Genomic DNA, 55722 nt, shown 5'->3' on the forward strand with positions numbered 1-55722 from the left:
ATCATCATAAGTTAATTTCATAATAAAAACACCCCAAAAGTTAGATTTTTTCTGTCTAACTTTTGGGGTGCAGTTCAGAAGAACCTTGGTAATATGCGTTTTGTTATGTAGAAACTTCTTCAGTTTCTTCTGAAATGGAGTGGTTATCCAGTCTATGTTATTGAAAATACTCCAAAACTTCTAAGGGTTTGTGGGCCATATAATCAGGCTGATAGTTTAGTAGATCTGCCTTATCTCCAAATCCCCAAGTGATGGCCAATTTCTGAATGCCTGTTTCTTGGGCCCCCAGCATATCGAACTTGGTATCTCCGATGATGATGGCTTGTTCTGGTGCTAGTTGATGTGTCTGCAAGGCTTGGAGAATGACATCGGCCTTATGAGGTGTTTCAGGGCTGGAACCATAAATACCATCAAAGAAATGATAGATTCCCAAGTTTTTAGTCATGTCTTGAGCGGTTGGAGTATTTTTTGTCGTGGTGATATAGAGAGGATATCTGCTTGATAACTCCTTAAGCAAATCTACAATCTGAGGAAAGAGTTGAGCTTCATAGATTCCTTTTTCCTTATAGTAAGAACGGTATATCTGCACAGCCTCAGAAATTTGGTCTTTGGGTAGGCAGGTCGCAAAACTACTTTCAAGAGGTGGTCCCATAAAACCACGAATGGTTTTGGCATCAGGGCTAGGCACTCCTAGCTCCTTAAAGGTATGGGTAAAGGCATTGTGAATCCCGATAGAACTGTCAACGAGGGTCCCATCCAGATCGAAAAAGATAGCTGTGATAGAGGTCATGATTTCTCCTATTTGATAAGTTTATTCTCCGAAAATTTCTTTTTGGAGGCGACGACCAGTAGGGGTGGCAGCGAGTCCACCTTCAGCTGTTTCACGAAAGGCAGTTGGCATGCTTGAACCCACTTGGTACATGGCATCGATAACTTCATCCACAGGGATTTTAGATTCGATACCTGCCAAGGCCATGTCTGCTGCGATGAAAGCAAAGCTGGCTCCCATGGCATTGCGTTTGACACAGGGAACTTCGACCAAACCTGCAACAGGGTCACAGATGAGGCCCAGCATATTTTTAATGACAAAGGCAATGGCTTGACTGGCCTGATAAGGTGTCCCACCTGCAGCCAGAGTCAAGGCGGCAGCACTCATAGCAGAGGCCGAACCAACCTCGGCCTGGCAACCACCCTCAGCGCCTGAGATAGAGGCGTTGTTTGCGATGACTAGTCCAAAGGCACCAGCAGCAAAGAGGAAATCCAGCTGCTGCTCGTGGCTGAGGTCTAATTTTTCAATAGCAGCAGTGAGAACGGAAGGGAGGCAGCCAGCACTTCCAGCGGTCGGAGTAGCGCAGACCAAGCCCATTTTGGCATTGTGCTCATTGACTGCGATGGCATTTCGGGCAGCAGAGAGAATCGTGTAATCTGACAGAGTTTTTCCATTTTTGATGTAGTGATCCAATTTGGAAGCATCTCCACCTGTCAGGCCACTACGAGATTTATTTTCATTGAGGCCGAGTTGAACAGAGGCTTTCATGACTTCTAGATTACGTTCCATGAGAAGGAGGACTTCGTCACGTTCGCGACCGGTCAATTCAAACTCTGTTGTAATCATGAGTTCTGCGACATTTCCTTGAAAGTCCAGTTCTGCTTGCTCGACCAATTCTTTGATAGAATAAAACATGCTTCCTCCTATTTAAAGAAATTGACATTGTGGAGATGAGGAATTTTTCGAATTTCTTCGATGGCCTCATCACAGTTGCGACTGTCAACTTCGATAATCATAATAGCTTTTTCACCAGCTTTTTCACGAGTGACATTCATCTGGGCGATATTGATATCATAGCGAGAAAGTGCCTCTGTAACAAGGGCAATCATACCTGGAATATCTTGATGAACGATGATGATAGTTGGTGTATTCATATTGAGAGAGACGGCAAAGCTATTAAGTTCGGTGACCTGAATATTTCCTCCACCGATAGAAATACCAGTCACGCTGATAGTCTTGTGGGCATTTTTGACGGTAATTTTAGTGGTGTTGGGGTGAGGGGCATTGCTGTCTTTCTGAATGGTCCAGACAATCTTAATACCACGCTTGTGGGCAATCTCCAGACTATTTGGTATTTCAGAATCATCTGTATCCATGCCCAAAATACCTGCAACAAGGGCTAGGTCTGTCCCGTGACCACGATAGGTCTTGGCAAATGAGTTAAAAAGTTGAAATTCGACTTCTGTCGGAGTATCATCAAAAATGGAAGAGACAATCTTCCCAATACGAACAGCACCAGCGGTATGGCTACTAGATGGGCCAATCATAACTGGTCCGATGATATCAAAGACAGATTGAAAACGAAGTGATTTCATCAGTTTCCCCTTATAAAAATTCTTATCTCTATTATATCAAAGAATGAGGCTCTTGGCTTTAATTGCGGATGAAAACCTTTTTAATGCCATAAACAGTATAAAAATAGTATCCTTTATGACAAAAATGGCTTATTTAGGGAAATAAAAAATACTTTTGTAATATTTCTACATAAAAGTGTCAAGAAACGGTAATATTTAAAGGGTATGATAGAACTATAGAAAGAAGGAGAACTTTTAGATATGAAATCAACAACTAAAAAGATTAAAACAACTCTTGCAGGAGTAGCTGCCTTGTTTGCAGTATTTGCTCCATCATTTGTATCTGCTCAAGAATCATCAACTTACACAGTTAAAGAAGGTGATACACTTTCAGAAATCGCTGAGACTCACAACACAACTGTTGAGAAATTGGCAGAAAACAACCATATTGACAACATTCATTTGATTTATGTTGGTCAAGAGTTGGTTATCGATGGCCCTGTAGCGCCAGCTGCAACACCAGCGCCAGCTACTTATGCAGCACCAGCCGCTCAAGATGAAACTGTTTCAGTTCCAGTAGCAGAAACTACAGAGGTAGCAGAAGAAGCAGCTCCAGTGGTAAGCGCACCTGCAGTAGAAGAAACAGTTGCTACAGCAGAAGTTTCAGCACCAGCTGCAACTGTAAGCGGATCTGAAGCAGAAGCTAAAGAATGGATCGCTCAAAAAGAATCAGGCGGTAGCTACACAGCTACAAACGGACGTTACATCGGACGTTACCAATTGACAGATTCATACTTGAACGGTGACTACTCAGCAGAAAACCAAGAACGTGTAGCAGATGCCTACGTTGCAGGACGTTACGGTTCATGGACTGCCGCTAAAAACTTCTGGCTTAACAACGGCTGGTATTAAGAAATAGAAAAAGAGCCTTTGATGGCTCTTTCAGAATGTAGACAAACGTCATTTTTGGCGTTTGTCTTTTTTGCTTTTCAAAAATATTTTGTCTCATCATCTGATATTCCAACCAAAAACCGGATTTAGAACAAAATAAAAAGGGATATTCTCTATCCATTTAACTAATTTTTTAATATTTAAACACGCTAAAGTAAGCCCAACTTTATCCTCCATTTTGGACTTTCCTTTCTCTCTAGTGTATCTCAAATTATGGTACTCCTTAGCCGTCCCAAAGAGTCGTTCAATTGTTTCTTTGCGCTTCTTATAGAGTTCCTTCATTTCTCTTTGGTGACGGATTTCCTCACAAAATTCAAGAGCATCTTTCCAGACATGTCTCGTTACTACTTTTTGAAAATTCTTGCTTTGGGTACAAACGGATAATAAAGGACAGGCAACGCATACTTTGGGATTACTCTTATACTCACGGTAACCTTCTCGAGTGGTCGTGCGATAGTTTAATACTTGATTCTCTGGAGAGACATAAGAGTCATTACTTACATCATAAACAAAATGACTAGGTCTTAAGTTTCCCTTTACTCCCTTTGGACGAGTATAAGGGAAGACAGGGATGATGTTACGGTCTAATAAATAATGGGCAATAGCTGGGGTCTTGTAGCCTGCATCCGCAATAATGTAGCGTGGGGAGAAAGGTTCTAACTTTGAGAAAAGAGCAGGGAAAGCCTGACTATCATGAACATTTCCCGCTTCAACCGTATAAGCTAAGGCCCAACCATGCTTATCGCAAGCAACTTGGGCAGAATAGGCAAATACTTCCTTGTGTTCTCCCTTGTGAAACCAACCACACTCGGGATCTGTCGTTGAAATTTTCTTTTCTTTAGCCTCACTTTCTTTTGCGGGCTTTAAGGACTTTTTTGCGTGTTTTTTCCTATCTAAATCAATCTCAACTTCCAATTGTTCACTCATAAATTTAGCTTGTTGGTCTACCATTTCCTTACGATACTTGTGACTATTAGCCGCCGCTTTGATATGGGTACCATCCACAAATATTTCAGAAGGATCAATTAAGCCAGCATACAAAGCTTGGCTGAGAACTTGGGAAAAAATCTCAGAAATGAGTTCTTTATCTTGAAAAAGACGGCTGTAATTCTTCCCATAGGTAGTAAAATGAGGGACCTTATCATCTAAAGTTAGTCCAAGAAACCAACGATAGGCCACATTTACTTCAATATCTTTCATGGTTTGGCGCATGGAACGAATGCCATAAAAACATTTAATCAAAGGAATTTTGACTAGCATGACGGGATCAAGACTAGGACGACCCTTATCTGGACTATAGGTATCTTTTACTAAATCATAGATAAAGTCAAAATCAACTTTTGAATCAACTTGTCGAAGAAAGTGATCTTTTGGGACCAATTCGTCTATTGTATAGAAACCATATTGCTTACGATTATAATCAGGTTTTTCTTTGTGAAACATAGGGATTACCTCACAACTCTTCTTACCTCTATTATACGACTTTACACAAAGAAAAGCCCTTAGAAACTGGAGTTCTAAGGACTTTGTCTTCAATCTGAGAGCCGTGTGGCTCTTTTTGTGTGCTTTTGGTCGATAAAAGACAATTAAATTAGTAATAGCCGATCGCTTACTGCTGACCGAATGATGTAATTCCGCCACCTAAATTAGCAAGATTGTCACTGTTTGTGTTGGAGACTTCAGCATTGTTACTATTGGTATTAGTCTCTGCTTGAGATTCTGAAGTATTAGCAGTTTGATTTTGTGTACTTACCCCATCATTTCCACTATTACCAGCACTATCAGATGAATATTGTTCGCTTGCAGGTGCTTGTGAGCTATATTTGTTCCCATTTGACTCAGTATAGGTTGGAGTGTAGTTGTCTCCTTGTGAAGAATAGCTTTCTCTTCCCTCCTCGCTACTAGTCGTTTCAGTCTGGTTAGACTTTTCTTCTTTTTTGGTCAAGGTTTCAACTTGCTTTTGGAATTTAGAAATCAGTTCTTGAATTGGTTTTATTTTTTCATCAATAGTGGATTGTTCGCTTGTAGAATTGACACTTTTAATGATTTCTAGTATTTTTTGTAAGGAAGTGATGGCTGTTTCAAGTGTTTGTTTATCTTCAAACTGACTATCGGATTCCTTTATATCCATTTTTAAAGCTTTTTCGCTATAATGATTGGTGATTTTATCAGCAGTAGCAGCAAGAAAGTCTGCTAATGTTTGCTTGCCTTCGTCAGTGGTTGGTTTTAATTCTTGAATTTTTTTCCAATCCTCTATAATCGTTTCAGAATCGATATTAAAATCTTTGATGGCTTTTTTTACTTGTTCGATATCTTGTTCATTTTTTTGCCGTTTGAAGAAAGCAATATTGCCTCTTTCTGTTAAGATGTTTTCTTGATGAATGACTAAACCTATTAAAAGTCCAAGACTTGCGACAATGATAATAGTAAAAATGGTGTTTTTTGATTTTAGAATATCTTTGTAGTTTTTCACAATCGTTCTACGTACATGGATGGTAGTATCTTTAAGGGATCATGTAAGTATTCCTCCTTATTACAGTATATCATTTTTAGTTTATTTTATAAATAAGATAATAAGCAGTAGAGGGATTACGGTATAAATTACCCTCTTTTTAAACAATTATATATGTAATTACAGAGAGGTTGCAAGATTCCTAGCCTCTTTCTTGTCTTCTCCAGACAAGCGTGTTATAATGAATACTGCTCAAGCGACCTTCAATCGTGAAGCACACACGACCTTCAATCGTGAATAAACGAATAGATGGGAGACTTACCATGAGTGATAACTCTAAAACACGTGTTGTTGTGGGGATGAGTGGTGGTGTTGATTCGTCGGTGACGGCTCTTCTTCTCAAGGAGCAGGGCTACGATGTGATCGGTATCTTCATGAAGAACTGGGATGACACAGATGAAAACGGCGTCTGTACGGCGACCGAAGATTATAAGGATGTGGCTGCGGTGGCAGACCAGATCGGCATTCCCTACTACTCTGTCAATTTTGAAAAAGAGTACTGGGACCGCGTTTTTGAGTATTTCCTAGCGGAATACCGTGCAGGGCGTACGCCAAATCCAGATGTCATGTGCAACAAGGAAATCAAGTTCAAGGCCTTTTTAGACTATGCCATGACCTTGGGGGCAGACTATGTAGCGACTGGGCACTATGCCCGTGTAGCGCGTGATGAGGATGGCACTGTTCACATGCTTCGTGGTGTGGACAATGGCAAGGATCAGACCTATTTCCTCAGCCAACTGTCGCAAGAACAACTTCAAAAAACCATGTTCCCATTAGGACATTTGGAAAAACCTGAAGTTCGCAGACTCGCAGAAGAAGCAGGCCTTGCGACAGCTAAGAAGAAAGACTCGACAGGGATTTGCTTTATCGGAGAAAAGAACTTTAAAAACTTCCTCAGCAACTACCTACCAGCTCAGCCTGGTCGCATGATGACTGTGGATGGACGTGATATGGGCGAGCATGCAGGCCTTATGTACTATACAATCGGTCAGCGTGGTGGTCTCGGTATCGGTGGCCAACATGGTGGTGACAATGCCCCTTGGTTCGTTGTCGGAAAAGACCTAAGCAAGAATATCCTCTATGTCGGCCAAGGATTCTACCATGACTCGCTCATGTCAACCAGCCTAGAGGCTAGCCAAGTTCACTTTACTCGTGATATGCCAGAAGAATTTACGCTAGAATGTACAGCCAAATTCCGCTACCGTCAGCCTGATTCTAAGGTGACAGTATATGTCAAAGGAGACAAGGCAGAGGTCATCTTTGCGGAACCACAGCGCGCCATCACACCAGGACAGGCTGTCGTCTTTTACGATGGCGATGAGTGTCTAGGTGGTGGTTTGATTGACAATGCTTATCGAGATGGACAAGTTTGTCAGTACATTTAGATTGACAAATTTTCTCAATTTGCTACAATAATAAAAGCAATAGAAATGATGGTCAAAGCTCATGGATGTTGCAGGCTTTTTTGTCCTGCACTTCTTACGAGTTTTGACTGTTTTTGTGTCGTTTTAAGGAAAGGAAAAAAGATGATTCAACAAGACTTTCGGACAAAAGTAGAAAATACGGTTTTTGGAGTTCGGGCGACAGCCTTGATTGTCCAAAATCACAAGCTTCTAGTTACCAAAGACAAGGGCAAGTATTACACTATCGGCGGTGCGATTCAAGTCAATGAAAGCACAGAAGACGCAGTAGTTCGTGAAGTGAGGGAAGAACTGGGTGTCCGAGCTCAAGCTGGACAGCTAGCTTTCGTAGTTGAAAATCGTTTTGAACAGGACGGTGTTTCCTATCACAACGTTGAGTTTCATTATCTGGTGGACTTGCTTGAAGATGCTCCATTGACCATGCAGGAAGACGAAAAAACGCAGCCCTGTGAATGGATTGACTTGGATCAGCTCCAGAATATCCAGCTAGTTCCAGCCTTTTTAAAAACAGCCTTACCAACTTGGGACGGCCAACTAAGACACATTCATCTTGAGGAATAGGAGAGAAACATGACTTATCATTTTACTGAAGAATACGATATTATTGTAATTGGTGCGGGACACGCTGGGGTTGAGGCTTCTTTGGCTGCCAGCCGTATGGGTTGTAAGGTCTTGCTTGCGACCATCAACATTGAAATGCTGGCTTTCATGCCATGTAATCCCTCTATCGGTGGTTCTGCCAAGGGGATTGTCGTGCGTGAAGTCGATGCCCTCGGTGGCGAGATGGCCAAAACAATTGACAAGACTTACATCCAGATGAAGATGCTCAACACAGGGAAGGGGCCAGCTGTCCGTGCCCTTCGTGCGCAAGCTGACAAAGAGCTTTACTCTAAGGAAATGCGCAAGACAGTTGAAAATCAAGAGAATTTGACCCTTCGTCAAACCATGATTGATGAGATTTTGGTGGAAGATGGCAAGGTTGTCGGTGTTCGTACAGCGACCCATCAAGAGTATGCTGCTAAGGCTGTTATCGTGACCACAGGGACTGCTCTCCGTGGGGAAATCATCATCGGAGACCTCAAGTACTCATCAGGGCCAAACCACAGTCTAGCTTCGATTAACCTTGCTGATAACCTTAAGGAATTAGGCCTCGAAATTGGTCGTTTCAAGACAGGGACACCTCCACGTGTTAAGGCTTCTTCTATCAACTACGATGTGACAGAGATTCAGCCAGGGGACGAAGCGCCAAATCACTTCTCATACACTTCGCGTGATGAGGACTATGTCAAGGATCAGGTGCCATGTTGGTTGACCTATACCAACGGTACCAGTCATGAGATTATCCAAAACAACCTCCACCGTGCGCCTATGTTTACAGGTGTGGTCAAGGGAGTGGGACCTCGTTATTGTCCGTCGATTGAGGATAAGATTGTGCGCTTTGCGGATAAGGAACGCCACCAACTCTTCCTTGAACCAGAAGGACGAAATACAGAGGAAGTCTATGTTCAAGGCTTGTCAACCAGTCTGCCTGAGGATGTCCAGCGTGAGTTGGTTCATTCTATCAAAGGTTTGGAAAATGCAGAGATGATGCGAACTGGTTATGCTATCGAGTATGACATGGTCTTGCCGCACCAGTTGCGTGCGACTCTGGAAACCAAGAAGATTTCAGGACTTTTCACTGCTGGTCAGACAAACGGTACATCTGGTTACGAAGAAGCTGCTGGCCAAGGAATTATCGCGGGTATCAATGCGGCTCTGAAAGTCCAAGGCAAGCCTGAGTTGATTTTGAAGCGTAGTGATGGTTATATTGGGGTCATGATTGACGACTTAGTGACCAAGGGAACGATTGAGCCTTATCGCCTTTTGACCAGTCGTGCTGAATACCGCCTCATTCTCCGCCATGACAATGCTGATATGCGTTTGACTGAGATGGGACGTGAGATTGGTCTTGTGGATGATGAACGCTGGGCTCGCTTTGAAATCAAGAAAAATCAATTTGACAATGAGATGAAGCGCCTAGATAGCATCAAACTCAAGCCAGTCAAGGAAACCAATGCCAAGGTTGAGGAGATGGGCTTCAAGCCATTGACAGATGCCGTGACAGCTAAGGAATTCCTTCGCCGTCCAGAAGTTTCTTATCAAGATGTGGTGGCTTTCATCGGACCAGCTGCCGAGGACTTGGATGACAAGATTATCGAATTGATTGAAACAGAAATCAAGTACGAAGGCTATATTTCCAAAGCCATGGACCAGGTTGCCAAGATGAAACGCATGGAAGAAAAACGCATTCCAGCCAATATCGATTGGGATGACATTGACTCTATCGCAACAGAAGCCCGTCAGAAGTTCAAACTCATCAATCCAGAAACCATCGGCCAAGCCAGCCGTATTTCGGGAGTAAACCCAGCAGATATTTCTATTTTGATGGTGTATTTGGAAGGTAAAAATCGTAGTATTTCTAAAACTCTTCAAAAATCAAAATGATACGTCGTCGGCTTCGGCTCACCTAACTCAAGTTATGCTTTCGCCTAGCCTTCTAGTCTGATTTCGATTTTTATTGAGTTTTAATCTCAAAAGAAAGCATAGAGAAAAACAGCTCCGTCTTCGGAGCTGTTTTGTTGATTTTCATTGAGTATTATTCTTCATCTGGTGTGAGGATCATTGGGATAATGATCGGTTCACGTTCTGTATTTTCATAGAGGAAGGGGCGAATGGCGTTGACAATGGCACCATTGACAGATTGCACGCTGGCGTCCTTATTTTTCAGTGCGATACGAATGGCATTGAAGAGGATGCGTTGGCTTTGGCGAATCAAGTCGCCAGATTCTCTCATGTAGACAAAGCCTCGGCTGAGGATGTCTGGTCCAGATAGAATCATCTGCGATTTGAAGTCAACAGTTGCGACTGCCAGAACGACACCGTCTTCAGATAAATCACGACGGTCTTTGAGGACAGCAGCACCGATTTCACCGATACGATTTCCATCGACATAGATGTCTTGGGCGTTGAAATGACCTGCGATACGAGCTGAGTCAGCAGTAAGAGCAAGTACATCGCCATTGCTCATGATAAAGATATTGTCCTTCTCAACACCAGTATCCACTGCTAGTCCAGCGTGGACTTTTTGCATGCGGTATTCACCGTGGACAGGCATGAAGTATTTTGGCTTAATCAAGCGGAGCATAAGTTTTTGCTCTTGCTGACCACCGTGTCCAGATGTATGGATATTGTTCACTTTACCGTGAATAACTTCGACACCAGCTTCAGAAATGATGTTAATCAGCTTGTTGACGCTTGTGGTGTTTCCAGGGATCGGACTAGAAGAGAAGATGACCGTATCGCCGGGTTGAAGTTGTACCTGACGGTGGGTTCCGTTGGCGATACGAGAGAGGGCTGCCATCGGCTCACCCTGACTACCTGTACAGAGGATGAGAACCTCGCCTGCAGGGTAGTCTTTGATTTCGTTTGGCTCGATAAAGGTTCCCTTAGGAGCTTTGATGTAGCCAAGGTCGATTCCGTTGACAATGGCTTTTTCCATAGAGCGACCAAAGACCGCAATCTTGCGTCCAGTCTTAACAGCGGCTTCAGTTGCTTGCTGGAGACGGAAGATATTTGAGGCAAAGGATGCAAAAATGATACGTCCTTCGATGCCTTGGATAATCTTCATGATGGACTGGCCAACGACTTTTTCAGAGTTGGTAAAGGTTGGCACTTCTGCATTTGTTGAGTCAGACAGAAGACAAAGCACGCCTTCTTCCCCGAGCGCAGCCATACGGTGCAAGTCTGCAGGTTCTCCAACTGGAGTGAAGTCGAATTTGAAGTCACCCGTACAGACGATTTTCCCTTGAGGAGTGTGAATGACAATCCCCAAAGGTTCTGGAATAGAGTGAGTCGTTCTAAAGAAAGTTGCCTTGAGATTTTTAAAGGTTAACTCAGTGTTGTGGTTGATTTCGTAAAGTTTGGCGTTGCGCAAGAGGCCGTGTTCTTCGAGTTTCCCACGGATCAAAGCCAAGGCAAGCGGTCCAGCGTAGATAGGGACATTTGCTTGCTTGAGCAGGAAAGGAATCCCACCGATGTGGTCCTCGTGTCCGTGGGTAATCAGAACAGCCTTAACGCGGTCGATATTGTCTACGATGTAAGAGTAGTCAGGAATGACATAGTCGATACCCAGCAAGTCATCTTCTGGAAATTTAATCCCAGCATCAACGATGATAATCTCGTCTTGGTATTCAATCCCGTATGTATTTTTCCCGATTTCTCCCAGACCACCGATGGCAAAAACACCAACTTCTTCAGGTTTAAGAGTATAGGCCATATTAGAACTCCGTGATTTCGAAGGCGCCAGTTTCTTTTTCGTAATCTAGCAATTTGTCAGACAAGAGTTCGATGTACTCGATATTGTACTCTGGGCGATTTTCTTCGACAAGTTGGCGAGCAGCGATACGGCCCTCAAGTTCTGAGCTGGCATCGATGTCTAGGTAAAGCGCGCGTGTTGTTTCACGTCGTGGGCTACGTTCTTTTGTTTCTTGATAAAAAACTTTGTAAATCATATAGTTCCTTTCTATTTTACAGGTCAGTTTATTCCAAACTTTTAGCAGAGATTTGCTTGATTTCATTCCATTTTGTGTCTAGATTGACCTTGATTCGTTACAATTATTTCAATTATACCACAAAATGAAAGATTAGTAAAAGACGGAAACGAGAAAGTCATAGGGCTATTTGTTTAGTAAGCGCTTGCAATAATAAAGAAAATATGTTATTTTGATAATGGAAATGAGTTTTATCGCTGGTTACCATTTCCTATAGTTTTTAAGTCAAGGAGGTTGCCCTATGTATAACTTATTTGCTTTTGCTATCGGACTTCGCTTGGTAGCTTTTATCGTTTTTGTTGCTTGCGTTTATGGAGGGAATCTTCTGTTTACAAAACTGGAACAACGACAAAGCAAGCTCTTGTGGAAGATTACCTTTGTGACTCTCTACTCGCTTTTTCTCCTCCTCGTGACCTATGTCGTTTGGTTTGTATTTTTCTTTGGATTAAATGCTTAGATGCCCTGCTCATACTGGGGCATTTTTGTTTGGGGGTAAAGAAAATTCCCATGTGCCAGCTTTTGTAGTATAATAGTAAACAGACAAAAAGATAGGAATGTGTTATGAAAGTATTAGCTTTTGATACGTCCAGCAAGGCTCTTTCTCTCGCTATTTTAGAGGACAAGCAGGTTCTTGCCGAGACGACTATTAACATCAAGAAAAATCACAGTATTACCCTCATGCCTGCCATTGATTTTTTGATGGCGAGTTTGAATTGGACACCCAAGGATTTGGATAGAATCGTGGTGGCAGAAGGGCCAGGTAGTTATACGGGCTTGCGAATTGCGGTAGCCACTGCTAAGACGCTGGCTCATACTCTGAATATTGAGTTAGTTGGTATGTCTAGCCTCTTGGCTCTGGTGCCATACCAACAAGAAGGCTTGTTCGTTCCTTTGATGGATGCACGTCGCAATAATGTTTATGCAGGATTTTATGAAAATGCTAAACCTGTCATGCCAGAAGCGCACTTGCCCTTTGAGCGAGTGATTGAGTTAATCAAGGGTGCTAGTCAGGTTACCTTTGTAGGAGAAGTTGGCCCCTTTGTGGAGCAGATTCAAGAACACTTGCCAAGGATGAATTACAAAGAAACCTTACCAAATGCAGCCAATCTTGCTCTTTGGGCTTGGGACAAGGAAGCAGACTCTTTGCACGATTTTGTGCCGAACTACCTCAAACGTGTTGAGGCTGAAGAAAATTGGCTCAAGAACCACACCGAATCTGGCGAGTCCTACATTAAACGCCTATGATAGAAATTAAACGAATCCAACAGCAATCTGATCTGGCTCAAGCCATCTACGCTGTTATGGCGGATGTTTACCCAGTTAGTCCTTGGACGCTGGAACAAATCCAAGCAGACCTGTCCCAAGACCAGACCTGGTATGCTCTGGCGTATGATGGGGCCGAAGTGATTGGCTTTCTAGCCGTGCAGGAGAATCTTTTTGAAGCAGAAGTCCTGCAAATCGCTATCAAAGGAGCCTATCAGGGTCAGGGAATTGCGTCAGCTTTGTTTGCTCAATTGCCGACAGACAAGGAGATTTTCCTCGAAGTTAGAAAGTCAAACCAACGAGCGCAAGCATTTTACAAGAAAGAAAAGATGGCGGTCATCGCTGAGCGAAAGGGCTACTACCATGATCCAGTCGAGGACGCCATCATCATGAAGAGAGAAATAGATGAAGGATAGATATATTTTAGCATTTGAGACATCCTGTGATGAGACCAGTGTCGCCGTACTGAAAAACGACGATGAGCTCTTGTCCAATGTCATTGCTAGTCAAATTGAGAGCCACAAACGTTTCGGTGGCGTAGTGCCAGAGGTAGCCAGTCGTCACCATGTAGAGGTCATTACAGCCTGTATCGAGGAGGCGCTAGCAGAAGCAGGGATTACCGAAAATGATGTGACAGCTGTGGCGGTCACCTATGGACCGGGATTGGTCGGAGCTTTACTAGTTGGCTTGTCAGCTGCTAAGGCCTTTGCTTGGGCTCATGGGCTTCCGCTGATTCCTGTTAACCACATGGCTGGGCACCTCATGGCCGCTCAGAGTGTGGAGCCTTTGGAGTTCCCCTTGTTAGCCCTCTTGGTCAGCGGTGGACACACAGAGTTGGTTTATGTTTCTGAGGCTGGTGATTACAAGATTGTTGGAGAAACGCGTGATGATGCGGTTGGTGAGGCCTATGATAAGGTCGGCCGTGTCATGGGCTTGACCTATCCTGCAGGTCGGGAGATTGACGAGCTAGCTCATCAGGGGCAGGATATTTATGATTTTCCTCGTGCCATGATTAAGGAAGACAATCTGGAGTTTTCATTCTCAGGTTTGAAATCTGCCTTTATCAATCTTCACCACAATGCCGAACAAAAGGGGGAAAGCCTATCTACAGAGGACTTGTGTGCGTCCTTCCAAGCTGCAGTTATGGATATTCTCATGGCAAAAACCAAGAAGGCTTTGGAGAAATACCCTGTTAAAACCCTAGTCGTAGCAGGTGGCGTAGCAGCCAATAAAGGTCTCAGAGAACGCCTAGCAACCGAAATCACAAATGTCAAGGTTATCATCCCGCCCCTACGCCTCTGCGGAGACAATGCAGGAATGATTGCCTATGCCAGCGTCAGCGAGTGGAATAAAGAAAACTTTGCAAGCTTGGATCTCAATGCCAAACCAAGTCTCGCTTTTGATACCATGGAATAAAATGGAGTCTGTCTGATTACAATCAGCAGACTTTTTTCTCTTTCCTGAATGTGTTATAATAGTCCATGCTATGGCTGGAGCCTTTTCAGCCTACTTATACTCTTCGAAAATCTCTTCAAACCGCGTCAGCTTCTATCTGCAACCTCAAAACAATGTTTTGAGCAACCTGCGGCTAACTTCCTAGTTTGATCTTTGATTTTCATTGAGTATTATTAAGACAATATGAGGAGAAAGATGAAAGAAAAAGGATTTTGGGAGGGGGCGCAGGCAGCCATGCCAACGGCCCTTGGTTATGTCAGTATCGGCCTGGCCTGCGGGATTATTGGTGCGCCCTATGTGACACCTGTTGAGATGGGCTTGATGAGCCTCTTTGTTTATGCTGGGAGCGCCCAGTTTGCCATGTTGGCTCTGATTGCGGTTCAGGCTCCTGTGGCAGCTATTGCTATGACGGTCTTTTTGATTAATTTGCGTCTCTTTTTGTTGAGTTTGCATGCGTCAACCTATTTCCGTCATACCAGTCTTTGGCACAATATCGGTATGTCTAGTATCTTGACGGATGAGACTTACGGCGTTTTGATGGGCGAATTGGCCCATACAGACAAGGTCAATCCTATGTGGATGCACGGAAACAATCTCAACAGCTATGTGGCTTGGTTTGTGGGAACAGTTGTCGGAACGGCTCTGGGTGGCCTGCTACCAAATCCAGAAATCTTTGGCTTGGATTTTGCCCTGGTTGGGATGTTCATCGGAATTTTTGCTTCGCAATTCCAGATTATGCAAAGACGGATTCCTGTCCGCAATCTGCTCATTATCCTAGCAGTTGTTGCGGTGTCCTTCTTTTTGCTCTTGACAGTGGTGTCTCAGTCACTAGCTGTTCTGTTTGCGACGCTACTTGGTTGTACAATGGGGGTGGTTTTAGATGGTCAGTAAGTATCTTTTATTAGCAGTTCTTTTCTCTGGCTTGGTGACCTGGATTCCCCGTATGATTCCCTTCATCTTGGTCAAGTATAAGGGTTTGCCTGCAATCGTTGAGCGTTTTTTGAAGTTCTTGCCCGTTTCTATTATCTTTGCCTTGATTCTTTCAAGCGTAGTGACAGGCAAGGTTGGTAGCCTTCCTCAAATCAAATGGCTGGACTTCTTAGCAGTCTTTCCAACGGCTTGGGTAGCCTTTCGCTACCGTAATCTAGTCGGAACGGTTCTCTTCGGAGTAGTCTTGATTGCCGTCTTGCGCTTGGTCTTTTAAATTAGCCATAAAAAAAATTTATCACAGAGATAGATATCATATAATGGCGTAAATGCTCTTTTTCTGTTAGAATTATAAGGTATTTTATTTTGGAGGAAATGACATGAAAAAAATCGTTAAATACTCATCTCTTGCTGCCCTAGGGCTTGTTGCTGCAGGTGTGTTAGCAGCTTGCTCAGGTGGTGCTAAGAAAGAAGGAGAAGCAGCTAGCAAGAAAGAAATTATCGTTGCAACTAATGCTACACCAAAACCATTCAACTATGAAGAAAATGGCGAATTGACTGGTTACGAAATTGAAGTGGTTCGCGCTATCTTTAAAGACTCTGACAAGTATGATGTCAAGTTTGAGAAGACAGAGTGGTCAGGAGTCTTTGCAGGACTTGATGCCGACCGTTACAATATGGCTGTTGCCAACATCAGCTACACTAAAGAACGTGCTGAAAAATACCTTTATGCAGCTCCAACTGCTAAAAACCCTAACGTTCTTGTAGTGAAAAAAGATGACCCTAGCATCAAATCGCTTGATGATATCGGTGGAAAATCAACAGAAGTTGTTCAAGGGACAACTTCTGCTAAACAGCTAGAAGACTACAACAAACAACATTCAGATAATCCAACTGTCCTAAAGTATACTAAAGCAGACTTCCAACAAATCATGGGACGCTTGAGCGATGGCCAGTTTGACTACAAGATTTTTGATAAAATCGGTGTTGAAACAGTCATCAAGGACCAAGGTTTGGACAACTTGAAAGTTATCGAACTTCCAAGCGACCAGCAACCTTACGTTTACCCACTTCTTGCTAAAGGTCAAGATGAGTTGAAAACATTTGTAGATAAACGTATCCAAGAACTCTACAAAGACGGAACGCTTGAAAAGTTGTCTAAACAATTCTTCGGAGACACTTACCTACCAGCAGAAGCTGATATTAAATAATTTTGTGAAATCATCCATTCTGAATAAGGTGGATGATTTCTCAGTTTTTAAGGATATAGTTTTAAACTATATATCTGACTATCTAATAACAATTTGTGAAATCAAACAAATTGTGAGATACTAGTACGGTATTATTTTTAAGGAGAAAGAATCATGAAAATCAAAAAATGGCTTGGTGTAGCAGCCCTTGCTACAGTCGCAGGTTTGGCTCTTGCAGCTTGCGGAAACTCAGAAAAGAAAGCAGACAATGCAACAACTATCAAAATCGCAACTGTTAACCGTAGCGGTTCTGAAGAAAAACGTTGGGACAAAATCCAAGAATTGGTTAAAAAAGACGGCATTACCTTGGAATTTACAGAGTTCACAGACTACTCACAACCAAACAAGGCAACTGCTGATGGCGAAGTAGATTTGAACGCTTTCCAACACTACAACTTTTTGAACAACTGGAACAAAGAAAACGGGAAAGATCTTGTAGCGATTGCAGATACTTACATCTCTCCAATCCGCCTTTACTCAGGTTTGAATGGAAGCGACAACAAGTACACTAAAGTAGAAGACATCCCAGTAAACGGAGAAATCGCTGTACCAAACGACGCTACAAACGAAAGCCGTGCGCTTTACTTGCTTCAATCAGCTGGCTTGATTAAATTGGATGTTTCAGGAACTGCTCTTGCAACAGTTGCTAACATCAAAGAAAATCCAAAGAACTTGAAAATCACTGAATTGGACGCTAGCCAAACAGCTCGTTCATTGTCATCAGTTGACGCTGCCGTTGTAAACAATACCTTCGTTACAGAAGCAAAATTGGACTACAAGAAAGCACTCTTCAAAGAACAAGCTGATGAAAACTCAAAACAATGGTACAACATCATCGTTGCGAAAAAAGATTGGGAAACATCACCTAAGGCTGATGCTATCAAGAAAGTTGTTGCGGCTTACCACACAGATGAAGTGAAAAAAGTTATCGAAGAAACATCAGACGGTTTGGATCAACCAGTTTGGTAATAAGAAACAGGGAGGTGGGAGAGAAAATTCCACCTCTTGCTTTTGTATAGAGCATGGATTGTCAGGAAGAGTAGTTCATAGAAAGGTAGAGAGAGTATGGTTTTTCCTAGTGAACAAGAACAAATTGAAAAATTTGAAAAGGATCATGTAGCCCAACATTATTTTGAGGTTTTGCGTACCTTGATTTCTAAGAAATCGGTCTTTGCCCAGCAGGTTGGACTTAAGGAAGTCGCAACTTATCTGGGTGAGATTTTCAGACGTGTTGGCGCTGAAGTGGAGATTGATGAGAGCTATACGGCGCCCTTTGTTATGGCGCATTTCAAGAGCTCGCGTCCAGATGCTAAGACCTTGATTTTCTATAACCACTATGACACTGTGCCAGCGGATGGGGATCAGGTCTGGACAGAGGATCCCTTTACTCTTTCGGTGCGTGATGGTTTCATGTATGGGCGTGGGGTTGATGACGACAAGGGTCATATCACGGCTCGTTTGAGTGCTTTGAGAAAATACATGCAGCACCACGATGACCTGCCTGTCAATATCAGTTTTATCATGGAGGGAGCGGAGGAATCAGCTTCGACAGACCTGGATAAGTATCTGGAAAAACATGCGGACAAACTCCGTGGCGCAGATTTGTTGGTCTGGGAACAAGGGACCAAAAATGCCTTGGAACAGCTGGAAATTTCTGGTGGAAATAAGGGGATTGTGACCTTTGATGCCAAGGTAAAAAGTGCTGATGTCGATATCCATTCGAGTTATGGTGGGGTTGTGGAGTCAGCTCCTTGGTACCTCCTTCAAGCCTTACAGTCTCTTCGTGCCGCAGATGGCCGTATCTTGGTGGAAGGCTTATACGAAGAAGTTCAAGAGCCAAATGAACGAGAATTGGCCTTGGTGGACACCTACGCCCAACGAAATCCAGGGGAAATCAGTCAAATTTATGGTTTGGAATTGCCTCTCTTACAAGAGGACCGTGCAGCCTTTCTAAAACGTTTCTTTTTTGAACCAGCCCTTAATATCGAAGGGATTCAGTCCGGTTATCAAGGACAAGGAGTTAAAACGATTTTACCAGCAGAAGCAAGCGCTAAGCTAGAAGTTCGTTTGGTTCCTGGTCTAGAACCGCATGATGTTCTGGAAAAAATTCGGAAACAGCTAGACAAAAATGGCTTTGATAAGGTAGAATTATACTATACCTTGGGAGAAATGAGCTATCGAAGCGATATGAGCGCGCCAGCCATTCTTAATGTAATCGAGTTGGCCAAGAAATTCTATCCACAGGGCGTTTCAGTCTTGCCGACTACAGCAGGCACTGGGCCTATGCATACGGTCTTTGATGCCCTAGAGGTTCCAATGGTGGCCTTCGGTCTAGGAAATGCCAATAGTCGAGACCACGGTGGAGATGAAAACGTGCGAATTGCTGATTATTACACCCATATTGAATTAGTAGAGGAGCTGATTAGAAGTTATGAGTAGAGATATTATCAAGTTAGATCAGATCGATGTGACTTTTCACCAAAAGAAGAGAACCATCACAGCGGTCAAGGATGTGACCATTCACATCCAAGAAGGGGATATCTACGGAATCGTTGGATATTCTGGAGCAGGGAAATCAACCCTTGTGCGGGTGATTAACCTCTTGCAAAAACCATCTGCAGGAAAAATTACCATTGATGACGATGTGATTTTTGATGGCAAGGTGACCTTGACGGCCGAGCAGTTGCGTCGTAAACGTCAAGATATTGGAATGATTTTCCAGCATTTCAATCTGATGAGCCAGAAGACAGCAGAGGAGAATGTAGCCTTTGCCCTTAAACACTCTGGACTCAGCAAGGAAGAAAAGAAAGCTAAAGTAGCTAAGTTGTTGGACTTGGTTGGTTTGGCTGATCGTGCTGAAAACTATCCTTCACAACTATCTGGAGGACAAAAGCAGCGTGTGGCTATTGCGCGTGCCTTGGCAAATGATCCAAAAATCTTGATTTCAGACGAGTCAACGTCTGCCCTTGATCCTAAGACAACCAAGCAGATTTTGGCCTTGTTGCAAGATTTGAACCAAAAATTAGGCTTAACTGTTGTCTTGATTACGCATGAAATGCAGATTGTCAAAGACATTGCCAACCGTGTGGCAGTCATGCAGGATGGGCATTTGATTGAAGAGGGTAGTGTCCTTGAAATCTTCTCAGACCCTAAACAACCTTTGACCCAAGACTTTATCTCAACAGCCACAGGTATTGACGAAGCCATGGTCAAAATCGAGAAGCAAGAAATCGTGGAACATTTGTCTGAAAACAGTATCTTGGTGCAACTCAAGTATGCAGGGGCTTCAACAGACGAGCCACTTTTGAATGAATTGTACAAGCATTACCAAGTAACGGCTAATATTCTTTATGGAAATATCGAAATCCTCGATGGCACTCCTGTTGGAGAATTGGTTGTGGTCTTGTCAGGTGAAAAAGCAGCGTTGGCAGGTGCCCAAGAAGCCATTCGTCAAGCAGGCGTACAACTAAAAGTATTGAAGGGAGGACAGTAAGATGGAATCATTGATTCAAACCTATTTACCAAATGTCTATAAAATGGGCTGGGCTGGTCAGGCAGGCTGGGGAACAGCCATCTATCTAACCCTTTATATGACAGTTCTTTCCTTCATTATCGGAGGATTCTTGGGGCTTGTTGCAGGTCTTTTCCTTGTCTTGACAGCGCCAGGTGGTGTTTTAGAGAATAAGGTTGTTTTCTGGATTTTAGACAAGATTACCTCTATCTTCCGTGCGGTTCCTTTTATCATTCTCTTGGCAGTTTTGTCACCCTTTTCACACCTAATCGTAGGGACAAGTATCGGACCAAACGCGGCTATCGTACCGTTATCTTTTGCAGTATTTGCCTTCTTTGCCCGTCAGGTGCAGGTTGTCTTGGCTGAACTGGATGGCGGTGTCATTGAGGCGGCTCAAGCGAGCGGAGCGACATTCTGGGATATCGTGGGTGTCTACCTATCAGAAGGTCTTCCAGATTTGATTCGTGTGACGACTGTGACCTTGATTTCCCTTGTTGGGGAAACAGCTATGGCCGGTGCGGTTGGAGCTGGTGGTATCGGTAACGTGGCCATCGCTTATGGATTTAACCGCTACAATCACGATGTGACCATCTTGGCAACCATCATTATCATTTTGATTATCTTTACAATCCAATTCTTGGGAGATTTCTTGACCAAGAAATTGAGCCATAAATAAAAAGAGCCGTGTGGCTCTTTTTATTTATCAGATTTTCTGCGCAAATTTTTTACTTAAGACTTGTCCAATCAAGGCACCAACTAGGGCTCCGATGACAATACTTGCGATAAAAAGAAGGATAGTTCCAGGATTTGGTGCAACCATGATACGATCGATATATTCTTGGGATTTTCCTCTTGCTAGGAGAGTAGCCATATAGGTTTTGGGCGCAATCCACATAAGTAAGATTGGACCAGTTGAGCTAAAGGCAAAAATAACGAAAGAAAGGAAGTTCTTAGTTTGGTCCTTGTATTTTCCTAAATGAGCTACTCCATCTGCTAGGAGGCCACAGATAATTCCAGGAAGGAAGGCACCGGCACCGTGTTTAGTTCCCAAGAAAAAGAGAGCCATGACAAGGCCGATAGTGGTAATGGCTCCAAAGCGCGGAACTTTTGCGACTAGGATCATATAGACGCTACCGCCGACAAGGGCAGTAAAGGCAGGCGCATAAAACATATTTCCAGTTTGGTCAAGGAGATTGCCCAAAAGGACACCAATCCCCATGCAGAGGAAGTAAAGAACTGCAAAAAGCAGTGTAGTTAAGATAGATTTTTTCATGAATTGTCTCCTGATAATTTTCTCATAATTCTCATTGTACCACGGTTTGGTGGGATTGTAAATGGATAGTCTATGTGTTTGAAAACGCTTGAAATATGCTATAATAGTTTCAGAGTTATTTTTAGGAGGATATCATGGGGAGATTTTTAGACTTTGTCTTTAATCGTTTCTTTTTAGGGATGATTGCGACAGCCTTCTTTTGGCTATTAACTTTAGCAGGAGGGATTATCCTTGGTCTAGCGCCAGCTAGTGCCACCTTGATGAGTTTATATGCAGAACATGGTTATAGCTTTCGGGAATACAGTTTGAAGGAGGCTTGGTCTCTATATAAGCAAAATTTCGTCTCAAGCAACCTGATTTTCTATAGCTTTTTAGGAGTGGATTTAGTTTTGGTCTATGGCTTGTATCTCTTGGTGCAATTGCCTCATCAGACTATTGTTCATTTGATTGCGACCTTTTTGAATGTCCTAGTAGTTGCCCTGATCTTTTTGGCCTATACAGTATCTTTGAAACTACAAGTTTATTTTGACTTGTCTTATCGAAACAGTATCAAACTATCCTTGATTGGTATCTTTATGAGCCTAGCAGCTGTAGCCAAGGTTCTCCTTGGGACTGTGCTACTTGTGGCAATTGGTTATTATATGCCTGCTCTTCTCTTCTTTGTAGGAATTGGGATGTGGCATTTCTTTATCAGTGATATGTTGGAACCGGTCTATGAAAGCATCCATGAAAAATTGGCGACAAAATAGAATGAAGCAGTTTTGGCTACATACGCTTCTGCGAACCTACAGTTCAGTTATGATCATTATTATTGCGAGTTTTGCAATCTTACTTTCTTACGCTGACTGGGATTCACGGGAAAAGGAAGCTCAAAGAGTAGCCCAGCGTGTAACTACTCGAACAGTCGAAGAGGTGGAATATTATTATCGCGAGTCAGCCCAGCTAGCGCAAGATTTAGTAGCCAATCAAGATCGTATACAAGGTGTTTATAAGTACTTTAGCCTGTCAACTTCTGAGTATTTTTATTGGCTGTTGGAGCATCAAGTAGCTTCGTCAACTTCTATTTCTCTGTATGAAAATATCGATGATCTGTATGTTCAGAATGACTATATAACGGGTGTTGCAATCGTCTTGCAGGACTTTAAAGAAGTTTATGTTTCGAGCAGAAATGAGAGAGGTGGTCATACGATACTTGCGGAAGACTTTAAACCAGAGGCCAATAGTTTTGGAGTGCCTATTTTAGATCCAGCGACGGATCAATCGATAGGTGTTGTTTATATCTCCTTGGATCCAGAAATCTTATACCATGCTGTGGACAATACCCGAGGTCATATCCCGATGGCTGTGACTGTGACATCGCCTTTTGATACGGAGATTTTTCATATTGGTGAGAGGGTCAATAGGGAGCATGAGAACTGGTTTGTTGGTGTGACCTCTCATGGCTATCAGGTTCAGGTGGCAGTTCCCAAAAACTTTGTTTTACAAGGAACAGTGACTAGCTCTTCTTTGATTGTGGGCTTGAGCCTTCTTTTTATTGTTATTCTTTATCTGACTTTGAGGCAGACCTTTGCTAATTACCAAAAGCAGGTAGTGGATTTGGTGGATTCCATCCAAGCTATTGCTCAAGGGGAAGAAGGTCTTCGCATTGATACGCTTGAAAAGGATCAGGAATTGCTCCTAATCGCGGAGACGACCAATGATATGTTGGATCGATTGGAAAAGAACATCCATGATATTTACCAGTTAGAGCTTAGTCAAAAAGATGCCAATATGCGGGCCTTGCAGGCGCAAATCAATCCTCATTTTATGTATAATACGCTTGAGTTCTTGCGTATGTATGCAGTCATGCAAAGTCAAGATGAGTTGGCAGATATCATTTATGAGTTCAGTAGTCTCTTGCGTAACAATATTTCCGACGAAAGAGAAACTCTTCTCAAACAGGAATTAGAATTTTGCCGTAAATATAGCTATCTCTGCATGGTTCGCTATCCCAAGTCCATTGCCTATGGTTTCAAGATAGACCCAGAACTAGAGAAGATGAAGATTCCCAAATTTACCTTGCAACCGCTGGTAGAAAATTATTTCGCTCATGGTGTTGACCACAGACGGACAGATAATGTGATTAGCATTAAAGCTCTTAAACGAGATGGTTTTGTAGAAATTTTGGTGGTCGATAATGGCCGTGGAATATCGGTTGAAAAACTGGCAAGTATTCGAGAAAAATTAAGGCAGAGACATTTTGAACACCAAGCCAGCTACAGTGATCAAAAGCAGTCTATCGGGATTGTCAATGTCCATGAGCGTTTTGTGCTCTATTTTGGGGATCGCTATGCTATTACTATAGATTCTGCAGAGCAAGTAGGTGTTCAGTATCGTATTACAATTCAAGATGAGTAGAGAGGGAGAAAATGTATAAAGTATTATTAGTAGATGATGAGTACATGGTGACAGAAGGTCTGAAACGTTTGATTCCCTTTGATAAGTGGGATATGGAGGTCGTCGCAACAGCCAGTCATGCCGATGAAGCCCTAGAATATGTTCAGGAAAATCCTGTCGATGTGGTCATTTCCGATGTCAATATGCCCGACAAAACAGGACTTGACATGATTCGGGAAATGAAAGAGATCTTACCAGATGCTGCCTATATCCTGCTCTCAGGTTATCAGGAGTTTGATTATGTAAAAAGAGCAATGAACCTTAGTGTGGTGGACTATTTGGTCAAGCCTGTTGATAAGGTAGAGTTGGGAAATCTGCTGGAGAAGATTGCAGGTCAGCTTGGCGAGAGAGGAAAGAAAAGTCAGACCCTCAGTCAAGATTTAGATGAGGCTGGATTTGTTAGTTATCTAGGAGGTAAGGAGAATTGGTGGATAGGCCTATCCAAGGAAAAACAAGGCTCTTTCACCATTCCCTACTATGTATTGGGTCAAGACTGGCAGATTTTCATTTCTGATCAACCCCTAGATGGTTTAGTCGTTACTCCCTTTGAAGCCCCTTATCAAGAATACTTTGAACGCTGGAAGCTGAATGCTGAGAAGGCCCTCTTTTACGGTTCTGTAAATTTAAAACAGTCTGAGAGTCTCTTTGCCTATTACGAACCGATTTATAGGGTTATCATTCAGGGGGATCTCAATCAAATCGTAGAAGAGTTGAACCTATTGGAGAAGGTAGTTCTTGAAAATACACCTCGTGTTTCGATTACCAAGCAGCTTTTTATCCAGTTTGTCATGGATGTTTTTCACTTGTTTGAACACCTAAAAGCTGATGATATGACGGATATCGTCAAAACTATTCATGCTATTCAATCCTTTGATGAATTGGTTCCTTATATTAAGGAAACTCTGACCCGCTTTTTTGGGCAATATCGCATGAATGAAAATGTGGTCAGTGTACTGGAAGTTATTGGGCGTGATTATCAGAAAGAACTTTCGCTCAAGGATATTAGTAAGGATCTCTTTATCAATCCTGTCTATCTAGGTCAGTTGATTAAGCGAGAAACCAATTCGACCTTCGCAGAATTACTAAACAAACAACGTATTAAGGCTGCCCAGCAACTCTTACTTTCAACCAGTGACAGTATCGAAGATATTTGTTATGCTGTTGGTTACAGTAACGTGGGATATTTCTATAAAGTGTTCCGAAAATTGTGCGGAAAATCGCCAAAAGCCTACCGAAAACAGGTAGAAACTATACTATAAAATTTGTATTCCTTTACAAAAGGTGCTATAATATCAATAATAATATCAGGAGGTTCTATCATGAAAAAGAAACCGATTTATCTATGGGTCTTGCTAATCTTATCTGCTCTTATTTCAGCTACGTCTCTGTTTGGAATTTTGAGTCCCTTGCCTAGCAAAGAAGCCTTTCGTACGAGTCACCCACAAGCTGGGGGTGTCAATGCTCAGCAATTAGAAGATACCATTAATTATAGCTATAAAGTGGCAGAAGCATCTCATTCTATTTTTAATGTTGCTTTGGTTGTGCTATCTGCTATTTTAGTGGTAGTAGCGATTGTCTTCCTTGTTCGTAAAAATTTGCAATATGCAAATTATACTTATGTTGGCTATGTTTTGTTAGCCATTATTGGTTCAATTTATAGCTATGTGACTTTACAAGACGCTGTGCAGTTAGTTCACGATGAGACCATGCGTTTAGGGATAAGTGTTATTTCACAAGCTGTTAGCATTTTCTATATCGTCATCAATGTTCTTTTCCTAGCCCTTGTATTCTATAAGATGTGGCGTCAACAAAAAGCCTTGGCTGAAGAAGAGGAAACAGAAGAAGTTGCTTAAGTATTGACAAAAAAGAGCTATCAAGTTACAATCTTGGTAGTTCTTTTTCGATTAAAAATAAAATCATGGAGGAAAATATGAAGACAATTTCTTTAGTTTATATTAGTTTGAGTGGCAATACTGAGAGTTTTGTGACGCGCTTGAAAGACTATCTCTTGTCCCAGCACGAGGGAATAGAGGTTCAAAAGATTCATATCAAGGATTTGGTTAAGGAAGACCAAGACTTTTATGAGATGGACCATCCTTATGTCGCTTTTTTGCCGACTTATCTCGAAGGCGGGAATGGCGTGGATAACGGAGATGTTGAGATTTTGACAACACCAGTAGGAGATTTTATCGCCTATGGTGACAATGCTAGTAAGTGTTTTGGTGTGGTTGGTTCAGGAAATCGTAACTTTAATAACCAATACTGTCTGACAGCCAAGCAATACAGTCAACGCTTTGGTTTTCCTGTATTGGCTGACTTTGAAATGCGAGGCATGCTGGGAGATATCAAACGTGTCGCAGCGATTATTGCAGATTTGTATGAGTTGGAAAGAGAGAATTAAAGCCAATATAAGAGGCGGTTGGCGTTTTTCAACTGCTTTTTGAGTATAAACAGTCTTTGAGAACGTAAAAAAGCATAAGTTCAGGTCTTCAAAACCTTGTTCTTATGCTTTTTATCATAGAAATATTTGCTGAATTTTCTCTTGAAATGAAACCTTATCTTCATCTCGCGCTTTGTTAGTTATCCTGCTTTTCCGATTGCGAGTGCGTAGATAAAGAAGATGGCGAAGCCAAAGAGGAAAATCAATCCTGCAATGGCAAGGTGTTTGAGCCAAGAAGGAAGATTTTTGTTTTCACGCGTTACCAAGGCGTAGTTCAAAAGAGCGAAGAATGGTGTTGTCAGGAAAGAACCAATCATAGCAAAGCGGAGCATGGTTGAAACCTGACCAGCGAAGAACTTGATAATGATGATACCGATGATAGCAGTGATGGTCATCCAGATGTTCAAAGATTTACGATTGTCTTCTTTTTGACGGATTAGCAGTCGTAGAGATTCCTGATTGACACGAGAGTAACCATCGATAACGGTGATAACTGTTCCAAAGATACAGAGGAAGGCAATAAAGGTAATCAAGTAACGGGACCATTCGCCAAGAACAGAGGCATACATGCCCACGAATTGAGAGATGTATTTGGCTGAAGCGGCTTCAACTGCCTGTCCTGTAGGATACTGAATGAGTGCTCCCAGTGCTACAAAGAACACAGCTAGGATAGCTGTTCCAATATAACCAACGTTAAAGTCGAATAGGGCGTCCTCGGTGTTAAAGTTGACGGTCTTTTTCTTTTCAGCAGACCAAAGTGAGTTGATGGCTGAAATTTCAATAGGAGCAGGCATCCATCCTAGGAGAGAGACGATGAAGGGTAGAGCTGCCATTTGCCAAGGTGTTTTCTCGACAAAATTAGAACTGTATTCTGGGTGTTTGACCGCCGCGATGATAACTGCAAGAACAGTTGCAATGGTCAAAGCGGACATAATCCATTTTGCCATGCCGTCTAAGAGTTTGTAGCCTCCAAAGAGCAACATAGCCCAAATGATTGCAACGAGAATGAGGGACCATTGAGTGATGCTAAGACCGATCATTGGGAAGGCGCTGGCGATGATAGCTGAGCACAGAATGGCGACACCAGCTGTGTTGACCAGAGCCGAAAAGACATTAAGGATAAAGAAAATCCAGAGATAGAGTTTTCCTTTTTCGGCATAACCTTCAACCAAAGTCTTTCCAGTATCAGCTGTGTATTCAGCACCAAAACGGAAAAATGGATATTTAAAGACATTGGCTAAGATGACCAAGAGGAGTAGCGACCACCCATAAGAACCACCAGCTTGAGTGGAAGATACAATGTGAGAACCGCCAACAGCGGCAGAAGCCATTAGGATTCCAGGTCCCATTGCTTTTAGCTTGCTTGCCCAGGTTGATTGATTTAACGAAATAGCTTGCGACATGATAGATACTCCTTTTTGAATTTTCAGAATAATCTGGATATGTAATCTATATTCTACAAAAAACTTTGGGAAAATGCAAGAATATTTTGAAAAAAGATAGAAAATTTACAGATAATATCTGAAAACAACTGCTGTGATAGCAAGGCGCAGCAGGGGTGAAGAAAAACCGAGAAGTTTCTTTCTCGGATTTGCTTATTATGAGGTTCTTACTTTCTATGCTCCAAGAGTTGATTGATATGGTCGACTTTTTTTGATGCTCTTTTATAGAGAATAGTCCAAATGATGAGGTAGACAATCGCAAACTCAAGGATGAGCTGGAGATAGAAGGTCCAGTGGAAGGGGAACCAACCTGCTAAAGTTGCTAGTGGAACAAAGCCTACTAGCATGAGGAAAAAATGAGTAAGAGTGGCACGAAGCAAACTCCAGTCACGGTTGAATAATCGTTTCCCAAAGTTGAAGAGAATACCGATGGCTGCCCAAATAAGTGTGCAGTAGAGCAAGACCAGGGCACCGTGAACCTGATGTTGAGCCATCACTTGGCCGATAAGAGAGTAGGGATTTAGCGGTTCGTAGGTACTTGGTGCATAAATGAGTGAAAAGATGATAGATAGGATGAGGCCGATAAGAACACCGGTAGCTGCATCGTGAAAGATTTGTTTTTTCATAGTTCTAATTTCTCCTTGATGGTTTTTAGGTAACGGCGTGAAGAGTAGGTGAAGCTTTCATTTTTTAGAAAGATTTCTACCAGACCGTTGGGGGTGAGCTTGAGATGAGAGATGGAGTTGCTATTGATGATTTCTGATTGGGAAATTTGGATAAAATTGGTTGGCAGAATTTCAAGGACCTGATAGAGTCGCAAATCAATACTGTAGGTCTGATTCGCCGTTTCTGCTAGGACCTTGCGATTCTCGATATAGAAGCGCTGAATCTTGCCAATCTCAACGAGATAGACCTGATTATCGATTTTCCCTTTGATTTTTTCTCTTTGGTCCAGATTTTCTGCAAATTCGATGACTTTCTGAATTTTTTTGGTTTCTTGAGGTGCTTGAACAATCAGCTTTTCTTCCTCGTAAGTCTCGCTAATCTGTAGTTCTACTTTCATAAACGTCTCTCCTTGTTTTTCGTACAAAATTGTGATCACTTCTTGTACACCTTTATTAAACACTATTTTATAGCCTCTGGCAAGGGCCTTTGTCTATGTGGAGGGATTTGTCTCCTATGTGGCGCTTGCTTTTCTGTCTCATCTGAAATATGGTATAATAGCACTAATCAATTTCTAGGAAAATAGATACGGAAAGGGGCTGAAAGATGTCTCATATTATTGAATTGCCAGAAGTCTTGGCCAATCAGATTGCAGCAGGAGAAGTTATCGAACGTCCTGCTAGCGTTGTCAAAGAATTAGTTGAAAATGCTATCGATGCTGGCTCAAACCAGATTATCGTTGGGATTGAAGAAGCTGGTCTTAAGAAAATCCAAATAACAGATAATGGTCACGGGATTGCCCACGATGAAGTAGAATTGGCTCTCCGTCGTCATGCGACCAGTAAGATTAAGAATCAAGCGGATCTTTTTCGGATTCGGACTCTCGGCTTTCGTGGTGAAGCCCTGCCCTCTATCGCATCTGTTAGTGTTTTGACTTTGTTGACAGCGGTGGACGGTGCCAGTCACGGGACCAAGCTAGTGGCTCGTGGGGGAGAAGTTGAGGAAATCATTCCAGCGACCAGTCCTGTGGGGACTAAGGTTTGTGTGGAGGATCTCTTTTTCAATACACCGGCTCGTCTCAAGTATATGAAGAGCCAGCAGGCAGAGTTGTCTCATATCATTGATATTGTCAATCGTCTGGGGCTAGCCCATCCTGAGATTTCTTTTAGCCTGATTAGTGATGGCAAGGAAATGACACGAACAGCTGGTACGGGTCAACTGCGTCAAGCCATTGCTGGAATTTATGGTTTAGCCAGTGCTAAAAAAATGGTTGAGATTGAGAATGCTGACCTAGACTTTGAAATTTCAGGCTTTGTCTCATTGCCGGAATTGACACGGGCTAACCGCAATTATATCAGCCTCTTCATCAATGGCCGTTATATCAAAAACTTCCTGCTCAATCGTGCCATTTTAGATGGATACGGTAGCAAGCTTATGGTGGGGCGTTTTCCACTGGCTGTGATTCATATCCAGATTGACCCTTACTTAGCAGATGTCAATGTGCATCCAACCAAGCAAGAGGTGAGGATTTCTAAGGAAAAAGAACTGATGACCTTAGTCTCAGAAGCTATTTCTAATAGTCTCAAGGAACAAACCTTGATACCAGATGCCTTGGAAAATCTTGCCAAATCGACTGTGCGCAATCGTGAAAAGGTAGAGCAGACTATTCTCCCGCTCAAAGAAAATACTCTCTATTATGAGCAAACAGAGTTGACAAGACCTGGTCAAGCTGAGGTGGCTGATTATCAGGTAGAATTAACTGATAAAGGACAGGATTTGAATCTGTTTGCTAAGGAAACCTTGGACCAGATGACCAAGCCAGCTAAACTGCATTTTGCAGAGAGAAAGCCTGCTAGCTATGACCAACTGGACCATCCAGAGTTAGATCTAGCTAGTTTGGATAAGGCTTATGATAAGCTGGAGCGGGAAGAATCTTCAAGCTTTCCAGAGTTGGAATTTTTCGGTCAGATGCATGGAACCTATCTCTTTGCCCAAGGTCGAGATGGGCTCTACATCATAGATCAGCACGCGGCTCAGGAACGGGTTAAGTATGAGGAGTATCGTGAGAGCATTGGCAATGTTGATCAGAGCCAGCAGCAACTCCTAGTGCCTTATATTTTTGAATTTCCAGCGGATGATGCCCTTCGTCTCAAGGAAAGAATGGCACTTTTGGAGGAAGTGGGCGTCTTTCTGGCAGAGTACGGGGAAAATCAATTCATCTTACGCGAACATCCGATTTGGATGGCAGAGGAGGAAATCGAATCAGGCATCTATGAGATGTGTGATATGCTACTCTTGACCAAGGAAGTTTCTATTAAGAAATACCGAGCTGAATTAGCTATCATGATGTCCTGCAAGCGGTCTATCAAGGCTAACCACCGTATCGATGACCACTCGGCTAGACAGCTACTATACCAACTCTCCCAATGTGACAACCCCTACAACTGTCCACACGGACGTCCTGTTTTGGTGCACTTTACCAAGTCAGACATGGAAAAGATGTTTCGACGTATTCAGGAAAATCACACCAGTCTCCGTGAGTTGGGGAAATATTAAACTAAAAGGAAAACTATGTACGAATATTTAAAAGGTATCATTACCAAAATTACTGCTAAATATATTGTCCTTGAGGCCAACGGGATCGGCTATATCCTGCATGTAGCTAATCCTTATGCCTATTCAGGACAAGTCAACCAAGAAGCGCAAATCTATGTGCATCAGGTTGTTCGTGAGGACGCTCATCTGCTTTATGGATTTCGCTCAGAAGATGAGAAAAAGCTCTTTCTCAGTTTGATTTCGGTCTCTGGGATTGGTCCTGTATCGGCTCTTGCTATTATCGCTGTCGATGACAATGCTGGCTTGGTTCAAGCCATCGAAACCAAAAACATCACCTACTTGACCAAGTTCCCTAAAATCGGTAAGAAAACAGCCCAACAGATGGTGTTAGACTTAGAAGGGAAAGTGGTTGTGGCTGGAGACGACCTCCCTGCTAAGGCTGCAGCTCCATCTAGCAGTGACAACCAAGAACTGGAAGAAGCTATGGAGGCCATGCTGGCACTGGGCTACAAGGCAACCGAGCTCAAGAAAATCAAGAAATTCTTTGAAGGAACGACAGATACAGCTGAGAACTATATCAAGTCGGCCCTTAAGATGTTGGTCAAATAGGAGCAGAGCATGACAAAACGTTGTTCGTGGGTAAAGATGACCAATCCGAGCTACATTGCCTATCATGATGAGGAGTGGGGCCAGCCCCTCCATGATGACAAAGCATTATTTGAGTTATTGTGTATGGAAACCTATCAGGCAGGTCTGTCTTGGGAGACAGTGCTTAACAAACGCCAAGCTTTCCGAGAAGCCTTTCATGGCTATCAAATTCAAGCGGTCGCAGAGATGACCGACTCCGAATTGGAAGCCTTATTAGACAATTCAGCCATCATCCGAAATAGAGCTAAGATTTTTGCTACACGCGCTAATGCCCAATCCTTTCTACGTTTACAGGCAGAATATGGCTCTTTTGATGCCTATCTTTGGTCTTTTGTTGAGGGGAAAACTGTCGTTAACGATGTTCCCGATTACCGCCAAGCCCCAGCTAAAACACCCTTGTCTGAGAAATTAGCCAAAAATCTCAAAAAACGAGGTTTCAAATTTACGGGACCAGTCGCTGTTTTGTCATTTCTACAAGCTGCAGGGTTGGTTGATGATCACGAGAATGATTGTGAGTGGAAGGATCTTAAATGATGGCTAACAAATATAAGAGAGTCCTTGTTTTTGGGATTCTCTATACAGTTCTCTTTGTATTTGATGGTGATAAATTGCTGGCTTCTGTGATGCCATCTGCCATTGCGAATTATCTAAAATATCTAGTCTATGCAGTATTAGCTCTATATGTTTCTTTCTTGTGCAAGGATAGATTGATCCAACAATGGAATGAGATTAGAAAGACTAAAAGAAAATTCTTCTTTGGCGTTTTAAAAGGCTGGCTCTTTTTCATTCTGATGACTGCTATCTTTGAATTTGTATCAGAGATGTTGAAGCAGTTTTTGGGGCTAGTCGGACAAGGTTTAAACCAGTCGAATCTTCAAAGCAACTTTCAAGAACAACCTCTACTGATAGCAGTTTTCGCCTGCATCATTGGACCTTTGGTGGAAGAACTCTTATTCCGTCAAATACTATTGAGAAATTTGAGAAAAAGTCTGCCAAGCTGGTTGAGTATCTTTATAGTCGGACTTGCTTTTGCCCTGATCCATATGCACAGTTTGGATTTATCCGAGTGGATCAATGCAATTTATTACTTGGGTGGTGGCCTTGCCTTTTCTATCATCTATGTGAAAGAAAAAGAAAATATCTACTATCCCTTGGTCGTCCATATGATAATGAACAGCCTCTCCTTTATCAGTTTAGCTATCAGTAGTATGTGATGAAAATGCCAGTAATGATAATGATAAAAAGCTGAGAAATTCATCTCAGCTTTCTTTGTTATAGTCAAAGCGAATGACTTGCTCCGTTGCGTCTACATACGCGTGGACTCCAAAAGGAACAATCGATCTTGGTGTAGCATGGCCAACGTTTAGATTATAGACAATCGGGATATTGTTGTCAATGATATCCAATAGTGCCTCTTTATAGTCGTTATAGAAAGTTTCATCCATAGGTTTTCCAACCAAGAGTCCACTGATGACCTCGAATATACCAGTGTCCTTTAAAGTCCGCAACATCTTTTTGAAGTATTCCGGCTCAGACTTTTCTTCGCTTGTTTCTAGCAAGAGGATTTTTCCTTCCCAGTCTAACAAGTCAGGGAAAAGTTTGTATTTTTGGCAGAGCTCCGTGCTATCTGCATATCGAGAGTTGTCAAAGATATCGTAGAGGGATTCGAGGCAACCGCCGAGGATTTCCCCCTCGAACTGGGCGGTTCCTTGTAACAACTCAAAACCAGTATTTGCATGACTGACCCGAGCTGTTCCTAGGACCTTAGGGCTAAAGTCAGTTCGTTCCTCGAACCAAAGGTCGCTAGGGCGGATTTCTGAGATTCTCCCAGTCTTGATCAGTTTTTTAAAGTAGTGGAGGCTATAGGATAACATTTCTTTATCCAACTCACAAATGTCTGCCAGAAAGGATTGGCCATAAAAAGTCTTGATTCCTGGTTTATGCAACATGAGATGGTTCATGGTTGTATCCGAGAAGCCAAGAAAAATTTTTTGTTTGATAACCTTTTGTAGTTGGTCATTTTCAAAAAGATAAGGTAGTAAGCGATAGGTATCGTCTCCACCAATGGCGCATAGGATCATGTCGATGCTATCATCAGAAAAGGCATGAATCAAATCCTCTGCACGCGCTTCAGGATGGTCCTTGATAAAGTCTAATCCATTTAGCGAATGGGGCAAAAAGATAGGATTGATTCCCAGGTTTTTGAGACGTTGGACACCCAAGTCCACTTCGTGTTTGACAAAGTCCTCTCCGATAATGCCACTAGATAAACTAACAATACCAATAGAAGAAATCATATCTTATCCTCCTAGAAATAGATTGAGTCTATTCTATCACAAAAGATAAGAGAAAGATATGTGGGATGTCAGAAGAATACTTTATACTCTTCGAAAATCTCTTCAAACCACGTCAACGTCGCCTTGCCGTACTCAAGTACAGCCTGCGGCTAGTTTCCTAGTTTGCTCTTTGATTTTCATTGAGTATTAAAATCAAAAAAGTAAGTGAAAAAGCAACCGCACCTGCAGTTGCTTTTATCATTCTTCTTAATAGCGTGTTGGTCCTGCACTTGCGCTACGGATGTTCAAGCGTTTCTTGAGATAGAAGCGAAGGGCTAGGAGGGCTGCTCCGATAATAGCAAGTGGCAATGGAGCAAGTACTGGGTTAAGGCTAGCTGGTAGGAAGCTTGTTGCAAAGAAGACAAGCAACCAAAGGAACATAGAAGCTAGGATAACTAGTACAGATTTCCAGAAAGGTGGACGTTGACTGCGGTCCATATCTGGTCCATAATATTGGTAAACAAAGTAGTACATCAAGTAGAAGGCAAATCCACCAACAAGTCCAACTAGCAGGAGAGTGACAAATCCATAGCCGAAAGCCTGATCTGCAGCAAAGAAAGTTGTGAGGGCGCTGACGAGGGCAAAGAGACTAGTGATGAAAAGAGCTGAGTCCATAATCATGAGTTTTGGATCATCATTTTCTTTTGGATGCTCTTTTTCATATTGCTCCTTGACAGTGAAACTATGAGCCCAATGAGTTGGTGCACCATAGAGGGAACGAGCAGTTGTACCCTTGGCTTGCTCCTCAAGGATTTGGGGAATGACTTCCTCAAAAATAGTCTTGATTTCAGCGTCTGTTTTCCCATCTTTGATGAATTGTTGGGTAGCGATGTGGATAAACTCTTGGTTTTTCTTAGTTAATTTTTGTAGATCAATCTGAGACATAGGAACTCCTCTTAGAACCATTTTTTATGGATGAGATAGAGAGTGAGCGAGACACTCATAGCAAAGGCGATAAAGACGATTAACCAGAAGGCATTTGGCTCCCCATTTAGGGGGATTTCATTATCCTTAAAGTTCATCCCGTAGGCAGAAAAGACCATGGTTGGGATGGACATGACGATGGTCACAAGTGCCAAGGTTTTCATAATGTTGTTCTGGTTGTTGGAAATGATAGAGGCGAAGGTCTCTGTCATAGAATGCAAGACGTTTCCATAAATGTCTGCCATCTCGATGGCCTGTTGGGTTTCAATCAGGGTATCTTCAAGCAGGTCCTCGTCCTCAAGGTATTTCTTGATATTGCTGGTTGAGCTGGTCAATTTCTTAATCACGCGCTCATTTGTTTTGAGGGAGGCCTTGAAATAGACGATGGTTTTTTCTAATTCCATGAGTTCAATCAATTCTTCATTACGAGTTGATTGATGTAGTTGACTTTCGATTTGTTCACTCTTACGGTCAATCGAACGAAGGGCTGTTAGGTAAAGCTCTGCATTGCGATAAAGAATCTGGAAGATAAAACGCGAGCGCATGAAGGTATAGAAATTACGCAAACGACGGTTGATAAAGACATCGAGGACTGGTAATGGTTCCAAACACGTAGTGATAATGGTTTCCTCAGTGATGATAATACCCAGCGGGATGGTGACGTAGTAGGTGCGGTTATTTCTTTCCTCTGTGACCGGAACGTCTACGATAATCAGGGTGTACTCGTCTTCAATGGTAATACGAGACATTTCTTCCGCATCGAGCGGTGCTCGAAGGTCGGCAATATCAATATCGAAGGCATTAGCGATTTCGAGTGATTCGTTTTGAGTCGGATTGACGAGATTGATCCAAGTACCCGGTTCAAGCGTATCGATCTCTTTAAATTCAGTTGTTGTAGAGAGAAAAACTTGTTTCATATCCCTTATCCTTTCTCATTTTTCAGATTTTTTCACACCGTACTATTATACTACAAATTAAGTCTTTTGGGTAATAGAATCTCACTTTTTTTGGTATAATGGTAAGCAATAATGGACTAGAAAGAACAAAAATGCAAGATAAAATTGTCATTCATGGGGCGCGTGCCCATAATTTAAAAAATATTGATGTGGAGATTCCGCGAGACAAGTTGGTTGTTGTGACCGGTTTGTCAGGTTCAGGGAAATCCAGTCTGGCCTTTGATACCCTCTATGCGGAGGGGCAACGTCGCTATGTGGAGAGTTTGTCAGCCTATGCTCGTCAGTTCTTGGGGAATATGGAGAAGCCTGATGTAGATGCTATTGATGGTCTCAGCCCAGCTATTTCTATCGACCAGAAAACGACTAGTAAAAACCCTCGCTCGACGGTGGGAACAACGACTGAAATCAATGACTATCTGCGTCTCCTCTACGCACGTGTGGGGACGCCTTACTGTATCAACGGGCATGGAGCTATCAAGGCCTCTTCAGTGGAGCAAATCGTGGATAAGGTTTTAGAATTGCCTGAACGCCAGCGCTTGCAGATCTTGGCCCCTGTCATCCGCAAGAAAAAAGGCCAACATAAGAGTGTTATCGAGAAGGTTCAGAAAGATGGGTATGTCCGTGTCCGTGTGGATGGGGAAGTCTATGATGTGACCGAAGTGCCAGAGTTATCTAAGAGCAAGCAACACAATATTGATGTCGTGGTTGATCGTATTGTTATCAAGGAGGGCATTCGTAGTCGTCTCTTTGATTCTATTGAGGCTGCCCTTCGTATCGCAGAAGGCTATGTCATTATCGACACCATGGACGATTCTGAGTTGCTCTTCTCTGAGCATTATGCCTGTCCAGTTTGTGGCTTTACTGTTCCAGAGTTAGAGCCGCGTCTCTTCTCCTTCAATGCTCCTTTTGGTTCTTGTAGTGAGTGTGATGGCTTGGGCATCAAGCTGGAGGTGGATACTGATTTGGTAGTGCCAGATGCCAGCAAAACCTTACGTGAGGGAGCCTTGGCTCCGTGGAATCCTATCTCATCCAACTACTATCCAAACATGCTAGAGCAGGCTATGACAGCCTTTGGAGTGGATATGGATAAGCCTTTTGAGGACTTGTCAGAAGAAGATAAGAACTTGATTCTCTACGGCTCAGATGGTAAGGAATTCCATTTCCACTATGAGAATGAATTTGGTGGCGTGCGCGATATCGATATTCCTTTTGAGGGAGTTGTTAATAATATCAAACGTCGCTACCATGAAACTAATAGTGACTACACTCGCACCCAGATGCGCCTTTACATGAATGAGCTGACCTGCGGAACCTGTCATGGTTACCGTCTCAATGACCAGGCCTTGTCTGTCCGTGTTGGTGGTGCGCAAGGACCACATATCGGAGAAATTTCAGACCTGTCTATCGCAGACCACTTGGAATTAGTCAGTCAGTTGACTCTTTCTGAAAATGAAGCCATCATTGCTCGGCCCATTCTCAAGGAAATCAAGGACCGTTTGACTTTCCTTAATAACGTGGGTCTTAACTATCTGACCCTGTCACGTTCGGCAGGAACTCTTTCAGGTGGGGAAAGTCAGCGTATTCGCTTGGCGACCCAGATTGGTTCTAACCTATCAGGTGTTCTTTATATTCTAGACGAGCCGTCAATCGGTCTTCACCAGAGGGATAATGACCGTCTGATTGCCAGTCTCAAAAAGATGCGTGACTTGGGCAATACTCTTATCGTGGTGGAACATGACGAAGATACCATGCGTGAGGCTGATTATCTGATTGACGTTGGTCCTGGTGCGGGTGTTTTTGGTGGGGAGATTGTTGCGGCAGGTACGCCCAAACAGGTAGCTCGTAACAGTAAGTCTATCACAGGCCAGTACTTGTCAGGCAAACGTGCCATTCCAGTACCAGAAGAACGCCGTGTTGGTAATGGTCGTTTTATCGAGGTGACGGGAGCGCGTGAGAACAACCTGCAAAATGTCACAGCTCGCTTCCCACTAGGAAAATTCATCGCAGTGACAGGGGTGTCGGGCTCAGGGAAATCGACCCTAATCAATAGCATTCTCAAAAAAGCTATTGCCCAGAAGCTCAACCGCAATTCAGACAAACCTGGTAAGTTTAAAACGATTACAGGGATTGAGCATGTAGACCGCTTGATTGATATTGATCAGAGCCCTATCGGACGAACGCCGAGGTCTAACCCTGCTACCTATACGGGAGTTTTTGACGATATACGTGACCTCTTTGCCCAGACAAATGAGGCTAAGATTCGTGGTTACAAAAAGGGACGTTTCAGTTTCAATGTCAAGGGTGGTCGTTGTGAAGCCTGCTCAGGTGACGGGATTATCAAGATTGAGATGCACTTCTTGCCAGATGTTTACGTGGCTTGTGAAGTCTGCCACGGGACTCGCTACAATAGTGAAACCCTAGAAGTTCATTACAAGGAAAAGAATATCTCGCAGGTCTTGGACATGACTGTCAATGATGCGGTGGAATTTTTCCAACACATTCCGAAAATTCAACGCAAACTTCAGACCATCAAGGATGTAGGGCTAGGCTATGTGACGCTAGGTCAACCAGCTACCACTCTTTCTGGGGGAGAAGCCCAGCGTATGAAGCTGGCTAGCGAACTCCACAAACGCTCGACAGGCAAGTCATTCTATATTCTGGATGAACCGACGACAGGACTCCATACAGAGGATATCGCTCGCTTGCTCAAGGTTTTAGCTCGCTTTGTTGACGATGGCAATACAGTCCTTGTTATCGAGCACAATTTAGACGTTATCAAGACAGCAGACCATATTATTGACTTGGGACCTGAGGGCGGTGTCGGTGGTGGAACCATCATCGCAACAGGAACTCCAGAAGAAGTAGCGGCCAATGAAGCCAGCTACACAGGACAGTATTTGAAAGGAAAGTTACATCATGAATAAACGTGTACAAGCATTTCTAGCTAAAATGCAAGAAAAAGAACTAGATGGCATCATCATCAATAACCTTAAAAACGTCTATTACCTTACTGGTTTTTGGGGCTCAAACGGAACAGTCTTTATCAGCCGTGACCGTCAGGTCTTGGTGACAGACTCTCGCTATATCATTGCAGCTAAGCAAGAAACCAGTGGCTTTGAGATTGTGGCAGACCGTGATGAATTGGCTGTCATTGCAGGAATTGTCAAGGACATGGGCTTGTCTCGTATCGGTTTTGAAGATGAGATTTCAGTGTCTTATTATCACCGTATGCAGACGGCATTTGCAGGTTTAGACTTGCTTCCACAAACTCAGTTTGTTGAAGGCCTTCGAATGATTAAAGATGAGGCGGAGATTGCAGCAATTCGCAAGGCTTGTTCTATTTCAGACCAAGCTTTCCGCGATGCCCTTGACTTTATCAAGCCAGGAAAGACTGAAATTGAGATTGCTAACTTCCTTGACTTCCGTATGCGTGAGTTGGGAGCATCTGGCTTGTCTTTTGACACTATCCTAGCTAGCGGTATCAATTCTTCTAAACCCCATGCCCATCCTATGCATAAACCAGTTGAGCTAGGAGAAGCCATTACTATGGACTTCGGTTGCCTTTATGACCACTATGTCAGTGATATGACACGGACTATCTATCTAGGGCATGTTAGCGACGAGCAGGCAGAGATTTACAATACGGTTCTAAAAGCTAACCAAGCCTTGATTGATCAGGCTAAGGCAGGATTAGGTTTCCGTGATTTTGACAAAATTCCTCGCGATATTATCATCGAGGCAGGCTATGGCGACTACTTTACCCACGGTATTGGACACGGTATTGGACTGGATATCCATGAGGAACCCTACTTTAGCCAGACTTCTACAGAAACTATTCAGGCAGGTATGGCATTGACAGATGAGCCAGGTATCTATATCGAAGGCAAATATGGGGTTCGTATCGAGGATGATATCTTGATTACAGAAACAGGTTGTGAATTGTTGACCCTAGCTCCAAAAGAGTTGATAGTCATTTAGTTATTTGTCAAGAAAAAAGTACGAAAATGGCGAAAAAAGTTAAAAAAATTTAAAAATAGGTCGCAAGTCGGATGTTTTTTATGGTATAATAGACTAAACTGATAGTAACATGTAGCGAAAGGGGTAGGTACATGATTAAAATTTATACAGTCTCAAGTTGTACTAGCTGTAAAAAAGCAAAAACCTGGCTCAATGCCCACCAGTTAAGTTATAAAGAACAAAACCTTGGTAAAGAAGGAATTACGAGAGAAGAATTACTGGATATTCTAACCAAAACAGATAACGGAATAGCCAGCATCGTTTCGTCTAAAAATCGCTATGCCAAAGCCCTTGGAGTGGATATTGAAGATTTGAGTGTCAACGAAGTCCTCAATCTGATTATGGAAACACCGAGAATTTTAAAGAGCCCAATCCTTGTAGATGAAAAACGCCTGCAAGTTGGCTATAAGGAAGATGATATTCGTGCCTTCCTACCACGCTCTGTCCGTAATGTAGAAAATGCAGAAGCACGTTTGCGTGCAGCTCTATAAACATCAAGGCTGGGAGCAACTCCCAGTCTTATTTTAATTTAAAAAAAAAGAAAGAAGAAAGAAATGAAAAAAATAGTTCTTGTTAGTCTAGCTTTCCTTTTTGTCCTAGTTGGTTGCGGACAGAAAAAAGAAACTGGAACAGCTACAAAAACAGAAAAGGATACGCTTCAGTCGGCATTGCCAGTTATTGAGAATGCTGAGAAGAATACAGTTGTGACCAAGACTTTGGTCTTGCCCAAGTCAGATGATGGTAGCCAGCAAACCCAAACCATTACATACAAGGACAAGACTTTTTTGAGCTTAACGATTCAACAAAAACGTCCAGTTTCTGATGAGTTGAAGACTTATATCGACCAACATGGAGTGGAAGAAACTCAAAAAGCTCTTCTCGAGGCAGAGGAGAAGGATGAGGCTATTATAGAAGCTCGTAAATTAGCAGGATTTAAGCTTGAAACCAAACTATTGAGCGCAACCGAACTTCAAACAACGACTAGTTTTGATTTTCAAGTTTTGGATGTCAAGAAGGCTTCTCAGTTAGAATATTTGAAGAACATTGGTTTAGAAAATCTCTTGAAAAATGAACCAAGCAAATATATTTCAGACAGATTGGCAAATGGTGCGACAGAACAATAGAAAATCCAAATAAATAGACTGCCTGATTTGTAGAAGGTAAGGAATTATGCTATAATGGTACTATTCTAAGGAAAGAGGGTGTTAGAATGGGATTTACTGAAGAAACAGTACGTTTTAAATTGGACGATTCCAATAAAAAAGAAATTAGCGAAACTTTGACTGATGTCTATGCTTCTTTGAACGATAAGGGCTACAACCCAATTAACCAAATCGTAGGTTACGTATTGAGTGGAGACCCTGCCTACGTTCCTCGTTATAATAATGCACGAAATCAAATCCGTAAGTATGAGCGTGATGAAATCGTTGAAGAATTGGTCCGCTACTACCTCAAAGGACAAGGAGTCGATCTATAACCTATGAGAATTATGGGATTGGACGTCGGTTCAAAAACGGTAGGGGTGGCCATTAGCGATCCGCTTGGTTTTACAGCTCAAGGACTTGAAATCATCCAAATCAATGAGGAGCAAGGCCAATTTGGTTTTGACCGCGTTAAGGAGTTGGTTGATACTTACAAGGTGGAACGATTTGTAGTGGGCTTGCCTAAAAACATGAACAATACAAGCGGACCGCGCGTGGAAGCTAGTCAAGCCTACGGAGCAAAGCTAGAAGAGCTTTTTGGTTTACCAGTAGACTATCAAGATGAACGCTTGACAACAGTTGCCGCAGAGCGCATGTTGATTGAACAAGCAGATATTAGTCGCAATAAGCGCAAGAAAGTTATTGATAAGTTAGCAGCTCAGCTGATTTTACAAAATTATTTAGATAGAAAATTTTAATACAAAGGAGAGGCTATGTCACACGATCATAACCACGACCACGAAGAACGTGAATTAATTACACTAGTAGATGAGCAAGGAAATGAAACCTTGTTTGAAATCCTTTTGACCATTGACGGAAAAGAAGAATTTGGTAAAAACTATGTTCTTCTAGTACCAGTTAACGCAGAAGAAGACGAAGACGGACAAGTTGAAATCCAAGCTTACTCATTCATCGAAAACGAAGATGGAACAGAAGGTGAATTGCAACCAATCCCAGAAGACTCAGAAGACGAATGGAACATGATTGAAGAAGTCTTCAACAGCTTTATGGAGGAGTAAACACGTCCAGTGGACGTGTTTAGCCCTGCGCTAGAAATTAGAAACGCAGGCACATCCAGTGGATGTTTTTAGCCCACGTTAACTTCATAGTAGCTAGTTATTAGCTAACCAAGTGAGAGGTCGGGACGAAAATCCTGGCCTCGTTTTTGTTAGTTATGAGACTTTATTGAGGCAGTTGATTGAACCTGTAATTAAGGAGATGTATATGTTTGAAGTAGAAGAATGGCTCCATAGTCGGATTGGTTTGAATTTTCGATCAGGTTTGGGCCGAATGCAACAAGCGGTGGATTTGTTGGGGAATCCCGGGAAGTCTTATCCTATTATCCATGTAACCGGGACTAATGGGAAAGGATCTACTATTGCTTTTATGAGGGAGTTATTTATGGGGCATGGCAAAAAAGTTGCGACCTTTACTTCCCCTCATATCGTCTCTATCAATGATCGAATCTGCATTAATGGACAACCTATAGCTGATGCAGACTTCATCCGTTTGGCTAATCAGGTCAAGGAGATGGAGAAAACGCTTCTGCAAACCCATGATCAGTTGTCCTTTTTTGAATTGCTGACCTTGATTGCTTTTCTTTATTTTAGAGAGCAAGCGGTGGATTTGCTTTTACTAGAAGTGGGAATTGGTGGTTTACTAGACACGACCAATGTGGTAACTGGAGAGATTGCTGTCATCACTTCCATCGGACTTGATCATCAGGAGACTCTGGGTGACAGTATAGCAGCAATTGCAGAGCAGAAAGCTGGTATTTTTAAGGCTGGTAAAAAGGCAGTACTTGCGAAGTTGCCTTCAGAAGCTAGGCTTGTTTGTCAGAAAAAAGCAGAATCTTTAGCTGTTGACCTTTATCAGGCAGGTCAGGATTTTTCAATGCTGAATGGGGATTTTTCAAGCTCTTTGGCTAACCTTTCACAGTTGAAAATAGGCTTGGAAGGAGCTTATCAGCAGGAAAATGCGGCCTTGGCGCTACAAACGTTTCTTCTCTTTATGAGAGAAGGAAAGGAAGCTGTTGATGAACAGGTTGTAAGACAGGCTTTGGAGAAGACCCATTGGGCTGGGCGTTTGGAGCGTATTCGTCCTCAAATTTACTTGGACGGTGCTCATAACCTCCCTGCCTTGACTCGCTTGGTTGAATTTACTAAAGAAAAAGAGCAGGAAGGATATCGTCCTCAAATCCTATTTGGAGCCTTGAAAAGGAAGGATTATCAAGGGATGTTGGCTTATCTGACTGAAAAATTGCCTCAGGTGGAACTCAAGGTGACCGGATTTGACTATCAAGGTTCTTTGGATGAGACAGATATAACAGGTTACGATATAGTTCCTTCCTATCGCGAATTTATCAGTGGTTTTGAAGAAAGAGCTGACGCGCAGGATTTGCTGTTCGTTACAGGTTCTCTCTACTTTATCTCAGAAGTACGGGGCTATCTACTGGGGCATGAGCAGATAAATTGATCTCCTTTTTTGAACTTGTTATACTAGGGGAACTACCAGTTAGAAGAAAATTCTCTAAATTGGTAGCAGAAAGGAAATTCATCATGAAATTAAAAACATTCACACTTTCTCTTGCTTCTCTAGCAAGTCTTAGTCTCTTAGTAGCTTGTTCACAAAGAGCTCAACAGGTTCAACAACCATCAGCTCAACCGCAAACTCAACAAACTCAGCAATCACAACCTGTTGCTTCATCGTCTACAGAAAATACAAACCAGCCAGCAACAAGTTCTTCACAAAATGCGCCTGAGGCTCAACCAACCAATATTGATGGAACTTATACCGGTCAGGACGAAGGAGACCGCATCACTTTAGTGGTAACTGGAACAACTGGTACATGGACACAGGTAGAAACTGACGGAGATCAAGAAATCAAACAGGTTAGCTTCGACGCCACTAATCAACGCATGATTATTGGGGATGATGTCAAGATTTATGCAATCAATGGAAATCAGATGATTATTGACGATATGGATAGAGAAGCATCTGATCGCATCGTTTTATCAAAATAGATTAGAAGGAGACTGGTTTTTTCGGTCTCTTTTATGATTACTCAGAAAAATGATTATAAATACTTGCCTTCTAGCTAATACCTGCGTTATACTAGTATCAATTACCTGTTTTTAGCATTCAAAATATCAAGGAGGGGATATGAAATATAGGAAATTTCAATTATTGATGTCCAAGTATGGCTTTAGCCTTTCGATTATGCTACTAGAACTTTCTCTTGTTTTTGGTCTCTTTCTTTATTTAGGGCGCATGGCTCCTATTCTATGGGTAATTGTCTTGATCTTTATGAGTATGGCGACTATTGTCGCAATTGTTAATCGCTCCATGGCGCCTGAAAGCAAAGTAATGTGGTTAGTGGTGACTTTTGTTCCTGTTATTGGTCCTTTGCTCTATCTGATGTTTGGTGAAAGGCGATTGTCCAAAAAAGAAATCAAGCAGTTGGACAAACTTGGTTCCATGCATTTTCGGGAGGACAACAGTAAAGCTCTCCGCCAGAAATTGAAGGAAGATGATAAGGCGGCTTACGGAGTTATCAAATCGTTGTTGAGTATGGATAACAATGCCGATGTCTATGATCGAACAGATTCACAATTTTTTCCTTCAGGTGAAAGCATGTGGCAACATATGCTGGAAGACCTCAAGAAAGCTGAAAAGTTTATCTTTCTAGAATATTATATTGTCGAAGAAGGTCTGATGTGGAATAGTATACTAGATATACTAGAGCAAAAGGCAGCTCAGGGTATCGAGGTCAAGATGCTCTATGATGATATCGGCTGTATGGCGACTTTACCTGGAGATTATACCATTCAGCTTCGTAGTCGAGGAATTGAAGCCCATAAGTTTAACAAGGTGATTCCTCGTTTGACGGTAGCTTACAATAATCGAGACCATCGTAAAATCCTTGTCATAGATGGTCAGGTAGCTTATACAGGAGGGATTAACTTAGCCGATGAATACATCAACCATGTGGAACGTTTTGGCTATTGGAAGGATAGTGGGATTCGCTTAGATGGCCCTGGTGTCAAGGCTCTCACCCGTCTCTTTTTGATGACTTGGTACATTAATCGTGGGGAAATCAGCGATTTTGACCAGTATCACTTGGAAAATCAGCCTTGTTCTGGCCAAGGGCTCTGCATTCCTTACGGTAGTGGACCCAAGCCCATCTTCCGTACTCAGGTAGGGAAAAAAGTTTATCAAAGTTTGATTAATCAGGCTACTGATTCAGTCTATATCACAACCCCCTATTTGATTATTGACTATGATTTAACTGAGAGTATTAAAAATGCAGCCATGAGAGGTGTTGATGTCCGCATCGTGACTCCTTTCATTCCGGATAAAAAATTAATCCAGCTCATAACAAGAGGGGCCTATCCGGATTTGTTGTCAGCAGGAGTAAGGATTTTTGAGTATAGTCCAGGCTTTATCCACAGTAAACAAATCCTAGTGGATAAGGACTTTGCTGCAGTTGGAACAATTAATTTAGATTATAGAAGTTTGCTTCATCACTATGAAGATGCAGTTTTGCTATATAAAACGGCATCAATCACAGAGATTCAAAAAGATTTTGAGGAGATTTTTTCAGTATCTCAAGAAATTTTCCCTCATACGATAAAAAATAGCTGGTATCAAAAATTGATTAAGGAAATTGCCCAGTTATTTGCCCCAATCTTATAAGAAATCTAGGACTTAGGACACAACCCAGTCCTATTTTTCTTGCCTTTTACGAATAGAAAGATAGAGGGGGAATGATGCTGACTCAGAAAGAATTGGATTATATCATGTCATTTAAACAGACGCATTTACACCGATTTCGGGAAATTGAAACCTTTGTGAAACTATGCAAAAAATCACTCAAACAGCCATCGCAAGCTGACAATTTTAGGTTTTTTTGATATACTAAGACAGATAAATTGAATAGGAGAAACGACATGGCTGTATATGGCAGAATCGAAGAAGTATCCGAAACGATACAGAGTAATGACATTGAAAATAGATTGGATAGGAACCTTGAATCTCATGTAGAAAAAGAAGAACAGGTAGCTTTCCCGTTTTTCAGACTCATCATTGGAAGTACGATTGCAACGTTTTTTTCTGTGGTGATACCTTTACTTTTAGATATGGTAAGTCCCTCTCAGGCGCAGGATTTGTATATAGGGTGGGCTTGGCATCAGGGAGGACAGCTCTACAGTAGCTATTATGCTAGTCACGGTCTTATTTATTACTTGCTACTTTACATCACCCAAGGAGGCATTCTTTTTGCCTTGGTAGAATGGCTAGCCCTCTTAGGAGGAGGTTATTTCCTCTTTTCTTCAACTGACTATCTGACGGGACAAAGGGAGCAAGCCAAGCAACTCTTAACCATATTTTATATTTTGGTATCCGGTCTCGGTTTTGGAGGAGGATATGCTACGATTTTAGCTTTGCCATTTCTGTTTGCAGGATTTTCGTTCATAGCAGCTTATCTATCAAATCCTAACCATGACAAGGGATTTCTACGTCTGGGGATTTTCTTGGCCCTATCATTTTTCATAGAGCCTCTTACAAGTCTTTTCTTTATTGCAGTAGTAACGATTGGTTTATTTGTCTTTAATGTTGGGCATGGCCGCCTTGCTCATGGAGTTTATCAGTTTTTTGCAGCAGCACTTGGCTTTTCTCTCATCTTTTACCCAGTAGGATATTATGTTCTTGCTTCAGGTGGTTTTGGAGAGGCTCTAGGGAGTCTTTTATATCCGATTGATTCCCTTCAGGTCTTGAATCCTCAACTAATGGATAATGTTGTATTCTATGGTTTGTTGACCTTTGGTTTAGGAGCTCTCTTCCTTGTTTTTCTAGGATTGTTCCAATCAAAGGCATCAAGATTATATGTTATTTCAGTACCAGCTAGTTTTACTTTCTTATTTGTATTAGCCTTGTTGCTTTTTTCTCAAGAACCTCTTCACGGTTCGCGTTTGATTCTAATCCTTCCATTTTTACTCCTTCTTTTGATGACCAGTATTCGTGGGAAACATTCAGCTAGAGGAGCTCGTCGTCGGAGAAGAGAGGAAGTTCCTACTCTATGGAAAAAATTCATGAAAGGGAATCTCTACTTACCGATCCTAGTGGTGGTTTATCTGATTGCAATTCCTTTTGTAGCTCGTTTTGTCTTGCATCCAGCTTCTTATAGAGAACAACATCAAGTGGTAGATAGAGTCAAACAAGAGACGAGTGATGGTGACCAAATCTATATTTGGGATTCACATGTTCAAATGTATAAAGAAAGCCAGCGTTTGGCTGGATCCATGTTCCCATCGCCTCTTCTTTACACGAGTACAGAAGAGAATAAAACTAGTTTACTCAATGACTTGAAAGAAAACCAACCTAAGGTGATTGTGGTGAACGATAAGGTAGCAGTCTGGTCTGAAGTGGAGACACTCTTAAAAGAAAATTACCAACCAGTAAAGACTGATTACTCAGAGTTTAAAGTCTATAAAATTAAATAACTAAATCAATATCTTGTGTATTTTTAAAAATTTTAGGATTTTTAACACAAGATATTGATTTTTCTTTTTAGAGTGGTATAATACTTTTTAGAAAGAACATTTTAGAAAAGAGCATGCATATGATTGCACTAGAAGAAAAAATTACAATTTTGCCAACTCTCTTCGTTGAAAAACGAGATGGGAGACGTGTTGTATTTGATGTGGACAAGATTGACAAGGCTCTCCACAAGGCGGCTGACAAGGTTATGGATGTGACACCCCTGGTCGAAAAACGCCTCAATGCTCTGACCGAGCGAATTGTCACAGAAATTCATAGTCGCTTTCCACAGGGGGTTAAGATTTACGAAATTCAAAATATCGTAGAACATGAACTCCTTGAAGCCAAAGAATATGCGCTAGCTGAGGAGTATATTACTTATCGGACACAAAGGGATTTTGAGCGTTCAAAAGCGACAGATATCAACTTTAGCATCCATAAACTTCTCAACAAAGACCAGGCCGTTGTCAATGAAAATGCTAATAAAGACAGCGATGTCTTTAATACCCAGCGTGATTTGACAGCGGGCATCGTTGGAAAATCAATCGGACTGCAAATGCTTCCTAAGCATGTAGCCAATGCCCACCAAAAGGGGGATATCCACTATCACGATTTGGACTACAGTCCCTATACACCTATGACCAACTGCTGTTTGATTGATTTCAAGGGGATGTTGGAGAATGGTTTTAAGATTGGAAATGCGGAGGTGGAGAGTCCTAAGTCTATCCAGACTGCGACAGCTCAGATTTCCCAAATCATTGCCAACGTTGCTTCTAGCCAGTATGGGGGCTGTTCAGCTGACCGTATCGATGAAGTCTTGGCGCCTTATGCAGAGAAGAATTATCAAAAACACCTTAAGGATGCGGAAGAGTGGGTCTTACCTGACAAACGGGAAGATTACGCTTGGAAGAAAACCCAAAAAGACATCTATGATGCCATGCAATCTCTCGAGTATGAAATTAATACTCTCTTCACTTCAAATGGACAAACCCCCTTTACTTCACTAGGTTTTGGTCTAGGGACAAGTCGTTTTGAACGAGAAATTCAAAAAGCTATCTTGACCATCCGAATCAAGGGACTTGGTTCAGAACACCGCACAGCTATCTTCCCTAAACTTATCTTTACGCTTAAAAGAGGCCTTAACTTGGAAGAAGGGACTCCCAACTACGACATCAAACAGTTGGCCCTCGAGTGTGCAACCAAGCGGATGTATCCAGATGTCTTGTCCTATGATAAGATTATCGAGTTGACTGGTTCTTTCAAGGTTCCTATGGGCTGCCGTTCGTTCCTCCAAGGATGGAAAGACGAGAATGGTGTAGAAGTTAATTCAGGTCGGATGAATCTAGGTGTTGTGACGGTCAATCTTCCTCGCATTGCCCTCGAGTCTGAGGGTAACATGACCAAGTTCTGGGAAATCTTCAATGAGCGTATGAATATCGCAGAAGATGCTCTGGTTTACCGTGTCGAACGTACTAAAGAAGCGACACCAGCCAATGCTCCTATCCTCTATCAGTACGGTGCTTTTGGCCATCGTCTAGGTAAAGAAGAAAGTGTTGACCAGCTCTTTAAGAATCGTCGTGCAACCGTTTCGTTGGGTTACATCGGTTTGTACGAGGTAGCGACAGTCTTCTTTGGAAATAGCTGGGAACACAATCCAGAAGCCAAGGAATTCACGCTGGATATCATTCGTGATATGAAACGCCGGGTGGAAGAGTGGTCAGATCAATATGGCTATCATTTCTCTATCTACTCAACACCGTCTGAAAGTTTGACAGATCGTTTCTGCCGACTAGACACAGAGAAGTTTGGCTCTATTCCTGATATCACAGACAAGGAATACTACACCAATTCTTTCCACTACGATGTTCGTAAAAATCCAACCCCGTTTGAAAAATTGGACTTTGAGAAAGTCTATCCAGAAGCGGGTGCGTCAGGTGGTTTCATTCATTATTGTGAGTACCCAGTCCTTCAGCAAAATCCAAAGGCCCTGGAAGCTGTCTGGGACTATGCCTATGACCGTGTCGGCTATCTAGGAACCAATACTCCGATTGACCGTTGCTACAAGTGTGATTTTGAAGGGGATTTTGAACCAACTGAGAGAGGGTTTGCTTGTCCAAACTGTGGCAATAGTGACCCTAAAACAGTAGACGTGGTCAAACGTACGTGTGGTTATCTAGGCAATCCTCAAGCGAGACCGATGGTCAACGGCCGTCACAAGGAAATCGCTGCGCGTGTCAAACACATGAATGGCTCAACGATTAAAATAGCTGGCCATCAAGTAACAAATTAGAAAGAAATGAAATGGGAAAATATCAATTAGATGATAAAGGGCGCGCACAAGTGACCCGTTATCACGAGAAACACTCTAAAGGTGGAGCTGGTAAGAAAGAACGCTTGCTCAACCTCAGAGAACAATTTTTAAACAAGAATAAGAAAAAATAAAAGTGAGAGTCAACTCTCGCTTTTCTCTTAGTGGGAGGTAAGGATGGAACTACGCAGACCAAGATTAGCAGATAAGAAGGCTGTTATAGATATGATGGAGGAATTTGAAAAATATCAGTCGCCTCACGACGGTGGTTTCTGGGATACAGAGAATTTTTCCTATGAAGACTGGTTGGAAACAAATATGCAAAAAGAGATGGGAATTAACTTGCCTGAAAATCGTGTTCCTTCTATTCAATTTGTATCATTTGATGATGTAGGTCGTGCTCTAGGATTTTTGAATCTGCGATTGAGACTGAATGAGGGACTGCTGAATTATGCAGGGAATATAGGCTATTCTATCCGACCGTCTGAAAGAGGCAAAGGTTATGCTAAAGAAACTCTCCGACAAGGTTTACAACTGGCTAAGGCAAAGAACATTAAGAAAGCTCTTGTGACCTGTAGCGTGAATAATCCTGCTAGCAGAGCAGTCATTTTAGCAAATGGTGGGCTCCTTGAGGATGTTCGTGATGGTGTAGAGCGTTATTGGATAGAGGTAGCGAATGAATAATCCAAAACCACAAGAATGGAAAAGCGAGGAACTCAGTCAAGGGCGTATCATTGACTACAAGGCTTTTAACTTTGTGGATGGAGAAGGTGTGCGGAATTCCCTCTATGTATCAGGCTGCATGTTTCACTGTGAGGGGTGCTATAATGTAGCTACCTGGTCCTTCAATGCTGGCATTCCCTATACAGCAGAATTAGAAGAACAGATCATGGCAGACCTTGCCCAGCCCTATGTTCAAGGATTGACCTTGCTGGGAGGGGAACCTTTTCTCAATACTGGCATTCTTTTGCCACTCGTGAAGCGTATTCGGAAAGAATTGCCAGATAAGGATATCTGGTCCTGGACGGGCTATACATGGGAAGAAATGATGTTGGAAACTCCAGATAAACTGGAACTATTGTCGTTAATTGACATCCTTGTCGATGGACGGTATGACCGAACTAAGAGAAATCTCATGCTCCAGTTTCGAGGTTCGTCCAATCAACGCATCATCGATGTGCAAAAATCACTCAAAAGTGGGCAAGTAGTGATTTGGGACAAGCTCAATGATGGAAAAGAAAGCTATGAACAGGTGAAGAGAGAGTGAAGAAAAAAGACTTAATAGAAGAACTGGTCTCAGAAATAAAAGCAGGAAAAGTCAAGACACTGGGAATATACGGTCATGGTGCTTCAGGTAAATCGACCTTTGCAGAGGAATTGTACCAAGCTTTAGATTCTACTACAGTAAATTTGCTAGAAACAGATCCTTATATCACCTCTGGACGCCATCTGGTAGTACCAAAGGACGCGCCGAATCAAAAGGTGACAGCCTGTCTTCCAGTGGCGCATGAACTGGCGAGTTTGCAGCGAGATATTCTGGCCTTACAGGCGGGTATGGATATCTTAACAATTGAAGAACCTTGGAAGGCTAGTGAGGTCTTGTCTGGAGCAAAACCAATTCTGATTGTCGAAGGGATGTCTGTTGGCTTTTTACCCAAAGAACTCTTTGACAAAACTATCTGTTTCTACACGGATGAGGACACCGAATTAAAGTGGCGCCTAGCTCGAGATACGACTGTGAGAAATCGTGATGCATCCTTTATATTGGCTAGTCATCAGATGAGACGGGAGCAGTATCTGCAATACTATAAAGAAACTGAGTCTAAGGCGGATATCTTAGTGGACCAATCAGAAGGCAAACTTGAGCTCAAGAGAACTCAATTTATATAGAAGAAAATCCCTAATTCTAGAAAGAAAAAATAGGAAAACATTTTCATGTTAAAAATTTTAAAAAACAGCAACAAATCCCTTGCAATCGCAGGGGCTTTGTGTTATTCTATTATGGTGCTGTAAATTACAGCCTTAGCTTTGATGCAAGAGGTTGCGACACGCTCGGTTGCATTGCCACGCAACACCGCGTCGGTTTTCTTGTGGAGCTAGCCTATTATCTTAAATAGACGAAAAGGAGAAAAAGATGGCAAACAAAAAAATCCGTATCCGTTTGAAAGCTTACGAACACCGTACGCTTGACACAGCGGCTGCAAAAATCGTAGAATCAGCTACTCGTACAGGTGCACAAGTTGCGGGTCCAATCCCACTTCCAACTGAACGTAGCCTCTACACAATCATTCGTGCGACTCACAAATACAAAGACTCTCGCGAACAATTTGAAATGCGTACACACAAACGTTTGATCGATATCGTTAACCCAACTCAAAAAACAGTTGATGCTTTGATGAAATTGGATCTTCCAAGTGGTGTAAACGTAGAAATCAAACTTTAATCTAAAATATAAAAGAGCAAAAGCTGGTGTTTCAATTGAATTGAACACGGGCTAAACTCGGTGTGAAAAAGATAAACTTCCTAGTGTCTGCAAGACACTGCGTCAGTTTCCTATTTTCACTTAGAGTTTGACGCCCTTTGTATCTTAGACTTGAGCATAAAAAACGCTCGTTAAAAACTTTTTGAATAAAAATATAGAAAAGGAACTATTTTCTCATGACAAAAGGAATCTTAGGGAAAAAAGTGGGAATGACTCAAATCTTCACTGAAGCTGGCGAATTGATCCCTGTAACAGTTATTGAAGCAACTCCAAACGTTGTTCTTCAAGTTAAAACTGTTGAAACAGACGGATACAACGCTATCCAAGTTGGTTTTGATGACAAACGCGAAGTATTGAGCAACAAACCTGCTAAAGGACATGTAGCGAAAGCTAACACGGCTCCTAAGCGCTTCATTCGTGAATTCAAAAACGTTGAAGGCTTGGAAGTTGGTGCTGAAATCACAGTTGAAACATTCGCAGCTGGAGACGTTGTTGACGTAACTGGTACTTCTAAAGGTAAAGGTTTCCAAGGTGTTATCAAGCGCCACGGACAATCACGTGGACCAATGGCTCACGGTTCTCGTTACCACCGTCGTCCAGGTTCTATGGGACCTGTTGCACCTAACCGCGTATTCAAAGGTAAAAACCTTGCAGGACGTATGGGTGGTGACCGCGTAACAATTCAAAACCTTGAAGTTGTACAAGTTATTCCAGAAAAGAACGTTATCCTTATCAAAGGTAACGTACCAGGTGCTAAGAAATCTCTTATCACTATCAAGTCAGCAGTTAAAGCTGGTAAATAATAAGGAAAGGGGAATACAGTCAAAATGGCAAATGTAACATTATTCGACCAAACTGGTAAACAAGCGGGCGAAGTTGTTCTTAACGATGCAATCTTTGGTATCGAACCAAACCAATCTGTTGTGTTTGATGTGATCATCAGCCAACGTGCTAGCCTTCGTCAAGGAACTCACGCAGTTAAAAACCGCTCAGCTGTTTCAGGTGGCGGACGCAAACCATGGCGTCAAAAAGGAACTGGACGTGCTCGTCAAGGTTCTATCCGCTCTCCACAATGGCGTGGTGGTGGAATCGTCTTCGGACCAACTCCACGTAGCTATGCGTACAAACTTCCTCAAAAAGTTCGTCGCCTTGCGCTTAAATCTGTTTACTCAGAAAAAGTTGCTGAAAATAAATTTGTAGCCGTTGATTCTCTTGAATTTACAGCTCCAAAAACTGCTGAATTTGCAAAAGTTCTTGCAGCTTTGAGCATCGATTCTAAAGTCCTTGTTATTCTTGAAGAAGGAAACGAATTCGCAGCTCTCTCAGCTCGTAACCTTCCAAACGTGAAAGTTGCGACTGCTACAACTGCAAGTGTTCTTGACATCGCAAATAGTGACAAACTTCTTGTTACTCAAGCAGCTATCTCTAAAATCGAGGAGGTTCTTGCATAATGAATTTGTATGATGTTATCAAAAAACCTGTAATCACTGAAAGCTCAATGGCTCAACTTGAAGCAGGAAAATATGTATTTGAAGTTGACACTCGTGCACACAAACTTTTGATCAAGCAAGCTGTTGAAGCTGCTTTCGAAGGTGTTAAAGTTGCTAATGTTAACACAATCAACGTAAAACCAAAAGCTAAACGTGTTGGACGTTACACTGGTTTTACTAACAAAACTAAAAAAGCTATCATCACACTTACAGCTGATTCTAAAGCAATCGAGTTGTTTGCTGCTGAAGCTGAATAATCTAAGGAGGAAATATCGTGGGAATTCGTGTTTATAAACCAACAACAAACGGTCGCCGTAATATGACTTCTTTGGATTTCGCTGAAATCACAACAAGCACTCCTGAAAAATCATTGCTTGTTGCATTGAAGAGCAAGGCTGGTCGTAACAACAACGGTCGTATCACAGTTCGTCACCAAGGTGGTGGACACAAACGTTTCTACCGTTTGGTTGACTTCAAACGTAACAAAGACAATGTTGAAGCAGTTGTTAAAACAATCGAGTACGATCCAAACCGTTCTGCAAACATCGCTCTTATACACTACACTGACGGTGTGAAAGCATACATCATCGCTCCAAAAGGTCTTGAAGTAGGTCAACGTATCGTTTCAGGTCCAGAAGCAGATATCAAAGTCGGAAACGCTCTTCCACTTGCTAACATCCCAGTTGGTACTTTGATCCACAACATCGAGTTGAAACCTGGTCGTGGTGGTGAATTGGTACGTGCTGCTGGTGCATCTGCTCAAGTATTGGGTTCTGAAGGTAAATACGTTCTTGTTCGTCTTCAATCAGGTGAAGTTCGTATGATTCTTGGAACTTGCCGTGCTACAGTTGGTGTTGTCGGAAACGAACAACACGGACTTGTAAACCTTGGTAAAGCAGGACGTAGCCGTTGGAAAGGTATCCGCCCAACAGTTCGTGGTTCTGTAATGAACCCTAACGATCACCCACACGGTGGTGGTGAAGGTAAAGCACCAGTTGGTCGTAAAGCACCATCTACTCCATGGGGCAAACCTGCTCTTGGTCTTAAAACTCGTAACAAGAAAGCGAAATCTGACAAACTTATCGTTCGTCGTCGCAACGAGAAATAATATTAAACTAGTCGCTTAAGCAACTAGTAAATCCGCCAGCTCGGTAGCGCTCCATAGGAGCGCAAGCCGCTGTGGTACAACATTTAAAGGAGAAAATATAAAAATGGGACGCAGTCTTAAAAAAGGACCTTTCGTCGATGAGCATTTGATGAAAAAAGTTGAAGCTCAAGCTAACGACGAAAAGAAAAAAGTTATTAAAACTTGGTCACGTCGTTCAACGATCTTCCCAAGTTTCATTGGTTACACTATTGCAGTTTATGACGGACGTAAACACGTACCTGTTTACATCCAAGAAGACATGGTAGGTCACAAACTTGGTGAATTTGCACCAACTCGTACTTACAAAGGTCACGCTGCAGACGACAAGAAAACACGTAGAAAATAAGGAGAACATAAATGGCAGAAATTACTTCAGCTAAAGCAATGGCTCGTACAGTACGTGTTTCACCTCGTAAATCACGTCTTGTTCTTGATAACATCCGTGGTAAAAGCGTAGCCGATGCAATCGCAATCTTGACATTCACTCCAAACAAAGCTGCTGAAATCATCTTGAAAGTTTTGAACTCAGCTGTAGCTAACGCTGAAAACAACTTTGGTTTGGATAAAGCTAACTTGGTAGTATCTGAAGCATTCGCAAATGAAGGACCAACTATGAAACGTTTCCGTCCACGTGCGAAAGGTT

At 42.3% G+C, this 55722-nt stretch carries 61 protein-coding genes (1 of these 61 only partly in view); 47 read left to right on the plus strand and 14 right to left on the minus strand.

Annotated features, from left to right (window positions below; all coding sequences use genetic code 11):
- Positions 1-157 precede the first annotated feature (157 nt).
- From M1F37_RS06985 to sdaAB, 3 genes are read right to left on the minus strand one after another with little or no spacing between them, the layout of a single operon-like run.
- The gene (locus tag M1F37_RS06985) at positions 158-790 is read right to left on the minus strand and encodes an HAD hydrolase-like protein (protein WP_247935267.1); all 633 of its coding nucleotides are present in this window, start codon (positions 788-790) and stop codon (positions 158-160) included.
- 21 nt (positions 791-811) lie between these two features.
- Positions 812-1684, minus strand: coding sequence for an L-serine ammonia-lyase, iron-sulfur-dependent, subunit alpha (sdaAA, locus tag M1F37_RS06990; RefSeq protein WP_247935268.1), 873 nt, complete (start codon positions 1682-1684; stop codon positions 812-814).
- A gap of 8 nt (positions 1685-1692) precedes the next feature.
- Entirely contained in the window at positions 1693-2364 is a 672-nt protein-coding gene (sdaAB, locus tag M1F37_RS06995; protein ID WP_247935269.1) for an L-serine ammonia-lyase, iron-sulfur-dependent subunit beta, read from the minus strand.
- Positions 2365-2604: 240 nt separating this feature from the next.
- Between sdaAB and M1F37_RS07000 the strand changes: the two genes are divergently transcribed.
- Positions 2605-3255, plus strand: a complete 651-nt coding sequence (locus tag M1F37_RS07000; RefSeq protein WP_247935270.1) for a M23 family metallopeptidase — start codon at positions 2605-2607, stop codon at positions 3253-3255.
- Positions 3256-3351: 96 nt separating this feature from the next.
- Here the strand turns inward: M1F37_RS07000 and M1F37_RS07005 are convergent, their stop codons facing one another.
- On the minus strand, positions 3352-4737 hold the full coding sequence (locus M1F37_RS07005; RefSeq protein WP_247935271.1) for an IS1182 family transposase: 1386 nt from the start codon (positions 4735-4737) through the stop codon (positions 3352-3354).
- Between the two features lie 166 nt (positions 4738-4903).
- On the minus strand, positions 4904-5767 hold the full coding sequence (locus M1F37_RS07010; protein ID WP_247935272.1) for a hypothetical protein: 864 nt from the start codon (positions 5765-5767) through the stop codon (positions 4904-4906).
- 302 nt (positions 5768-6069) lie between these two features.
- Here M1F37_RS07010 and mnmA point away from each other — a divergent pair, with 302 nt between their 5' ends.
- From mnmA to mnmG, 3 genes are all read left to right on the plus strand, one after another.
- Positions 6070-7191, plus strand: a complete 1122-nt coding sequence (gene mnmA, locus M1F37_RS07015; protein ID WP_247935273.1) for a tRNA 2-thiouridine(34) synthase MnmA — start codon at positions 6070-6072, stop codon at positions 7189-7191.
- A gap of 141 nt (positions 7192-7332) precedes the next feature.
- Positions 7333-7788: an NUDIX hydrolase gene (locus M1F37_RS07020; protein WP_247935274.1), complete on the plus strand. Its 456-nt coding sequence runs from the start codon at positions 7333-7335 to the stop codon at positions 7786-7788.
- A gap of 9 nt (positions 7789-7797) precedes the next feature.
- Complete coding sequence (gene mnmG, locus M1F37_RS07025; protein WP_033684449.1) at positions 7798-9711, plus strand: tRNA uridine-5-carboxymethylaminomethyl(34) synthesis enzyme MnmG; 1914 nt, start codon at positions 7798-7800, stop codon at positions 9709-9711.
- Between the two features lie 151 nt (positions 9712-9862).
- Here the strand turns inward: mnmG and rnjA are convergent, their stop codons facing one another.
- Both rnjA and M1F37_RS07035 read right to left on the minus strand, forming a co-directional pair.
- Positions 9863-11542: a ribonuclease J1 gene (rnjA, locus tag M1F37_RS07030; RefSeq protein ID WP_000331983.1), complete on the minus strand. Its 1680-nt coding sequence runs from the start codon at positions 11540-11542 to the stop codon at positions 9863-9865.
- A gap of 1 nt (position 11543) precedes the next feature.
- The gene (locus M1F37_RS07035; RefSeq protein ID WP_000639572.1) at positions 11544-11777 is read right to left on the minus strand and encodes a DNA-dependent RNA polymerase subunit epsilon; all 234 of its coding nucleotides are present in this window, start codon (positions 11775-11777) and stop codon (positions 11544-11546) included.
- Between the two features lie 280 nt (positions 11778-12057).
- Between M1F37_RS07035 and M1F37_RS07040 the strand changes: the two genes are divergently transcribed.
- The 11 genes from M1F37_RS07040 to M1F37_RS07090 all read left to right on the plus strand — a co-directional run bounded on the left by M1F37_RS07040 (position 12058) and on the right by M1F37_RS07090 (position 20898).
- Entirely contained in the window at positions 12058-12273 is a 216-nt protein-coding gene (locus M1F37_RS07040) for a hypothetical protein (protein WP_247935275.1), read from the plus strand.
- A gap of 104 nt (positions 12274-12377) precedes the next feature.
- The gene (tsaB, locus tag M1F37_RS07045) at positions 12378-13061 is read left to right on the plus strand and encodes a tRNA (adenosine(37)-N6)-threonylcarbamoyltransferase complex dimerization subunit type 1 TsaB (RefSeq protein WP_247935276.1); all 684 of its coding nucleotides are present in this window, start codon (positions 12378-12380) and stop codon (positions 13059-13061) included.
- Positions 13058-13495, plus strand: a complete 438-nt coding sequence (gene rimI / locus M1F37_RS07050; RefSeq protein ID WP_247935277.1) for a ribosomal protein S18-alanine N-acetyltransferase — start codon at positions 13058-13060, stop codon at positions 13493-13495. Before tsaB ends, rimI begins: the two co-directional genes overlap by 4 nt.
- On the plus strand, positions 13485-14495 hold the full coding sequence (gene tsaD, locus M1F37_RS07055; protein WP_247935278.1) for a tRNA (adenosine(37)-N6)-threonylcarbamoyltransferase complex transferase subunit TsaD: 1011 nt from the start codon (positions 13485-13487) through the stop codon (positions 14493-14495). Before rimI ends, tsaD begins: the two co-directional genes overlap by 11 nt.
- 234 nt (positions 14496-14729) lie before the next feature.
- Positions 14730-15425 carry an AzlC family ABC transporter permease gene (locus tag M1F37_RS07060; RefSeq protein ID WP_000659737.1) on the plus strand — a complete coding sequence of 232 codons (696 nt, stop codon included), beginning with the start codon at positions 14730-14732 and terminating at the stop codon, positions 15423-15425.
- Positions 15415-15738 (plus strand): AzlD domain-containing protein, encoded by a 324-nt coding sequence (locus tag M1F37_RS07065; protein WP_000253948.1) that lies wholly within the window; start codon positions 15415-15417, stop codon positions 15736-15738. Before M1F37_RS07060 ends, M1F37_RS07065 begins: the two co-directional genes overlap by 11 nt.
- Positions 15739-15841: 103 nt before the next feature.
- Positions 15842-16672, plus strand: a complete 831-nt coding sequence (locus M1F37_RS07070; RefSeq protein WP_023935540.1) for an amino acid ABC transporter substrate-binding protein — start codon at positions 15842-15844, stop codon at positions 16670-16672.
- Between the two features lie 153 nt (positions 16673-16825).
- On the plus strand, positions 16826-17680 hold the full coding sequence (locus M1F37_RS07075; protein ID WP_247935279.1) for a MetQ/NlpA family ABC transporter substrate-binding protein: 855 nt from the start codon (positions 16826-16828) through the stop codon (positions 17678-17680).
- Between the two features lie 96 nt (positions 17681-17776).
- Positions 17777-19150, plus strand: a complete 1374-nt coding sequence (locus M1F37_RS07080; RefSeq protein WP_247935280.1) for a M20 family metallopeptidase — start codon at positions 17777-17779, stop codon at positions 19148-19150.
- Positions 19143-20204, plus strand: a complete 1062-nt coding sequence (locus tag M1F37_RS07085) for a methionine ABC transporter ATP-binding protein (RefSeq protein WP_000085662.1) — start codon at positions 19143-19145, stop codon at positions 20202-20204. The genes M1F37_RS07080 and M1F37_RS07085 overlap by 8 nt, the downstream gene beginning before the upstream one ends.
- A gap of 1 nt (position 20205) precedes the next feature.
- Positions 20206-20898 carry a methionine ABC transporter permease gene (locus M1F37_RS07090; protein ID WP_000444649.1) on the plus strand — a complete coding sequence of 231 codons (693 nt, stop codon included), beginning with the start codon at positions 20206-20208 and terminating at the stop codon, positions 20896-20898.
- Positions 20899-20925: 27 nt separating this feature from the next.
- Here the strand turns inward: M1F37_RS07090 and M1F37_RS07095 are convergent, their stop codons facing one another.
- Entirely contained in the window at positions 20926-21495 is a 570-nt protein-coding gene (locus M1F37_RS07095) for an MptD family putative ECF transporter S component (RefSeq protein WP_247935281.1), read from the minus strand.
- A 134-nt stretch (positions 21496-21629) separates the two neighbouring features.
- On the opposite strand from M1F37_RS07095, the gene M1F37_RS07100 reads away from it, so the two are divergent.
- The 5 genes from M1F37_RS07100 to nrdI all read left to right on the plus strand — a co-directional run bounded on the left by M1F37_RS07100 (position 21630) and on the right by nrdI (position 26332).
- On the plus strand, positions 21630-22244 hold the full coding sequence (locus M1F37_RS07100; RefSeq protein ID WP_247935282.1) for a YesL family protein: 615 nt from the start codon (positions 21630-21632) through the stop codon (positions 22242-22244).
- Positions 22222-23892 (plus strand): sensor histidine kinase, encoded by a 1671-nt coding sequence (locus tag M1F37_RS07105; protein WP_348771862.1) that lies wholly within the window; start codon positions 22222-22224, stop codon positions 23890-23892. The genes M1F37_RS07100 and M1F37_RS07105 overlap by 23 nt, the downstream gene beginning before the upstream one ends.
- Before the next feature lie 11 nt (positions 23893-23903).
- A complete protein-coding gene (locus M1F37_RS07110; RefSeq protein WP_247935284.1) occupies positions 23904-25190 on the plus strand; it encodes a response regulator transcription factor in 1287 nt (428 codons plus the stop codon).
- 60 nt (positions 25191-25250) lie between these two features.
- Complete coding sequence (locus M1F37_RS07115) at positions 25251-25784, plus strand: ABC transporter permease (RefSeq protein WP_247935285.1); 534 nt, start codon at positions 25251-25253, stop codon at positions 25782-25784.
- Positions 25785-25861: 77 nt separating this feature from the next.
- Positions 25862-26332 carry a class Ib ribonucleoside-diphosphate reductase assembly flavoprotein NrdI gene (gene nrdI, locus M1F37_RS07120; protein WP_247935286.1) on the plus strand — a complete coding sequence of 157 codons (471 nt, stop codon included), beginning with the start codon at positions 25862-25864 and terminating at the stop codon, positions 26330-26332.
- A 179-nt stretch (positions 26333-26511) separates the two neighbouring features.
- Here the strand turns inward: nrdI and M1F37_RS07125 are convergent, their stop codons facing one another.
- The 3 genes from M1F37_RS07125 to M1F37_RS07135 form a co-directional block, all read right to left on the minus strand.
- The gene (locus M1F37_RS07125; protein ID WP_247935287.1) at positions 26512-27774 is read right to left on the minus strand and encodes an NRAMP family divalent metal transporter; all 1263 of its coding nucleotides are present in this window, start codon (positions 27772-27774) and stop codon (positions 26512-26514) included.
- A 206-nt stretch (positions 27775-27980) separates the two neighbouring features.
- The gene (locus M1F37_RS07130) at positions 27981-28439 is read right to left on the minus strand and encodes a DUF3021 domain-containing protein (RefSeq protein ID WP_247935288.1); all 459 of its coding nucleotides are present in this window, start codon (positions 28437-28439) and stop codon (positions 27981-27983) included.
- Positions 28436-28876: a LytTR family DNA-binding domain-containing protein gene (locus tag M1F37_RS07135; RefSeq protein WP_247935289.1), complete on the minus strand. Its 441-nt coding sequence runs from the start codon at positions 28874-28876 to the stop codon at positions 28436-28438. Before M1F37_RS07135 ends, M1F37_RS07130 begins: the two co-directional genes overlap by 4 nt.
- 206 nt (positions 28877-29082) lie before the next feature.
- On the opposite strand from M1F37_RS07135, the gene mutL reads away from it, so the two are divergent.
- From mutL to M1F37_RS07155, 4 genes are read left to right on the plus strand one after another with little or no spacing between them, the layout of a single operon-like run.
- Positions 29083-31032, plus strand: coding sequence for a DNA mismatch repair endonuclease MutL (gene mutL, locus M1F37_RS07140; RefSeq protein WP_247935290.1), 1950 nt, complete (start codon positions 29083-29085; stop codon positions 31030-31032).
- Positions 31033-31047: 15 nt separating this feature from the next.
- Complete coding sequence (gene ruvA / locus M1F37_RS07145; protein WP_247935291.1) at positions 31048-31641, plus strand: Holliday junction branch migration protein RuvA; 594 nt, start codon at positions 31048-31050, stop codon at positions 31639-31641.
- Between the two features lie 9 nt (positions 31642-31650).
- Positions 31651-32214 (plus strand): DNA-3-methyladenine glycosylase I, encoded by a 564-nt coding sequence (locus tag M1F37_RS07150; RefSeq protein ID WP_247935292.1) that lies wholly within the window; start codon positions 31651-31653, stop codon positions 32212-32214.
- Positions 32211-32894 carry a CPBP family intramembrane glutamic endopeptidase gene (locus tag M1F37_RS07155; RefSeq protein ID WP_247935293.1) on the plus strand — a complete coding sequence of 228 codons (684 nt, stop codon included), beginning with the start codon at positions 32211-32213 and terminating at the stop codon, positions 32892-32894. Before M1F37_RS07150 ends, M1F37_RS07155 begins: the two co-directional genes overlap by 4 nt.
- Before the next feature lie 45 nt (positions 32895-32939).
- Here the strand turns inward: M1F37_RS07155 and M1F37_RS07160 are convergent, their stop codons facing one another.
- From M1F37_RS07160 to M1F37_RS07170, 3 genes are all read right to left on the minus strand, one after another.
- Positions 32940-33977 (minus strand): S66 family peptidase, encoded by a 1038-nt coding sequence (locus tag M1F37_RS07160; RefSeq protein ID WP_247935294.1) that lies wholly within the window; start codon positions 33975-33977, stop codon positions 32940-32942.
- Positions 33978-34223: 246 nt separating this feature from the next.
- Complete coding sequence (locus M1F37_RS07165; RefSeq protein ID WP_247935295.1) at positions 34224-34901, minus strand: DUF1129 domain-containing protein; 678 nt, start codon at positions 34899-34901, stop codon at positions 34224-34226.
- An 11-nt stretch (positions 34902-34912) separates the two neighbouring features.
- Positions 34913-35857, minus strand: coding sequence for a magnesium transporter CorA family protein (locus tag M1F37_RS07170; protein ID WP_000815623.1), 945 nt, complete (start codon positions 35855-35857; stop codon positions 34913-34915).
- 131 nt (positions 35858-35988) lie between these two features.
- Here M1F37_RS07170 and uvrA point away from each other — a divergent pair, with 131 nt between their 5' ends.
- The 23 genes from uvrA to rplV form a co-directional block, all read left to right on the plus strand.
- Positions 35989-38820 (plus strand): excinuclease ABC subunit UvrA, encoded by a 2832-nt coding sequence (gene uvrA, locus M1F37_RS07175; protein ID WP_001152871.1) that lies wholly within the window; start codon positions 35989-35991, stop codon positions 38818-38820.
- A complete protein-coding gene (locus tag M1F37_RS07180) occupies positions 38813-39874 on the plus strand; it encodes a M24 family metallopeptidase (RefSeq protein WP_247935296.1) in 1062 nt (353 codons plus the stop codon). The genes uvrA and M1F37_RS07180 overlap by 8 nt, the downstream gene beginning before the upstream one ends.
- Before the next feature lie 131 nt (positions 39875-40005).
- A complete protein-coding gene (gene spx / locus M1F37_RS07185; protein WP_000591165.1) occupies positions 40006-40404 on the plus strand; it encodes a transcriptional regulator Spx in 399 nt (132 codons plus the stop codon).
- A 63-nt stretch (positions 40405-40467) separates the two neighbouring features.
- Entirely contained in the window at positions 40468-41037 is a 570-nt protein-coding gene (locus tag M1F37_RS07190) for an SP0191 family lipoprotein (protein ID WP_000725153.1), read from the plus strand.
- Between the two features lie 86 nt (positions 41038-41123).
- Positions 41124-41390 carry an IreB family regulatory phosphoprotein gene (locus M1F37_RS07195; RefSeq protein WP_000507059.1) on the plus strand — a complete coding sequence of 89 codons (267 nt, stop codon included), beginning with the start codon at positions 41124-41126 and terminating at the stop codon, positions 41388-41390.
- 3 nt (positions 41391-41393) lie between these two features.
- Positions 41394-41813, plus strand: a complete 420-nt coding sequence (gene ruvX / locus M1F37_RS07200) for a Holliday junction resolvase RuvX (protein ID WP_004239076.1) — start codon at positions 41394-41396, stop codon at positions 41811-41813.
- A 15-nt stretch (positions 41814-41828) separates the two neighbouring features.
- Entirely contained in the window at positions 41829-42134 is a 306-nt protein-coding gene (locus M1F37_RS07205) for a DUF1292 domain-containing protein (RefSeq protein ID WP_000017620.1), read from the plus strand.
- A gap of 205 nt (positions 42135-42339) precedes the next feature.
- On the plus strand, positions 42340-43590 hold the full coding sequence (locus M1F37_RS07210) for a folylpolyglutamate synthase/dihydrofolate synthase family protein (protein WP_247935297.1): 1251 nt from the start codon (positions 42340-42342) through the stop codon (positions 43588-43590).
- 83 nt (positions 43591-43673) lie between these two features.
- Positions 43674-44138, plus strand: a complete 465-nt coding sequence (locus M1F37_RS07215) for an SP_0198 family lipoprotein (protein WP_247935298.1) — start codon at positions 43674-43676, stop codon at positions 44136-44138.
- A 139-nt stretch (positions 44139-44277) separates the two neighbouring features.
- On the plus strand, positions 44278-45810 hold the full coding sequence (cls, locus tag M1F37_RS07220) for a cardiolipin synthase (protein ID WP_247935299.1): 1533 nt from the start codon (positions 44278-44280) through the stop codon (positions 45808-45810).
- 254 nt (positions 45811-46064) lie between these two features.
- Positions 46065-47615 carry a hypothetical protein gene (locus M1F37_RS07225; RefSeq protein ID WP_024056946.1) on the plus strand — a complete coding sequence of 517 codons (1551 nt, stop codon included), beginning with the start codon at positions 46065-46067 and terminating at the stop codon, positions 47613-47615.
- A 119-nt stretch (positions 47616-47734) separates the two neighbouring features.
- Complete coding sequence (gene nrdD, locus M1F37_RS07230) at positions 47735-49942, plus strand: anaerobic ribonucleoside-triphosphate reductase (protein ID WP_049499511.1); 2208 nt, start codon at positions 47735-47737, stop codon at positions 49940-49942.
- Positions 49943-49953: 11 nt separating this feature from the next.
- Positions 49954-50094, plus strand: coding sequence for a hypothetical protein (locus M1F37_RS07235; protein WP_000521618.1), 141 nt, complete (start codon positions 49954-49956; stop codon positions 50092-50094).
- 43 nt (positions 50095-50137) lie between these two features.
- Entirely contained in the window at positions 50138-50644 is a 507-nt protein-coding gene (locus M1F37_RS07240; RefSeq protein ID WP_049499475.1) for a GNAT family N-acetyltransferase, read from the plus strand.
- Complete coding sequence (nrdG, locus tag M1F37_RS07245; protein WP_001064217.1) at positions 50637-51227, plus strand: anaerobic ribonucleoside-triphosphate reductase activating protein; 591 nt, start codon at positions 50637-50639, stop codon at positions 51225-51227. Before M1F37_RS07240 ends, nrdG begins: the two co-directional genes overlap by 8 nt.
- Positions 51224-51850 carry a uridine kinase family protein gene (locus M1F37_RS07250; RefSeq protein WP_049502628.1) on the plus strand — a complete coding sequence of 209 codons (627 nt, stop codon included), beginning with the start codon at positions 51224-51226 and terminating at the stop codon, positions 51848-51850. Before nrdG ends, M1F37_RS07250 begins: the two co-directional genes overlap by 4 nt.
- Before the next feature lie 244 nt (positions 51851-52094).
- Positions 52095-52403 carry a 30S ribosomal protein S10 gene (gene rpsJ, locus M1F37_RS07255; protein WP_001284513.1) on the plus strand — a complete coding sequence of 103 codons (309 nt, stop codon included), beginning with the start codon at positions 52095-52097 and terminating at the stop codon, positions 52401-52403.
- A gap of 215 nt (positions 52404-52618) precedes the next feature.
- Entirely contained in the window at positions 52619-53245 is a 627-nt protein-coding gene (gene rplC, locus M1F37_RS07260; protein WP_000160196.1) for a 50S ribosomal protein L3, read from the plus strand.
- A gap of 24 nt (positions 53246-53269) precedes the next feature.
- Complete coding sequence (rplD, locus tag M1F37_RS07265; RefSeq protein ID WP_000024549.1) at positions 53270-53893, plus strand: 50S ribosomal protein L4; 624 nt, start codon at positions 53270-53272, stop codon at positions 53891-53893.
- On the plus strand, positions 53893-54189 hold the full coding sequence (locus M1F37_RS07270) for a 50S ribosomal protein L23 (protein WP_001055347.1): 297 nt from the start codon (positions 53893-53895) through the stop codon (positions 54187-54189). Before rplD ends, M1F37_RS07270 begins: the two co-directional genes overlap by 1 nt.
- Before the next feature lie 17 nt (positions 54190-54206).
- Complete coding sequence (gene rplB, locus M1F37_RS07275) at positions 54207-55040, plus strand: 50S ribosomal protein L2 (protein ID WP_050076028.1); 834 nt, start codon at positions 54207-54209, stop codon at positions 55038-55040.
- Positions 55041-55143: 103 nt separating this feature from the next.
- Positions 55144-55425: a 30S ribosomal protein S19 gene (gene rpsS, locus M1F37_RS07280; RefSeq protein ID WP_000533766.1), complete on the plus strand. Its 282-nt coding sequence runs from the start codon at positions 55144-55146 to the stop codon at positions 55423-55425.
- A gap of 11 nt (positions 55426-55436) precedes the next feature.
- Positions 55437-55722, plus strand: partial view of a 50S ribosomal protein L22 gene (gene rplV / locus M1F37_RS07285; protein WP_000818137.1) — the 5' portion only. Its footprint extends 59 nt past the window's final position; 286 of the gene's 345 nt are visible here — the first part of the coding sequence; its start codon is at positions 55437-55439; its stop codon lies beyond the right edge, outside the window.

This window comes from Streptococcus mitis, from assembly GCF_023109105.1.
Classification (GTDB): Bacteria; Bacillota; Bacilli; order Lactobacillales; family Streptococcaceae; genus Streptococcus; species Streptococcus mitis_BW.

What these genes read in the sequence shown, in the direction of transcription:
- M1F37_RS06985 (WP_247935267.1), bottom strand. Translation starts at nt 790, where the DNA reads ATGACCTCTATCACAGCTATCTTTTTCGATCTGGATGGGACCCTCGTT.
- sdaAA (WP_247935268.1), bottom strand. Translation starts at nt 1,684, where the DNA reads ATGTTTTATTCTATCAAAGAATTGGTCGAGCAAGCAGAACTGGACTTT.
- sdaAB (WP_247935269.1), bottom strand. Translation starts at nt 2,364, where the DNA reads ATGAAATCACTTCGTTTTCAATCTGTCTTTGATATCATCGGACCAGTT.
- M1F37_RS07000 (WP_247935270.1), top strand. Translation starts at nt 2,605, where the DNA reads ATGAAATCAACAACTAAAAAGATTAAAACAACTCTTGCAGGAGTAGCT.
- M1F37_RS07005 (WP_247935271.1), bottom strand. Translation starts at nt 4,737, where the DNA reads ATGTTTCACAAAGAAAAACCTGATTATAATCGTAAGCAATATGGTTTC.
- mnmA (WP_247935273.1), top strand. Translation starts at nt 6,070, where the DNA reads ATGAGTGATAACTCTAAAACACGTGTTGTTGTGGGGATGAGTGGTGGT.
- M1F37_RS07020 (WP_247935274.1), top strand. Translation starts at nt 7,333, where the DNA reads ATGATTCAACAAGACTTTCGGACAAAAGTAGAAAATACGGTTTTTGGA.
- mnmG (WP_033684449.1), top strand. Translation starts at nt 7,798, where the DNA reads ATGACTTATCATTTTACTGAAGAATACGATATTATTGTAATTGGTGCG.
- rnjA (WP_000331983.1), bottom strand. Translation starts at nt 11,542, where the DNA reads ATGGCCTATACTCTTAAACCTGAAGAAGTTGGTGTTTTTGCCATCGGT.
- M1F37_RS07035 (WP_000639572.1), bottom strand. Translation starts at nt 11,777, where the DNA reads ATGATTTACAAAGTTTTTTATCAAGAAACAAAAGAACGTAGCCCACGA.
- M1F37_RS07040 (WP_247935275.1), top strand. Translation starts at nt 12,058, where the DNA reads ATGTATAACTTATTTGCTTTTGCTATCGGACTTCGCTTGGTAGCTTTT.
- tsaB (WP_247935276.1), top strand. Translation starts at nt 12,378, where the DNA reads ATGAAAGTATTAGCTTTTGATACGTCCAGCAAGGCTCTTTCTCTCGCT.
- rimI (WP_247935277.1), top strand. Translation starts at nt 13,058, where the DNA reads ATGATAGAAATTAAACGAATCCAACAGCAATCTGATCTGGCTCAAGCC.
- tsaD (WP_247935278.1), top strand. Translation starts at nt 13,485, where the DNA reads ATGAAGGATAGATATATTTTAGCATTTGAGACATCCTGTGATGAGACC.
- M1F37_RS07060 (WP_000659737.1), top strand. Translation starts at nt 14,730, where the DNA reads ATGAAAGAAAAAGGATTTTGGGAGGGGGCGCAGGCAGCCATGCCAACG.
- M1F37_RS07065 (WP_000253948.1), top strand. Translation starts at nt 15,415, where the DNA reads ATGGTCAGTAAGTATCTTTTATTAGCAGTTCTTTTCTCTGGCTTGGTG.
- M1F37_RS07070 (WP_023935540.1), top strand. Translation starts at nt 15,842, where the DNA reads ATGAAAAAAATCGTTAAATACTCATCTCTTGCTGCCCTAGGGCTTGTT.
- M1F37_RS07075 (WP_247935279.1), top strand. Translation starts at nt 16,826, where the DNA reads ATGAAAATCAAAAAATGGCTTGGTGTAGCAGCCCTTGCTACAGTCGCA.
- M1F37_RS07080 (WP_247935280.1), top strand. Translation starts at nt 17,777, where the DNA reads ATGGTTTTTCCTAGTGAACAAGAACAAATTGAAAAATTTGAAAAGGAT.
- M1F37_RS07085 (WP_000085662.1), top strand. Translation starts at nt 19,143, where the DNA reads ATGAGTAGAGATATTATCAAGTTAGATCAGATCGATGTGACTTTTCAC.
- M1F37_RS07090 (WP_000444649.1), top strand. Translation starts at nt 20,206, where the DNA reads ATGGAATCATTGATTCAAACCTATTTACCAAATGTCTATAAAATGGGC.
- M1F37_RS07095 (WP_247935281.1), bottom strand. Translation starts at nt 21,495, where the DNA reads ATGAAAAAATCTATCTTAACTACACTGCTTTTTGCAGTTCTTTACTTC.
- M1F37_RS07100 (WP_247935282.1), top strand. Translation starts at nt 21,630, where the DNA reads ATGGGGAGATTTTTAGACTTTGTCTTTAATCGTTTCTTTTTAGGGATG.
- M1F37_RS07105 (WP_348771862.1), top strand. Translation starts at nt 22,222, where the DNA reads ATGAAAAATTGGCGACAAAATAGAATGAAGCAGTTTTGGCTACATACG.
- M1F37_RS07110 (WP_247935284.1), top strand. Translation starts at nt 23,904, where the DNA reads ATGTATAAAGTATTATTAGTAGATGATGAGTACATGGTGACAGAAGGT.
- M1F37_RS07115 (WP_247935285.1), top strand. Translation starts at nt 25,251, where the DNA reads ATGAAAAAGAAACCGATTTATCTATGGGTCTTGCTAATCTTATCTGCT.
- nrdI (WP_247935286.1), top strand. Translation starts at nt 25,862, where the DNA reads ATGAAGACAATTTCTTTAGTTTATATTAGTTTGAGTGGCAATACTGAG.
- M1F37_RS07125 (WP_247935287.1), bottom strand. Translation starts at nt 27,774, where the DNA reads ATGTCGCAAGCTATTTCGTTAAATCAATCAACCTGGGCAAGCAAGCTA.
- M1F37_RS07130 (WP_247935288.1), bottom strand. Translation starts at nt 28,439, where the DNA reads ATGAAAAAACAAATCTTTCACGATGCAGCTACCGGTGTTCTTATCGGC.
- M1F37_RS07135 (WP_247935289.1), bottom strand. Translation starts at nt 28,876, where the DNA reads ATGAAAGTAGAACTACAGATTAGCGAGACTTACGAGGAAGAAAAGCTG.
- mutL (WP_247935290.1), top strand. Translation starts at nt 29,083, where the DNA reads ATGTCTCATATTATTGAATTGCCAGAAGTCTTGGCCAATCAGATTGCA.
- ruvA (WP_247935291.1), top strand. Translation starts at nt 31,048, where the DNA reads ATGTACGAATATTTAAAAGGTATCATTACCAAAATTACTGCTAAATAT.
- M1F37_RS07150 (WP_247935292.1), top strand. Translation starts at nt 31,651, where the DNA reads ATGACAAAACGTTGTTCGTGGGTAAAGATGACCAATCCGAGCTACATT.
- M1F37_RS07155 (WP_247935293.1), top strand. Translation starts at nt 32,211, where the DNA reads ATGATGGCTAACAAATATAAGAGAGTCCTTGTTTTTGGGATTCTCTAT.
- M1F37_RS07160 (WP_247935294.1), bottom strand. Translation starts at nt 33,977, where the DNA reads ATGATTTCTTCTATTGGTATTGTTAGTTTATCTAGTGGCATTATCGGA.
- M1F37_RS07165 (WP_247935295.1), bottom strand. Translation starts at nt 34,901, where the DNA reads ATGTCTCAGATTGATCTACAAAAATTAACTAAGAAAAACCAAGAGTTT.
- M1F37_RS07170 (WP_000815623.1), bottom strand. Translation starts at nt 35,857, where the DNA reads ATGAAACAAGTTTTTCTCTCTACAACAACTGAATTTAAAGAGATCGAT.
- uvrA (WP_001152871.1), top strand. Translation starts at nt 35,989, where the DNA reads ATGCAAGATAAAATTGTCATTCATGGGGCGCGTGCCCATAATTTAAAA.
- M1F37_RS07180 (WP_247935296.1), top strand. Translation starts at nt 38,813, where the DNA reads ATGAATAAACGTGTACAAGCATTTCTAGCTAAAATGCAAGAAAAAGAA.
- spx (WP_000591165.1), top strand. Translation starts at nt 40,006, where the DNA reads ATGATTAAAATTTATACAGTCTCAAGTTGTACTAGCTGTAAAAAAGCA.
- M1F37_RS07190 (WP_000725153.1), top strand. Translation starts at nt 40,468, where the DNA reads ATGAAAAAAATAGTTCTTGTTAGTCTAGCTTTCCTTTTTGTCCTAGTT.
- M1F37_RS07195 (WP_000507059.1), top strand. Translation starts at nt 41,124, where the DNA reads ATGGGATTTACTGAAGAAACAGTACGTTTTAAATTGGACGATTCCAAT.
- ruvX (WP_004239076.1), top strand. Translation starts at nt 41,394, where the DNA reads ATGAGAATTATGGGATTGGACGTCGGTTCAAAAACGGTAGGGGTGGCC.
- M1F37_RS07205 (WP_000017620.1), top strand. Translation starts at nt 41,829, where the DNA reads ATGTCACACGATCATAACCACGACCACGAAGAACGTGAATTAATTACA.
- M1F37_RS07210 (WP_247935297.1), top strand. Translation starts at nt 42,340, where the DNA reads ATGTTTGAAGTAGAAGAATGGCTCCATAGTCGGATTGGTTTGAATTTT.
- M1F37_RS07215 (WP_247935298.1), top strand. Translation starts at nt 43,674, where the DNA reads ATGAAATTAAAAACATTCACACTTTCTCTTGCTTCTCTAGCAAGTCTT.
- cls (WP_247935299.1), top strand. Translation starts at nt 44,278, where the DNA reads ATGAAATATAGGAAATTTCAATTATTGATGTCCAAGTATGGCTTTAGC.
- M1F37_RS07225 (WP_024056946.1), top strand. Translation starts at nt 46,065, where the DNA reads ATGGCTGTATATGGCAGAATCGAAGAAGTATCCGAAACGATACAGAGT.
- nrdD (WP_049499511.1), top strand. Translation starts at nt 47,735, where the DNA reads ATGATTGCACTAGAAGAAAAAATTACAATTTTGCCAACTCTCTTCGTT.
- M1F37_RS07235 (WP_000521618.1), top strand. Translation starts at nt 49,954, where the DNA reads ATGGGAAAATATCAATTAGATGATAAAGGGCGCGCACAAGTGACCCGT.
- M1F37_RS07240 (WP_049499475.1), top strand. Translation starts at nt 50,138, where the DNA reads ATGGAACTACGCAGACCAAGATTAGCAGATAAGAAGGCTGTTATAGAT.
- nrdG (WP_001064217.1), top strand. Translation starts at nt 50,637, where the DNA reads ATGAATAATCCAAAACCACAAGAATGGAAAAGCGAGGAACTCAGTCAA.
- rpsJ (WP_001284513.1), top strand. Translation starts at nt 52,095, where the DNA reads ATGGCAAACAAAAAAATCCGTATCCGTTTGAAAGCTTACGAACACCGT.
- rplC (WP_000160196.1), top strand. Translation starts at nt 52,619, where the DNA reads ATGACAAAAGGAATCTTAGGGAAAAAAGTGGGAATGACTCAAATCTTC.
- rplD (WP_000024549.1), top strand. Translation starts at nt 53,270, where the DNA reads ATGGCAAATGTAACATTATTCGACCAAACTGGTAAACAAGCGGGCGAA.
- M1F37_RS07270 (WP_001055347.1), top strand. Translation starts at nt 53,893, where the DNA reads ATGAATTTGTATGATGTTATCAAAAAACCTGTAATCACTGAAAGCTCA.
- rpsS (WP_000533766.1), top strand. Translation starts at nt 55,144, where the DNA reads ATGGGACGCAGTCTTAAAAAAGGACCTTTCGTCGATGAGCATTTGATG.